General features: G+C 53.2%; 43 protein-coding genes and 4 pseudogenes. 12 read left to right on the plus strand and 35 right to left on the minus strand.

The window, feature by feature from the left end; all coding sequences use genetic code 11:
* Nucleotides 1–89 precede the first annotated feature (89 nt).
* On the plus strand, nucleotides 90–668 hold the full coding sequence (locus tag IEW52_RS13210; RefSeq protein ID WP_268236668.1) for a LysE family translocator: 579 nt from the start codon (nucleotides 90–92) through the stop codon (nucleotides 666–668).
* A 230-nt stretch (nucleotides 669–898) separates the two neighbouring features.
* The gene (locus IEW52_RS13215) at nucleotides 899–1,318 is read left to right on the plus strand and encodes a sugar O-acetyltransferase (RefSeq protein ID WP_229667953.1); all 420 of its coding nucleotides are present in this window, start codon (nucleotides 899–901) and stop codon (nucleotides 1,316–1,318) included.
* Nucleotides 1,319–1,386: 68 nt separating this feature from the next.
* On the opposite strand, the gene IEW52_RS15785 is transcribed toward IEW52_RS13215, so the two are convergent.
* Together IEW52_RS15785 and IEW52_RS15955 are read right to left on the minus strand one after the other, a co-directional pair.
* The gene (locus IEW52_RS15785) at nucleotides 1,387–1,935 is read right to left on the minus strand and encodes a LysR substrate-binding domain-containing protein (protein WP_229667954.1); all 549 of its coding nucleotides are present in this window, start codon (nucleotides 1,933–1,935) and stop codon (nucleotides 1,387–1,389) included.
* A pseudogene (locus IEW52_RS15955) lies at nucleotides 1,893–2,321 on the minus strand (LysR family transcriptional regulator); the annotation flags it as partial. The gene IEW52_RS15785 and the pseudogene IEW52_RS15955, both read right to left, overlap by 43 nt.
* Nucleotides 2,322–2,459: 138 nt before the next feature.
* Between IEW52_RS15955 and IEW52_RS13225 the strand changes: the two are divergent.
* A complete protein-coding gene (locus tag IEW52_RS13225; RefSeq protein WP_188630554.1) occupies nucleotides 2,460–4,097 on the plus strand; it encodes a BCCT family transporter in 1,638 nt (545 codons plus the stop codon).
* Between the two features lie 157 nt (nucleotides 4,098–4,254).
* Here IEW52_RS13225 and IEW52_RS15795 read toward each other — a convergent pair whose 3' ends face one another.
* On the minus strand, nucleotides 4,255–4,449 hold the full coding sequence (locus IEW52_RS15795) for a VOC family protein (protein ID WP_229667956.1): 195 nt from the start codon (nucleotides 4,447–4,449) through the stop codon (nucleotides 4,255–4,257).
* Between the two features lie 77 nt (nucleotides 4,450–4,526).
* Nucleotides 4,527–4,754: a VOC family protein gene (locus IEW52_RS15800; RefSeq protein WP_229667957.1), complete on the minus strand. Its 228-nt coding sequence runs from the start codon at nucleotides 4,752–4,754 to the stop codon at nucleotides 4,527–4,529.
* A 94-nt stretch (nucleotides 4,755–4,848) separates the two neighbouring features.
* On the opposite strand from IEW52_RS15800, the gene IEW52_RS13235 reads away from it, so the two are divergent.
* From IEW52_RS13235 to IEW52_RS13250, 4 genes are all read left to right on the plus strand, one after another.
* On the plus strand, nucleotides 4,849–5,718 hold the full coding sequence (locus IEW52_RS13235; RefSeq protein WP_188630555.1) for a LysR family transcriptional regulator: 870 nt from the start codon (nucleotides 4,849–4,851) through the stop codon (nucleotides 5,716–5,718).
* Between the two features lie 114 nt (nucleotides 5,719–5,832).
* Entirely contained in the window at nucleotides 5,833–6,471 is a 639-nt protein-coding gene (locus IEW52_RS13240; RefSeq protein ID WP_188630556.1) for an FMN-binding negative transcriptional regulator, read from the plus strand.
* A 21-nt stretch (nucleotides 6,472–6,492) separates the two neighbouring features.
* Entirely contained in the window at nucleotides 6,493–7,284 is a 792-nt protein-coding gene (locus IEW52_RS13245) for a PhzF family phenazine biosynthesis protein (RefSeq protein ID WP_188630557.1), read from the plus strand.
* Between the two features lie 166 nt (nucleotides 7,285–7,450).
* Nucleotides 7,451–7,885 (plus strand): potassium channel family protein, encoded by a 435-nt coding sequence (locus IEW52_RS13250; RefSeq protein ID WP_188630558.1) that lies wholly within the window; start codon nucleotides 7,451–7,453, stop codon nucleotides 7,883–7,885.
* Between the two features lie 61 nt (nucleotides 7,886–7,946).
* Here the strand turns inward: IEW52_RS13250 and katG are convergent.
* Nucleotides 7,947–10,178: pseudogene (gene katG / locus IEW52_RS13255) on the minus strand (catalase/peroxidase HPI).
* A gap of 217 nt (nucleotides 10,179–10,395) precedes the next feature.
* Between katG and IEW52_RS13260 the strand changes: the two are divergent.
* Nucleotides 10,396–11,034 carry a 3'-5' exonuclease gene (locus tag IEW52_RS13260; protein WP_188630559.1) on the plus strand — a complete coding sequence of 213 codons (639 nt, stop codon included), beginning with the start codon at nucleotides 10,396–10,398 and terminating at the stop codon, nucleotides 11,032–11,034.
* Between the two features lie 73 nt (nucleotides 11,035–11,107).
* Here IEW52_RS13260 and IEW52_RS13265 read toward each other — a convergent pair whose 3' ends face one another.
* From IEW52_RS13265 to fghA, 4 genes and pseudogenes are all read right to left on the minus strand, one after another.
* Nucleotides 11,108–12,193, minus strand: coding sequence for an endonuclease/exonuclease/phosphatase family protein (locus tag IEW52_RS13265; protein ID WP_188630560.1), 1,086 nt, complete (start codon nucleotides 12,191–12,193; stop codon nucleotides 11,108–11,110).
* Nucleotides 12,194–12,332: 139 nt separating this feature from the next.
* Nucleotides 12,333–13,874, minus strand: coding sequence for a glutamate--cysteine ligase (gshA, locus tag IEW52_RS13270; protein WP_188630561.1), 1,542 nt, complete (start codon nucleotides 13,872–13,874; stop codon nucleotides 12,333–12,335).
* A 203-nt stretch (nucleotides 13,875–14,077) separates the two neighbouring features.
* Nucleotides 14,078–14,899: pseudogene (locus IEW52_RS13275) on the minus strand (bestrophin family protein).
* Nucleotides 14,900–15,051: 152 nt separating this feature from the next.
* The gene (fghA, locus tag IEW52_RS13280) at nucleotides 15,052–15,891 is read right to left on the minus strand and encodes an S-formylglutathione hydrolase (RefSeq protein ID WP_188630562.1); all 840 of its coding nucleotides are present in this window, start codon (nucleotides 15,889–15,891) and stop codon (nucleotides 15,052–15,054) included.
* Between the two features lie 162 nt (nucleotides 15,892–16,053).
* Between fghA and IEW52_RS13285 the strand changes: the two genes are divergently transcribed.
* Together IEW52_RS13285 and IEW52_RS13290 are read left to right on the plus strand one after the other, a co-directional pair.
* A complete protein-coding gene (locus tag IEW52_RS13285) occupies nucleotides 16,054–16,923 on the plus strand; it encodes a LysR family transcriptional regulator (RefSeq protein ID WP_188630563.1) in 870 nt (289 codons plus the stop codon).
* A 202-nt stretch (nucleotides 16,924–17,125) separates the two neighbouring features.
* Complete coding sequence (locus IEW52_RS13290; protein ID WP_188630564.1) at nucleotides 17,126–17,317, plus strand: hypothetical protein; 192 nt, start codon at nucleotides 17,126–17,128, stop codon at nucleotides 17,315–17,317.
* Between the two features lie 96 nt (nucleotides 17,318–17,413).
* Here the strand turns inward: IEW52_RS13290 and IEW52_RS13295 are convergent, their stop codons facing one another.
* Nucleotides 17,414–19,570 (minus strand): dihydrolipoyl dehydrogenase family protein, encoded by a 2,157-nt coding sequence (locus IEW52_RS13295; RefSeq protein WP_188630565.1) that lies wholly within the window; start codon nucleotides 19,568–19,570, stop codon nucleotides 17,414–17,416.
* A gap of 288 nt (nucleotides 19,571–19,858) precedes the next feature.
* Here IEW52_RS13295 and IEW52_RS13300 point away from each other — a divergent pair, with 288 nt between their 5' ends.
* Together IEW52_RS13300 and IEW52_RS13305 are read left to right on the plus strand one after the other, a co-directional pair.
* Nucleotides 19,859–21,244 (plus strand): sodium:solute symporter family transporter, encoded by a 1,386-nt coding sequence (locus tag IEW52_RS13300; protein ID WP_188630566.1) that lies wholly within the window; start codon nucleotides 19,859–19,861, stop codon nucleotides 21,242–21,244.
* 198 nt (nucleotides 21,245–21,442) lie between these two features.
* Complete coding sequence (locus IEW52_RS13305; protein ID WP_188630567.1) at nucleotides 21,443–21,892, plus strand: REP-associated tyrosine transposase; 450 nt, start codon at nucleotides 21,443–21,445, stop codon at nucleotides 21,890–21,892.
* Between the two features lie 308 nt (nucleotides 21,893–22,200).
* On the opposite strand, the gene hepT is transcribed toward IEW52_RS13305, so the two are convergent.
* From hepT to IEW52_RS13430, 25 genes and pseudogenes are all read right to left on the minus strand, one after another.
* Nucleotides 22,201–22,620 carry a type VII toxin-antitoxin system HepT family RNase toxin gene (gene hepT / locus IEW52_RS13310; protein WP_188630568.1) on the minus strand — a complete coding sequence of 140 codons (420 nt, stop codon included), beginning with the start codon at nucleotides 22,618–22,620 and terminating at the stop codon, nucleotides 22,201–22,203.
* Nucleotides 22,613–23,011, minus strand: coding sequence for a type VII toxin-antitoxin system MntA family adenylyltransferase antitoxin (gene mntA / locus IEW52_RS13315; protein WP_188630569.1), 399 nt, complete (start codon nucleotides 23,009–23,011; stop codon nucleotides 22,613–22,615). Before mntA ends, hepT begins: the two co-directional genes overlap by 8 nt.
* 384 nt (nucleotides 23,012–23,395) lie before the next feature.
* The gene (locus IEW52_RS13320) at nucleotides 23,396–25,480 is read right to left on the minus strand and encodes a capsule polysaccharide biogenesis protein (protein ID WP_188630570.1); all 2,085 of its coding nucleotides are present in this window, start codon (nucleotides 25,478–25,480) and stop codon (nucleotides 23,396–23,398) included.
* 163 nt (nucleotides 25,481–25,643) lie between these two features.
* Complete coding sequence (gene rfbC / locus IEW52_RS13325) at nucleotides 25,644–26,189, minus strand: dTDP-4-dehydrorhamnose 3,5-epimerase (RefSeq protein WP_188630571.1); 546 nt, start codon at nucleotides 26,187–26,189, stop codon at nucleotides 25,644–25,646.
* Nucleotides 26,189–27,076 (minus strand): glucose-1-phosphate thymidylyltransferase RfbA, encoded by an 888-nt coding sequence (gene rfbA, locus IEW52_RS13330; protein ID WP_188630572.1) that lies wholly within the window; start codon nucleotides 27,074–27,076, stop codon nucleotides 26,189–26,191. The genes rfbC and rfbA overlap by 1 nt, the downstream gene beginning before the upstream one ends.
* Complete coding sequence (gene rfbD / locus IEW52_RS13335; RefSeq protein ID WP_188630573.1) at nucleotides 27,076–27,972, minus strand: dTDP-4-dehydrorhamnose reductase; 897 nt, start codon at nucleotides 27,970–27,972, stop codon at nucleotides 27,076–27,078. The genes rfbA and rfbD overlap by 1 nt, the downstream gene beginning before the upstream one ends.
* A gap of 15 nt (nucleotides 27,973–27,987) precedes the next feature.
* Nucleotides 27,988–29,109, minus strand: a complete 1,122-nt coding sequence (locus IEW52_RS13340) for a dTDP-glucose 4,6-dehydratase (RefSeq protein ID WP_188630574.1) — start codon at nucleotides 29,107–29,109, stop codon at nucleotides 27,988–27,990.
* Between the two features lie 131 nt (nucleotides 29,110–29,240).
* Nucleotides 29,241–30,170 (minus strand): glycosyltransferase family protein, encoded by a 930-nt coding sequence (locus IEW52_RS13345; protein ID WP_188630575.1) that lies wholly within the window; start codon nucleotides 30,168–30,170, stop codon nucleotides 29,241–29,243.
* A complete protein-coding gene (locus IEW52_RS13350) occupies nucleotides 30,164–32,119 on the minus strand; it encodes a glycosyltransferase family 2 protein (protein WP_188630576.1) in 1,956 nt (651 codons plus the stop codon). Before IEW52_RS13350 ends, IEW52_RS13345 begins: the two co-directional genes overlap by 7 nt.
* Nucleotides 32,120–32,258: 139 nt before the next feature.
* Nucleotides 32,259–33,734 (minus strand): class I SAM-dependent methyltransferase, encoded by a 1,476-nt coding sequence (locus tag IEW52_RS13355; RefSeq protein ID WP_188630577.1) that lies wholly within the window; start codon nucleotides 33,732–33,734, stop codon nucleotides 32,259–32,261.
* 11 nt (nucleotides 33,735–33,745) lie between these two features.
* Nucleotides 33,746–36,580, minus strand: coding sequence for a glycosyltransferase (locus IEW52_RS13360; RefSeq protein WP_188630578.1), 2,835 nt, complete (start codon nucleotides 36,578–36,580; stop codon nucleotides 33,746–33,748).
* Nucleotides 36,580–37,986: a coiled-coil domain-containing protein gene (locus IEW52_RS13365; RefSeq protein ID WP_188630579.1), complete on the minus strand. Its 1,407-nt coding sequence runs from the start codon at nucleotides 37,984–37,986 to the stop codon at nucleotides 36,580–36,582. Before IEW52_RS13365 ends, IEW52_RS13360 begins: the two co-directional genes overlap by 1 nt.
* A 199-nt stretch (nucleotides 37,987–38,185) precedes the next feature.
* Nucleotides 38,186–39,508: a phosphoglucosamine mutase gene (gene glmM / locus IEW52_RS13370; RefSeq protein WP_188630580.1), complete on the minus strand. Its 1,323-nt coding sequence runs from the start codon at nucleotides 39,506–39,508 to the stop codon at nucleotides 38,186–38,188.
* Between the two features lie 38 nt (nucleotides 39,509–39,546).
* Entirely contained in the window at nucleotides 39,547–40,305 is a 759-nt protein-coding gene (locus tag IEW52_RS13375; protein ID WP_188630581.1) for a hypothetical protein, read from the minus strand.
* 179 nt (nucleotides 40,306–40,484) lie between these two features.
* Nucleotides 40,485–41,087 (minus strand): hypothetical protein, encoded by a 603-nt coding sequence (locus IEW52_RS13380; protein ID WP_188630582.1) that lies wholly within the window; start codon nucleotides 41,085–41,087, stop codon nucleotides 40,485–40,487.
* Nucleotides 41,088–41,113: 26 nt separating this feature from the next.
* Nucleotides 41,114–41,353: a hypothetical protein gene (locus tag IEW52_RS13385; protein WP_188630583.1), complete on the minus strand. Its 240-nt coding sequence runs from the start codon at nucleotides 41,351–41,353 to the stop codon at nucleotides 41,114–41,116.
* 13 nt (nucleotides 41,354–41,366) lie between these two features.
* Nucleotides 41,367–41,804, minus strand: a complete 438-nt coding sequence (locus IEW52_RS13390; RefSeq protein WP_188630584.1) for a DUF4760 domain-containing protein — start codon at nucleotides 41,802–41,804, stop codon at nucleotides 41,367–41,369.
* A 75-nt stretch (nucleotides 41,805–41,879) separates the two neighbouring features.
* Nucleotides 41,880–42,746, minus strand: a complete 867-nt coding sequence (locus IEW52_RS13395; protein ID WP_188630585.1) for a class I SAM-dependent methyltransferase — start codon at nucleotides 42,744–42,746, stop codon at nucleotides 41,880–41,882.
* 62 nt (nucleotides 42,747–42,808) lie between these two features.
* Entirely contained in the window at nucleotides 42,809–44,446 is a 1,638-nt protein-coding gene (gene pgi, locus IEW52_RS13400) for a glucose-6-phosphate isomerase (RefSeq protein ID WP_188630586.1), read from the minus strand.
* Between the two features lie 16 nt (nucleotides 44,447–44,462).
* Nucleotides 44,463–45,374, minus strand: coding sequence for a UTP--glucose-1-phosphate uridylyltransferase GalU (galU, locus tag IEW52_RS13405; RefSeq protein WP_188630587.1), 912 nt, complete (start codon nucleotides 45,372–45,374; stop codon nucleotides 44,463–44,465).
* Between the two features lie 50 nt (nucleotides 45,375–45,424).
* On the minus strand, nucleotides 45,425–45,613 hold the full coding sequence (locus IEW52_RS13410; protein ID WP_188630588.1) for a hypothetical protein: 189 nt from the start codon (nucleotides 45,611–45,613) through the stop codon (nucleotides 45,425–45,427).
* Nucleotides 45,614–45,682: 69 nt separating this feature from the next.
* Nucleotides 45,683–46,832, minus strand: a pseudogene (locus tag IEW52_RS13415) (ISAs1 family transposase).
* A 189-nt stretch (nucleotides 46,833–47,021) separates the two neighbouring features.
* Nucleotides 47,022–48,017: a hypothetical protein gene (locus IEW52_RS13420; protein ID WP_188630589.1), complete on the minus strand. Its 996-nt coding sequence runs from the start codon at nucleotides 48,015–48,017 to the stop codon at nucleotides 47,022–47,024.
* A 38-nt stretch (nucleotides 48,018–48,055) separates the two neighbouring features.
* Nucleotides 48,056–48,829, minus strand: a complete 774-nt coding sequence (locus IEW52_RS13425; protein ID WP_188630590.1) for a hypothetical protein — start codon at nucleotides 48,827–48,829, stop codon at nucleotides 48,056–48,058.
* On the minus strand, nucleotides 48,826–49,490 hold a 665-nt coding region (locus IEW52_RS13430), incomplete at its 5' end, for a glycosyltransferase family A protein (RefSeq protein WP_188630591.1). The genes IEW52_RS13430 and IEW52_RS13425, both read right to left, overlap by 4 nt.

Below are 49,490 nucleotides of genomic sequence, written 5' to 3' on the forward strand. Positions count from 1 at the left end.
TCGGCCGTGAGTGACTGACCTAACAAGTTCCGTTTCATGGCAGGCTCCCGAATGTAGCTATATGTAGAAATTATAGATCCACATGGGTTATGCCGTACTGCTTATCTGATGGTTTGAAGTTTGGTAATAAAAAGGCAATGGCTACCATTTTGGGTGGTGCCATTGCCGCTCTGATGCTGATGAGCATTTCAGCCGTGGGGCTGGGTGCTGTGCTGGTGGCGTCGGAAAATCTGTTTTTTGCCATCAAGATTGCCGGTGCCTGTTATCTTGTTTATCTGGGTTACAGTTCCTGGCAAGAAGGCAGCATCCACATAGCAAGCAACGAGCCTGATGAATATAAATCGGCCAGTTACTCCTGCTATGCGCTGTTTCGCAAAGGCTTTATGGTTGGCATCAGCAACCCGAAAGATCTGTTGTTTTTTATCGCCTTGTTCCCCGGTTTCATGAATGCACAATTGCCCCAGCTTGAACAATATATGGTGCTGGCCTGCACCTGGTTTGTTATCGATTGCAGCTCCATGTTCATGTACGCCGCGCTGGGTTCAAAGATCAGCCCCTGGCTTTCCAAAGCCGAAAACATGAAGCGGGTTAACCGTGGGGTAGGCGGTCTCTTTATGGTGTTAGGCGGTGCCCTGGCACTTTCTACCGGCATGGATGAAAAAGCATAACCAGAGCGATGACACTTGATGTATTGTTCGCAGCTGTGTTCTGGTGCCACCATAACGCTTAGGCTTGTACAAGCTCCTCTCTTTACTCACTCACCAGGTTTTCAGCCACAACAATGTCAACTCACATCGCATTTAACAGCCTCACACCTGAGCTGATTACTGCCCGTAAAAACAGTCATGAAATTTGCCGTACCTTTGCCAAAAGTCCCAGCAAAGGGAATTTGAAACGCTTGAAAACGCTTTTCGGCCACTGTGGTGAACAGGTGATGATTGAGCCGCCATTCCATTGCGATTACGGCAATCAAATCACCCTAGGTGATCGCACCTTCATAAATATCAATTGCACCGTGCTCGACTCGCCTTTAAAGGTGGGTGCCATCGCCATTGGCCGCGACTGTTTAATTGGCCCCAACGTACAGTTATTGGCGGTGTCGCATGCGCTCAACCCAACCGAGCGGTTGGATAAAGCCAACCTCTGTGCCCCGGTGACCATTGGCGATAACGTATGGATTGGTGCCGGGGCCATCGTGCTGGCCGGTGTTTCCATTGGGGATAACAGCGTGGTTGGTGCTGGCAGCGTGGTCACCAAAGATGTGGCAGCCAATAGCCTGGTGGCAGGCAATCCGGCGGTGAAAATAAGGGATATTTAAACGGTTATTCTGCACCAATGCAGGTTTGCAACGCCCGGCGACGCAGCAAAAGACTGAATACGGCCATGTTAGCCGTGGCCCATGGTTTTTTTGGCTTTTGCAGCGGGGAGGCCGCGCCAGTGTTCCGCGCTGTATCCTGCTATGTGTGCGTGCAGTTGCAACGCCAGTTGTTCGGTGGCTTCGGTTGCAGCTTTGGTGCTGCGATGCAGGGCGATTTCAATGCTGGGCAGCACCGGTAAACCATCTTCTGTACCCAGCACGCGCATGTCCGGCCCCAGCATGGACGGGGTTAGCACGGTAATGGCCAACCCGGCGCGCACGGCGGCCGACAGGCCCGAGAGGCTGGCACTGGTGTAGGCGATGCGCCAGTCAATGGCGGCTGAGTCCAGGCTGGCCAGGGTGTGCTCTCTGAAGATACAGACTCCCTGTTTGGACACCGCCAACGGCAAGGGTGAGCGCCTGTGGGTATCGTAACCGGCGGCGCCCACCCAGACCATGGGTTCGCGGCGCAGTACCTTGCCGCCCGGGCTGCGGGGCTGCGGGGCTGGCGGGTGGTAATGGCCAGATCCAGCGCCCCGGTTTTTACCTGTTGAATCAAATCCACACTCAGGCCGCAATGTACTGCCAGCTCTACGTCGGGAAAGCGAGCCGCAAAGTCGGAAAGCGCCCCGGGCAGATAGCTCAGGTAATCTTCGGGTATGCCCAGGCGCACCACGCCGGCCAGGCGCTGATCCCGCACGTCCTGCCAGGCCTGGGCATTCTGGCGCAGCATTTGGCGGGCGTGGCTCAGCAGGCGTTCACCGGCTGCCGTGGGCACCGCCATCTGCAGCTTGCGTTGCAGCAAAGAGCGTTCCAGTACATTTTCCAGCCGCTTGATGTGCGCGCTTATCGTGGATTGCGCCAGATGCAGGTGGTTGGCGGCGGCAGTAAAGCCGCCTTTGTCGACCACGGCAACAAAGCTTTTCAGTAGCACGAGGTCAAGAGGGCGACAGGGATCAGACATAGTTATCACGATTCATGATGGGGGTATCGAAACTCTTCGTTTCCATGATGGTGGCTCATTATTCAGAATGCGCGGCTTCAAGACAAGCCAGGTGCCATTTTTATCCCGCCCTGAACTCAATCAGCTGACAGGTACATCATGAACGAAGCGTATTATCGACGGGAGGCAGCAGCGCCCAGCGCGGCTGCCGAGAGTATCCCTTCGCCCGATGGGCATTCCAACCTTATCGACACCGATTATGTTATTGGCCAGGACAACATCACCTCCGGCTTTTTCGGGCTGAAAATCGATCTGCACAGCACGGTATTTACCTGGTCGTCGTTGGTCATTCTGGCCTTTGTGGCCGTTACCCTGGCCATGCCCGAGGCGATGGAACCCTTTTTTGGCGGCATTCGCAACTATCTCACCAGCCATCTGAGCTGGGCATTTATGCTGTCGACCAATCTGTTTGTAATACTGGCCGTTGGGCTGATTTTTTCACCGTTGGGGCGGGTTCGTCTGGGCGGTACCCACGCCAAACCGGACTTCAGTTACCCGGGCTGGTTTGCCATGCTGTTTGCCGCCGGCATGGGGGTAGGGCTGATGTTCTACTGCGTGTCTGAGCCGCTTACCTATTTTGGCGACCTTCGCACCGGCACTGCCGGCCCGCTGGGCGAACAGCTGGCCTCGGATGGCGCAGCCCAATCGCTAAGTCTGGCCACCTCGATTTTTCACTGGGGCATGCACCCCTGGGCGACCTACGCCATTATTGCGCTGGCACTGGCGCTGTTTTCGTTCAATAAAGGGTTGCCGCTGACCATTCGCTCGGTGTTTTATCCGGTGCTGGGCGAGCGGGTGTGGGGCTGGCCCGGGCACGTAATTGATGTGCTGGCGGTGTTTGCCACCCTGTTCGGGCTGGCAACCTCGCTCGGCCTGGGGGCATCGCAGGCGGCGGCCGGGCTGCATTCCCTGTTTGGCGTGCCGAACGATACCACCACCATGGTGCTGCTGGTGCTGGGTATTACCGCCATCACCCTGGTGTCTGTGGTGGCCGGAGTCGACAAGGGCGTTCGCCGCATGTCGCAGCTCAACATGGCGCTGGCCATTCTGCTGATGCTGTTTGTGATGGTGGTGGGGCCCACGCTGCTGATTGCCACCGGTGCTGCCAACAATCTGCTGTCTTATCTAAAAGAGTTGCCGGCACTGGCCAATCCCTTCGGCCGCAGCGATGAAGACTTTATTCACGGCTGGACCGCCTTTTACTGGGCCTGGTGGGTAAGCTGGTCGCCGTTTGTGGGCATGTTTATTGCGCGGGTGTCCCGCGGGCGTACCGTGCGTGAATTTCTGATTGCCGTATTGCTGGTGCCCACCATGGTGTCGGTGATCTGGATGACCACTTTTGGTGACACCGCCTTGTGGCAACTGGGGCAGGGCTATGAAGGTGCGAAGAACGCGGCACTGGAGCTGCAGTTGTTTGCCATGCTGGAGCAACTGCCGCTGTCGTCCATTACCTCTTTGGTGGGCATTGTGCTGGTGATGGTGTTCTTTATTACCTCGTCGGACTCCGGGTCTCTGGTAATCGACTCCATTACCTCGGGGGGCAAAGTCACGTCTCCGCGCATTCAGCGTATTTTTTGGGTGATGATTGAGGCGGCGATTGCCATTGCACTCTTGCTGGGCGGCGGGTTAACCGCGCTGCAGGCGGCTGTACTGATCACCGGTGTTCCCTTTATGGTGGTAGTGCTGATCTCGGGTTACTCTGTAGTTCAGGGGCTGCGTAGCGAACCGCGTATTTGATTTCATGTTGTAAAAGGGGGAGGCGACGCTTCCCTCACTTTTTACCGCCGAATACACAGGATATCGCCGCAGTTCATTTCATGATGATCCCAATTCATGCTGATGATGTCAGGCCGGGCGCATTAATTGAGTCAGCATGGGCGCATTCATTGTCTGTTTAGTAGGCGCCTTCGCTGTAAATCAGCTCGTAGCTGTGGCTGTAAATCTCCAGAATATTGCCGAACGGGTCTTCCATGTAGATCATGCGGTACGGCTTTTTTCCGGGATAGTAATAGCGCGGTTTTGCCATGCGTTTTTTGCCGCCGGCAGCCACAATGCGCTCGGCCAGCTCTTCTACATTAGGGTCTTGCACGCAAAAGTGGAAGATGCCGGTTTTCCAGTATTCGAAGTTATTTTCCGGATTAACCTAGTTGTTGAACTGAAACAGTTCTACGCCAATGCGGTCACCGGTGGAAAGGTGAGCGATTTTAAAGCTTTTCCATTGTGCACCGAATACCCGGTACACATTTCGCCGATGGCGCTGTCGTCTTCGCTGATCTCGGTGGGCGCCATGATCAGGTACCAGCCCATCACCTCGGTATAGAATGTAACGGCGGCGTCCAGATCGGGTACCGAAATGCCGATGTGCGAAAAATTTCTTGGGTATACGTTAGCCATCACTTGTTCTCCTGATTGGTTGTTGATATCAGATTACAAAGGACTAGTGATTACGTAAAATTATCATCTGTCATGAAAATGAGTATTTTTTGTTATGATTAATCCGGTCTGGCTACGAAGCTTTTGTACCCTGGTTGAAGTGGGGCATTTCACCCGCACCGCAGAGCGTTTGCACATGACGCAATCCGGTGTTAGCCAGCATGTACGAAAGCTTGAAGATCAGCTTGGTCGACCCTTGCTGATCCGCCAAGGCAAGCAGTTCATGCTGACCGAGGCGGGCGAGCGCTTGTATCGTGAGGCGCGTGTGATTATTCGCTCGCTGGCCAACCTTGAGCTGCGAGTAGGGGAAGACCCTCCTCATGAAGGGCTGGTGCGGGTGATGTCGCCGGGCAGTGTGGGCCTTAAGTTGTATCCTCACCTGCTGGCGCTGCAATGCCAGCACCCGGGGCTGATTATCGATTATCGCTTTGCACCCAACGCCGACGTAGAACAAGCCATTGCGAGCGATGCGCTGGACGTCGGCTTTATGACCCGCCTCGCCACGAGGGACGAGGTGAGTTGCCAGCCCATTGCCGAAGAGCCTTTGCTGCTGGTGACGCCAGCTTCGATACAGGATCCCAGCTGGCCCACCTTGCTGCAGCTGGGGTTTATCGATCATCCCGACGGGGCACACCATGCGGGTCTGCTGCTGGGGGCCAACTACCCCGAGTTTCAACACAGCAATCTGTTTGAAAAAAAGGGATTTTCCAACCAGATCAACCTGATCCTGGAGCCGGTGAGCATGGGGCTGGGGTTTACCGTATTGCCGGCCCATGCGGTGGTCGCGTTTCAACAACCAGACCGGGTGAACAGCCATCAATTAAGCCATCCGGTGAGTGAGATTCTATATCTCGGGGTCACTCGCAATCGCGCCTTGCCCAATCGGGTACAGAGCGTGATTGCCGAGGCCAGAAAGTGGCTGTGACTGTTATCGTTAATCATGCATTGTGGGCAAGACTCGGGGGCGTTTAAATGAGAGCCATTTGACCAAGTGTGATGCTATTGTAAGGCTCACCGATACACCATCAAGGAGGATTTTTTGCATATTCCAGGCAAGTTCAAACAAGATAACGGCGCCGAGCTGGAAGGCGTGATTCGGGATTATCCCTTCGCCACCCTGGTGACGTATTCAAGCTCGGGCATAGCGGCAAACCACTTGCCGATGGTGCTGACTGAAGTGAATGGTAAAAAGGTACTGCAGGCGCACATCGCCCGGGCCAACCCCTTGTGGAAGACGGTAAGCGAGCAATCCGAGGTGCTTGTTATCTTTAACGGCCCACATTGTTATATTTCGCCCAACCATTACCCCACCAAACAGGAAACCGGCAGGGCAGTGCCGACCTGGAATTATGTGGTGGTGCATGTAACCGGAGTAATGCGCTATGTGCAGGATGAAAACTGGCTACGCGCCTTCATCGACAATTTAACGACTCGGCATGAGGCGGGCCAGCCGGTGCCATGGTCAACATCCGATGCGCCGCAAGGCTATATACAGAAAATGTTGCCGGCCATTGTGGGGCTGGAAATTGACATTACCGCCATCACCGGCCAATGGAAGCTGAGCCAGAATCAGCCGGAACAAAACCGGCTGGGGGTGATTGCGGGCCTGTCGTGCGAACACGATAGCCAGTACCAGCAAGTGGCGGCATTGGTAAAGGCACAAATGACAGCAAAGTGAACATAAAATGGAGTTCATTGAATGGAATTACCTTTATTTGTGGTAGATGCGTTTACCGACCAACAGTTCAAGGGTAACTCGGCCGCCGTGGTGCCGGTCGCCGAGTGGCCACAAACCGCCTTGATGCAACAGATTGCCACCGAAAACAACCTGTCAGAAACCGCCTTTATCAAGGTGCTCGACCAGGGCCGCTATGCGATACGCTGGTTTTCTCCGCTCACCGAAATCGACTTTTGTGGTCACGCCACCCTGGCGGCGTCGTTCGTGCTGTTCAACCATTTGGGCTGTGCCGGTGAAATCGAATATGTCACCCAAACCGTGGGCAGCCTGACGGTGGTGCAATTGGCTGACGGCCGCATCGAGATGAGCTTTCCCAATCAGGCACCCGAGCCGGTGGCAAAGGTGCCCGCCGCACTGTTGGAAGGGCTGTCGGCCACCCCGGTCGAGGTCCTGAAAAACCGCCAGGCCTACATGGTGGTATTGGCATCACAAGCCGAGGTGCGTGAGCTGAGTTATCGGTCGGAGTTGCTGAAAACCCTGGCCCCATTCGATGTGGTGGTGACGGCGGCGGGGACCGAGCATGATTTTGTGTCCCGCTACTTCTGGCCGGCCAATGGGGGTGATGAAGATCCGGTGACCGGCTCAATACACGCGGCGCTGGCCCCTTACTGGGCACAACGCTTGTCTAAATCGGAGCTGGTGGCTTACCAGGCCTCGGCCCGAGGCGGGATGCTGCATTGCCGTGTGGTCAACGACCGGGTACTGGTGTCCGGCTACGGTGTGCTGTACCTGAAAGGGCAGATCTACGTTTAATCATCTCGCTATACTCTAGGTGTTGCAGTAAAGCGAATAACAAGTCTTCAGGCTTGTCTTGAGCTGCAAATGCAATGATTGCATGGCAATCGCTGCGGCGTTTTGCTTTTCGTTTATCATCAAGCAGTATAATGAAAGGTGAAAAATCAAGGACGAGCGAGGCTGAATGATCTCTGTATTTCTGATCAATACCCTGGTGGTGGCAGTGTCGGTGATGGTGCATTACGAATTTCTTTATCGTATCACCCTGTTCATTCCAAAGATGAAGATCACTCATCGCTACCGAATTGTATTTGGTGTGTGTGGCGCGTTAATCGCCCACGCATTCGAGATCTGGATATTCGCCATTGCCTATTACTTCATGAATAGAAGCGATAACTGGGGGCATTTGAGCGGCAGCTTCGATGGCAGCCTGATGGATTGCGGCTATTTCTCGTTCACGGTATTCACCACCCTCGGCTTTGGCGACATTCAGCCCAATGGCGATTTGAGATATTTGACAGGCATAGAGTCGTTGACCGGTCTGGTGCTCATTACCTGGACGGCGTCTTTTCTGTACTTTGAAATGCAGCGACATTGGGGGGTTGGCAAGGCGACCTAGCCTAGGGAATGATCAAGGCCCCACCGAGGTGGGGCCTTGATCATTCCAGGGTTGGTTTACATCAGGCCAGGTCGAAGCGGTCTGCGTTCATTACCTTGTTCCAGGCACTGATAAAGTCACGCACAAACCGCTCTTTGGCGTCGGCCTAGGCATACACTTCTGCCACCGCTCGTAACTGGGAGTTGGATCCAAAAATCAGGTCAACGCGGGTGGCGGTCCACTTCAGGTTGCCGGTTTTTCTGTCTCTTCCTTCAAACACGTCTTCCTCGCCGGCCGCGGGGGCCCACGCCGTGCCCATGTCGAGCAGGTTAACGAAAAAGTCGTTGCTCAGGGTTTGGGGATGTCGGGTAAAGACACCGTGCTGCGCCTGGCGATAGTTGGCATCCAGCACTCTCAGTCCGCCTATCAGCACCGTCATTTGTGGCGCCGTCAATTGCAGCAGCTGTGCCTTGTCGATCAGCATTTCTTCGTCCGACACCGTGAATTTGGTGCGGCGATAGTTACGAAAGCCGTCGGCCTCCGGCTTGAGTGGCGCAAAAGCCTCTACGTCGGTCTGCTCTTGCGAGGCATCGGTGCGCCCGGGCACAAAGGGCACCTGTGCAGGGCTGCCTGCGTCTTTGCTGGCCTGCTCGATGGCCGCGGCGCCACCCAGTACGATGAGATCCGCCAGCGAGACTCGCTTGTTGCCGGTCTGCGCCTGGTTGAAGTCGCTTTGTATGTCTTGCAGTACCTTCAACACCCTGGCCAGTTGCTCGGGCTGGTTCGCTTCCCAGTCTTTTTGCGGAGCCAGGCGAATGCGGGCTCCATTGGCGCCGCCGCGTTTATCGGAGCCGCGAAAGGTAGACGCGGAGGCCCAGGCGGTGGCGACCAGTTCGGATATCGACAGCCCGGATGCCAGCAGTGTTTTTTTGAGGTTGGCGATGTCCTGCTCGTTCACCAGTTCGTGATCGACCTCCGGCACCGGGTCTTGCCAAATCAGTTCTTCTGCCGGTACCTCGGGGCCCAGATAGCGCGAAATGGGGCCCATATCGCGGTGGGTCAGCTTGTACCAGGCGCGGGCAAAGGCATCGGCAAATTCGTCCGGGTTGGCATGAAAATGTTCCGAGATCTTGCGGTAGGCCGGATCTTCGCGCATGGCCATGTCGGCAGTCGACATCATGGGGGCGTGGCGCTTGTTGAGGTTGTGGGCATCCGGCACAGTGCCTTTGGCGGCATCGCCTTTTGGCGTCCACTGGTGGGCGCCGGCCGGGCTCTTGGTCAGCTCCCAGTCGTAGCCGAACAGGGTGTCGAAGTAACTCATGTCCCACTGGGTAGGGGTTGGGGTCCAGGCGCCTTCCAGGCCGCTGGTGATGGTGTTTTCCCCCACGCCTGTGCCCATGCTGTTGATCCAGCCAAAGCCCATGGCCTCGAGAGGCGCGGCTTCGGGCTCGGGCCCCAGTTGGGACGCATCACCGGCACCGTGAGTCTTGCCAAAGGTATGACCGCCGGCGGTGAGCGCGACCGTTTCATAATCGTTCATCGCCATGCGGGCGAAGGTTTCGCGAATATCGCGGGCCGAGCCAAGCGGGTCGGGGTTGCCGTCCGGGCCTTCCGGATTGACGTAAATCAGCCCCATCTGCACCGCGGCCAGCGGATTCTCGAGCTGGCGCTCACCCGAGTAGCGGCTGTTGGCTTTGTCGCTGGTAGCTAGCCATTCTTCTTCTGCGCCCCAGTAAATATCTTCTTCCGGCTCCCAGATGTCTTCACGGCCACCGGCAAAGCCGAAGGTCTTGAAGCCCATGGACTCCAGCGCCACGTTGCCGGTTAATACCAGCAAATCGGCCCATGACAGTTTGTTGCCGTATTTTTGCTTGATGGGCCACAGCAGGCGACGGGCCTTGTCCAGATTACCGTTATCCGGCCAGCTGTTGAGCGGAGCAAAACGTTGCGAGCCGCTGCCGGCGCCGCCACGGCCATCGCCAATGCGATAGGTGCCGGCGCTGTGCCAGGCCATGCGAATAAAGAAGGGACCGTAATGGCCGTAGTCGGCGGGCCACCAGTCCTGGGAGTCGGTCATCAGGGCGTGCAGATCCTGTTTTACTGCCGCTAAATCGAGCGTTTTAAAGGCCTCGGCGTAGTTGAACTGTTCGCCCTGCGGGTTCATATTGGCAGAATTCTGGTGCAGTACCTTGAGGTTCAGCTGGTTTGGCCACCAATGACGATTGGCCGAGGCCTTGTCACCCAGCTTGGTGTGAGATCCGTGCATCACCGGGCATTTGCCGGCGTTGCTTGCGTGCTGTTTATTGTCGCTCATCAATGATGTCTCCAGGGTGGGTGATGCTAATTGAACTGCTCGGTCAAACAGACGACGAGTCACCGCTAACCGATGTTTGCACCAGTTTGTCGCCGCCTTGTAAAGATAGGTATAACATCCCTGTGCCATTAACTTAAGTTGCTTGTACTTATCAATGCGATAGGTGCTGTGTATCGTCCGTGGCGGTAGCGATATTTTTCACATTACACGAGGCCATATGAATACCCGTCAGTACCTGGAAAGACCCACCAAAGACGCCATGCGACAGCTCCCAGCCTTTAGTGGTCTGGCAAACACGCACATTCATCTGGTGGAAAGCGCCGAGGACGCAAGCTTTGCTCGGGCTTTGCTGGTTAACTGTACCCATCTGGGCTTTGATACCGAGAGCAAGCCCACCTTTAAGGTAGGCGAGTCCAATACTGGCCCGCATCTGGTGCAGCTGGCCACGTTGGAGCACGCCTTTTTGTTCAGAGCCGGGAACTTGGCCAGCCAGAGTGCGGCGCATCAGCTGCTGGCCGACGTGCTGCAGTCACCACAAATAATGAAAGTCGGCTTTGGCCTAAAATCGGACCGAGGACCGGTACTGCGCAAGTTTGGTATCGAGCTAACGGCCACCCAGGAGTTGTCTGGGGCGGTAAAACGGCTGGGTTACAAGCAACAGGTGGGGCTGCAGGCCGCGGTAGCCATTGTGCTGGGCGAGTATCTGGCCAAATCCAGAAAAGTGACGCTGTCTAACTGGGCAGGAACGTCCTTATCTACCGCCCAGCAGAGCTATGCTGCCAACGATGCCTATGCCAGCTTGAGGGTATTCGAGGCGATGAATCGCACCGCGCCCCATCTGCTGCGCTCTGTATAACGAGTTATGCCAACATGCATGTGAGCGTGCCGGTGATAACGGCTAACCGTGATTGCCGGCAGCTAACCAGATGCTATTTGATGAGCTCGGGCACGTCGCTTTTATTCACATTTTCCTTTGCCATTTTCTGTTCAGCCAGTTGCTGGTCGTCGGTATCAACGGGAAGCTCGCTGTGGCCATTATCTTTATTTGGCGTAAAGCCGAGACAGGTGAGCAGCGCAAAATGATCAGATCCCGTGAGTGTTAAACGGTGTAGTTTGATGACGCGAAAATGATGGCTATGAAACAAATGATCCAGCGGCCAGCGAATAAACCAATGCTGGGCATGAAAGGTGTTGAACATGCCACGGCCGATACGGGGATCGAGCAAACCACTGATTTTTCTGAATAGCCGGGTGGTGGTTGACCATGCCACGTCGTTGAGATCACCGGCCACTATGACAGGCAAACGAGCGTCGGCGACACTATCGGCCACGGCCAGCAACTCGGCATCCCGTTCTGTGGATTCGTCATTTTCGGTAGGGCTGGGAGGGGCCGGATGTACGAAGTGGGTTCTTATTTTGGCGCCACAGGGCAGTTGTACCAAACAGTGCATGGAGGGTACATCGTCTTGTACCAGATATTCTATGGTGCTGTTTTCAAGCGGCAGACGAGAATACACGTGCATGCCGTAAAGGTTATCAAGCGGGCACTTTATGGTGTGGGGATAATCGGTTTCCAGTACGGCCAGCTGTTGCTGCCACCAATGAGTAGATTCAAGCGTCACCAATATATCGGGTGAATATTGGTGCACCAGATCAATCAGACACTGCGCATTGTTGTTGGTGGCCAGTACATTGGACGACAGGATTTTGATGGTATGTTCAGCCTGTGCGGCCGATGCCGACTTCACTTCCTTTGGGTGCAGACGCGTGTAGGGCCATATCCACCAAGCATGATAAAGCAGGCAGGCGAAGTTGATGCCTACTATTGCCAGGCTGCCGAGATGGGATAAATCGAGCCGCCACAGGGCGAACAGCATAACCACGCCGGCCAGAGTCATAAATTGTACGCGAGGAAAGTCGAGCCCTCTTATCCACCAGGCCTCACAGCGCGATAGTGGCAGTACCGTAATGGTGGCCGTTATCAGGGTAACAAGCGCAAACAGTGTCCATTCCATTGATTAAGTCACCTTTGAGTCGGTTCAAGGAATAAAATGGCATTGTCGGTGTAATAACACAAGTCACGCAGGGGCGAGAGCATGGTAACAGGGGCCTGCAGTCATCAGTCCGCCAGTTTTTGACTCGATTATGGCAAGTTTACACTGCTATTAACGGTCTGCCTGCTTCTTGCTCTTCCAATTCGTATTGTGCCGCCAGTGATGAACTGGCCAGTTGTGTGAAATAGCGGCTTTGCTCTTGCTCAAGCGGGGTTTGTTGCCAGTGTTGCGTCAGCTCGGTGGCTCTGTTTTGCACCCAGTCCGTGTAATTTTGCTCGGTGGCAGTCAATTGCTGCAAAATCTGGGCCGAGGGCGTGAGCTCGGGCTGTTGCAACATGGGCTTGAAGTGTTGCAGCGCATCACTATAGCCACTACCGGCCTTGTCCAGCAGCTGGGCGATGGCGTCCAGCTCGGCAAACAATTGCTCGCCCCAGGCTGCACGGCTGAGTTCACCGCTGGCGGTTTCAAGCAGCAGATCGGGCCGACGGCCCTGCTCGGTCACGCGAGTGTGGTTGCGGGCCAGGCGCCGTTGCTCCTGCTCACCAATTTCCGGGCTGCCTTGCAACAGGCAGAACAGTAAAAAGGTATCCAGAAAACGTATCTGGCTGTCATCTATGCCCAGCGCCAACAGAGGGTTGATGTCTAGATTGCGCACTTCTATGTATTCCACACCGCGGTTGGCCATGGCCTGCAGCGGCGTTTCCCCGGCATGGGTTACCCGCTTGGGCCGAATATCGCTGTAATACTCGTTTTCTATCTGCAGAATATGGTCGTTTAACTGGCGGGATTCGCCGTTAACCTCGACTCCGATGCGAGTATAGGGCGCGTGAGGCGTGTTCAGGGCGCAAGTGAGATCGCGGCCGTATTCCGCCAAGCTGTTGGTGCTGATGTTCAAGTCGGCCTGGGCGTCGCTTTGGTAGCCTAATCCGCTCATGCGTAACGAGGTGGCGAAGGGCAGATAGAGTGTGTCGGTGCCAAGGCTTGCCAGCTGGTGCGGGCGGCCATCCATAAAGGAGCGGCTGAGCGCGGGCGAGGCACCAAATAAATACAGCAGCAGCCAGCCGTAGCGGCGAAAGTTGCGGATCAATGCAAAATACTGAGCCGAGCGAAAGTCGGTCAGCGAGTCCTGGCTGCCGAGCAACTCCCGGTAGCCCTGCCAGAAGCTGTCGGGCAACGAGAAGTTGAAATGAATGCCGGCAATGCTCTGCATAATGCGGCCATAGCGTACATCCAGCCCGCGGCGATAAATATGTTTCATTTGGCCGGCACGAGAGCTGCCGTATTCGGCAATGGGTACGCTGTTATTCCCCTGTAAGGCGCAGGGCATGCTGGCGGGCCACAAATGTTCGTCCTCAAGCTGGCTGACGACATAACGATGCAGCTGCTCCATAAAGCCGAGGGTGTCGCCAATCTGTTCACTGGGCGGCGTAATAAACTCCAACAACGATTCTGAATAGTCGGTGGTGATGTGCGGGTGCGTGAGCGCCGAGCCCAGTGTGTGCAAGTGCGGCTCTTGGGACAGCCGGCCTTGGGGAGTAACCCGCAAGGCTTCTTTTTCTATGCCGCGACGAATATGGGCCAGCGGCCGGATCAAGTCGGCATCGGCCAGTTGTGCCAGGCGCGGAGTAAGGGATGGCGTCATAAAAACCTCGGTATCAAGTCAATCAATCAGGCCAATCGGCCTTACTCTTTGTTACCAAGCTTTCACGCTTGGGTTTACCGGTCTGCGGGTAGCCGGCACGGTATTATATTTCTTCTGCGCTCACGGATAATTACAGCAAAATGCAAATAACTTTTGATTGTCAGTAACAATCCAGGTGTGCCGCCTGTTCGGCGGCAGCGGGGCTAGGATAGGCAGCCGTCTATGGGGGTGATGGCGGGGGGAAGCTCGGTTTCTTCCAGCGCTTCCAGCAGGTTGATTTCGATGGTGCGTGACAGCGCGTTAAGCGGCAGATCGTTGGCGGCCAGGCCAAAGGGCAACATAAAACAATATAGATAGGTAGTGCGATGTACCAGCAGGGTATAGGCAAACGGCAGCGGCGTATTCTGAATGCGCTCGCAGGCGGCTAATACCCCGGTCATGGAGGTCAGCCGTTCGTCCATGCTTTGCACCAGAAACTCCGATAATAATCGCTGGCGCCGACTGTAACCGACCTTCTTGCCCATCAGCCGCAGCAGGCATTCGGGCAGGTTTTGCGCCTGGCGCAGGCTGGCATGATGCTCGGGCTCCACAAAGCGGTCGACGTCCTGCCAGGGCGAGGTGTCACGCAGTCGATGGCGCAAGGCGTGGGTAAAGGCGATGGTGAGGTGGATCATCCGCCGCTGGGTGTGCCGCCCGGTCTCGGTTTCCTCATCCATAAAGGAGATCACTTGGCGGGCCAGACTGCGAGCATCTATGGTTAACTGCCCCCATTGTTATCGCGCCTCCCACCAGCGTGCGTAGCTGGCGTTGTTTCTAAAACCGAGAAACAGAGACAAGGCAACGCCTAGCAAGGTGAAGGGAGCTGTGCTGTAAGAAGAAAAAAAGCCGGGAAACCCATGCTGAATGCCAGCTATTAAGGTACTGAGCAGAGTGATCAGCAAAATCTGCGGATAAATCTGCGGAATGACAGAGCCGCGCAGGGTAAAAAACAGCTTAAGCGCATGCGGTTTTTGCCGAACGATCATGTCAGCCTCCAAATGATGAGATTGGTGAGTGTTGAGTTAATTAGCGTGGTAAATACAGGAAGTGTTGCAAGTGTAGTTTGTGGCGCTGGAGGACAGCAGGCTAATGGCCCCGAAGAAAAGTACTTCGGGGCTTAGTCACTAGCGGGTATGCATTAGCGAGTGAGGTGCTTGGCATGAAAGCGCAGGTGCTGCTCGATAAAGCTGGCGATAAAGTAATAGCTATGATCATAGCCTTCTCGCCGATTTAGCACTAGCGGATAACCGCTGTGGCTAGCGGCGGCTTCCAGTGCCTCCGGCATGAGCTGCTCGGTGAGAAAGTTATCGGCTTCGCCCTGATCCACCAGCGCTGGCACGAAGCGGCTGGCACTGCGCATCAGCAGGCTGGCGTCATACTCGGCCCAGGCTGCGGTGTCTTTGCCCAGGTAAGTCTTGAACGCCTTCTTGCCCCAGGGGCAATTGACCGGGTTGCTGATGGGGCTGAAGGCCGATACCGAGCGGTAGCGTTCCGGATTGCGCATGGCCAGCACCAGAGCACCGTGACCGCCCATGGAATGACCGGCAATGGATCTTTGATCGTTGAGTGGGAACATGGACTCGACAAGCGCCGGCAGTTCGTTCAGCACATAATCGTACATGCGATAATGTCGGCTCCAGGGTGTTTGGGTAGCGTTGACGTAGAAACCCGCCCCCTTGCCCAGATCGTAACCGTCATCATCCGCCACTTCATCGCCGCGAGGGCTGGTATCGGGTGCAATAATGGCCATGCCCAGCTCGGCGGCAATGCGCTGGGCACCGGCTTTGTGCATGAAATTTTCATCGGTGCAGGTCAGGCCAGACAGCCAGTATAAGGCCGGCACCTTGTCACCGCTAGATACCTGTGGCGGCAGGTAAATGGCAAACCGCATGGTGCAATTCAGCGTTTCTGAATAATGGCTGTACTGTTTGTGCCAGCCATCGAAGCTCTTGTTACAGCTCAGGTTTTCAATACTCATCTGTATCTCCCAGAAAACGGGTGCCGTGGTGGCAGTGGTGATATTATATTCGCTTTCGAGCTGGTGATAATGACCAAATTTATTAAATAACCTTTACCAGATAGTAATAGTCTTAAAGTATGCTTTAGATAAAGAGACCGGCTTCGTGATAAGGACGTAACCATGTTTATCTGGGAAGGAGTGAGTGAATTTGTGGCGGTGGCCGATGGTGAAAGCTTTACCCGGGCAGCCAAGAGATTGGGTGTTTCTACCGCCCAGGTCAGTCGCCAGGTAAGCGCCCTGGAAGCACGGCTGTCGACCAAGTTGTTTTACCGGACAACCCGCAAGGTGTCGGTAACGGAAGCCGGGCAAATCTATTATCAACACTGTCGGCAAGTGCTGGACGGACTGGAAGAAGCCGAACGTACCATTACCAATCTGCAGCTGGCGCCGAAAGGCAAGTTAAAGCTGACGGCGCCGATCACCTTTGGCGAGAAAACCATAGCCCCTCTGGTTAACGACTTTGTGCTCCGTTATCCCGAGCTGGAAGTGCAGATGCACCTGACCAATCAGAAGCTGGATTTGGTGGCGGAGGGGTTTGATCTGGCAATACGGCTGGGCAAACTGGAAGATTCGAGCATGATGGCCAAGCGGCTCTCTTATCGCACCCAGTATGTGTGCGCCTCGCCCCATTACCTGTCCACCTATGGGGTGCCGCACTCGTTATCGGAGTTGGAGCAACATAACTGCCTGCAGGGCAACCTGGATTACTGGCGCTTTCAAGAGCAGGGCAAGCCGCGCAATGTGCGGGTAAAAGGCAATATTCGCTGCGACAGCGGCTGGGCGCTGCTGGATGCCGCCTTGAAAGGCATAGGTATAGTGCAGTTGCCGGATTATTACGTACAGCCAGCGCTGGATGAGGGTCAATTGGTCCCTTTACTGGAGCATTATCAGGAGCCTGATGACGGTATTTGGGCGCTCTATCCGCACAACCGTCACCTATCGCCCAAGGTGCGGATGTTGCTGGATTTTTTGGGTGAATCGCTGAGTTGACAGCAGACAAACCGAGCAGCCGAACGTAAAATAATGTTATTTTTTTGTAATAAAATCCTCTTTTATCCCGTCTTTATGAGTAACCGTTAGACGCAGTTGCCATAACGGACGGGTATGTGCCCGGTTGATAGACTCAGGCCTTGCAGGCAACGGAAGTTAGGATCTATGACGAGGCTATTCATTTAGGTGAAGGGGATGCATTATGAAAGCCATTGTTTCAGTTATGCTGGCGGCAGTGTTTACCGTCGCTATGTTACCGGCCCAGGCTGCTACCGTATCGGCTAACACAGGAGCGTTTGTTCAAACCTTGTCGATGGGTGACGGTGTTGATAATCGTCAGTGCAAAATGTTAGAGAAACGGGGTAAAAAACTCCCCGGTTATTGCAGACCATAACAGGTACAGGCCTTAATAGGTACAGGCCTTAATAGGTAAAAGACAGGTTGTGTGAATCGGGCCGAGATGCAGCATGCATCTCGGCCCGTTATTGTGTTATTCCTTGCCCAGTCGCCACTGATGGTAACGGCCCAGCCAGCTCAGCACCCGCTCTGGGGCATGGGCGCGCTTCCATTCTCCGGCTACGTACTTGTTGGCTTCCGCCAGGGTGGGGTAAACATGAATGGTGCCCAGGATCTTGTTCAGGCCAAGTTTGTGTTTCATGGCCAGCACATATTCGGCCAGCAAATCACCCGCATGTTCGCCGACGATGGTCACTCCCAGAATCCGGTCTTTGCCGGGGACGGTCAGTACTTTGATAAAGCCTTGTTCCGAGCCGTCGGTAATGGCCCTGTCCAGCTCGTCCAGCTCAAACCGGGTCACCTCATAGGCGACATTCTGCGCCCTGGCTTCCTGCTCGCTCAGGCCCACCCGGGCTACCTCCGGGTCGACGAAAGTACACCAGGGCACCACCGAATAATCGACCTTAAAACGCTTGAAGTGGCCGAACAGGGCATTCACGCTGGCATACCAGGCCATGTGAGCGGCGGTGTGGGTAAACTGGTAGGGGCCCGCCACGTCGCCGGCGGCGTAAATATTGGGATACAGGGTTTCCAGATACTCGTTGGTGGTCACGGTGCGATCGGTGGGGATGCCCAGGGCTTCCAGTCCGTAGCCCTGCAACCGCGCCTGGCGGCCGAGCGCCAGCAACAAGTCATCGCATTCCAGTATGACTTCCTGCTCCTGATGCATCGCTATTACGCGAATACCATCGGCGCCTCGCTCTACGCGTAGCGGGCTATGCTCGGTCAGCACCCGAACGCCGTCATGGCTGAGGGCATTTTTGACCCATTCACTCACTTCCCCGTCTTCTTTAGGCATCAGGTGCGGGTTGCGTTGCAGCAAGATGACCTCGGACCCCAGTCGGGCAAAGGTCTGCGCCAGCTCGCAACCGATGGGGCCTCCCCCCATTACCAGCAGCCGTTTGGGCGGCGTGTCCCGGTCGGCCATGTCGTCCCACAGGGTATCGCTGGTGAGGTAGTCCACCTGATCCAGGCCGGGTATCGGCGGCACGGCAGCTCGGGCACCGGCGGCGATGATGATGCTGCGGGTGGTCAATCGTTGCGTGGTGCCGTTTGCCTGCGTCACTTCTACCGTCCAGGGATCGAGCAGCTTGGCGTACCCCTGCAACACGTCAACGCCCAGCCGGGTATAGCGCGCTATGCTGTCGTGAGGTTCGACCTTCTGAATAATGGCCTGCACGCGCTGCATGATTTGTTTGAAGCTGAAGGCAGGCTGGGTGCGGGTCAGGCCGTATTGCTCGGCGTGGCGCATCTGGTGGGCCAGCTTGGCGCTGCGGATCAATGCCTTGCTTGGCACACAGCCGGTGTTAAGGCAGTCGCCGCCCATCTTGTCCGCTTCAATCAGGGTGACTTTCGCCTTGACCGCCGCCGCTATGTAAGCGCTGACCAGACCGGCGGCACCGGCGCCGATCACGATCAGGTTGCGGTCGAAATGGCGGGGCTTGTTGAAGCCGCCATAGACTCGGCGGCGTTGCACCAGTCGCAGCACTGCGCGGGCCAGCAGCGGAAAAATGCCGAGCAGGGCGAAAGAGGCCAACAGAGTGGGTGACAATATGCCGCTCAGGCTGTCGATGGCGGCCAGCTGGGTGCCAGCGTTCACGTACACCAGGGTACCGGGCAGCATACCGAGCTGGCTTACCCAGTAGAAGGTGCGAGCGGGCAGGGCGGTGAGTCCCATCAGTAGATTGATGACGAAGAAGGGGAACACCGGTACCAGCCGCAGGGTAAACAGGTAGAAGGCGCCGTCTCGGCTGATGCCTTTGTCGATGGCCTTGAGTTTTTCGCCAAAGCGATGCTGTACCTGATCCCGCAGCAGAAAGCGGGACACCAGAAAGGCCAAAGTGGCACCTATGCTAGAAGCAAACGATACCAGTACCAGCCCTTGCCATACGCCGAAGAAGGCCCCCGCGGCCAGGGTCATGATGGCGGCACCGGGCAAAGACAATGCCGCCATTACGACATACAGCGCGAAGAAGCCGGCGGCAATCAACCAAGGGGATTCGGCCCGCAGCGCACCAATCTGTGCCTGTTGTTGTTTCAAGGCTTCGAGCGTAAACCAGTCGCCCAGATCGAAGATGAAAAACAGGGCAACCAGTAGCAACAGCAGAGTCAGCAACAGGGGTTTGCGCATAAAAATATCCTTTTAGGGCGATGGGGTAGGCCTGGCCGGTATTCATAATGAAGGTTATACACAAAGTCGCAAGGATGTAGTCGATTCTTACAGTGAGGTGGGGCGCCTGGATCAATGTATTTAAAAATAACATGCATTTGTAATAGCCGGGTCGTCTGCCACGACGTACCTTTACCGTGGAGGGGGTTGTGGCCCCTATGCTGACGCCGGGTTATTGAATTGAAAACGGTGTCGGATATTGATGCCGTACGATAGCCTTTAAACTGACCTGATGATAAGGAGATCTACATGGTCGACTTTCCCGTTGCTACCTTGATTGTGCTGCTTGCGGGGGGGGGCATGCTGAGTGTGTGGCTTGCGCCCCGGGTACGCACCGCTGAAGGATTCTTCTCAGGTCGAGACGAACAGGGCGCATCGCCCGGATTGCTCACGCTGACATTTTCCCAGGTCACCACCTGGATTTTTGCCCGTTCGTTGCTCAATGCCGCCATTCTCGGCTATTTGTATGGTATTGCAGGGGCTCTGGCTTACAGCGCCTATTACGGCTCCTTTGTTACCGGCTGGCTGATCGTCGATCGGCTGCGTTATCAATACGGCGTGCATAATATTCAGGCCTTTTTGGTGGCGCGGTTTGGTCGAGCGGGCAGCAGCTGTTTCAATCTGCTGATATCAATGCGATTGCTGACCGAGGTATTTGCCAACTTGCTGGTGGTGGGCATGGTATTTGGGGTGGCGGGATCCGGTGCCTATACCGGTGCCATTCTTGCGGTGTCGGCGCTGACGCTGGTCTATTCCATGACCGGTGGCCTGCGCGCTTCGTTGCGTACCGATGTGCTGCAAATGGGGTTGCTGATCGTGCTTATTGTATTGCTGGTCGGTATGACGTTGTTGCACCCTCTGTTTGATTGGCAAAGCGTGCTGACCAGCAGCCCGCAATGGGATAGCCCTGGCTGGATATTGCTGGTGGTGGCGCTGTTACAGGTGCTGAGTTATCCGCTGCATGACCCCGTGATGATGGACCGAGGCTTTATCGCCGACCGGGACACCACCAAACGCAGCTTTTTGCATGCTTTTTGGCTGTCGGCGCTGCTCATTTTAGCGTTTGGTTTACTCGGGGTGTTTGCCGGCCTGCAGGGCGGAGAAGACAAAGATGTGCTGATCACCCTGCAACGACTGCTCGGCACGCCGGCCATGCTGTTGCTGGGGTTGGCTCTAGTGATCTCTGCCGCGTCTACCCTGGACTCGACCCTGTCCAGTGCGTCCAAGCTGCTGGTGGTCGATATGGGGCTGGGCCGTCCCTCTGCCGGCACCGGTCGGCTGGCCATGGCGTTGTTTGCCCTGGGCGGTTTGGTGCTGGTGTTTATGGGTAGCAAAGACTTGTTTGATGCGGTGGCGATCAGCGGCACCGCTTCGCTGGCGCTGACCCCGGTAATACTGTTCAGCATTTTCGCTAATTGCCAGGTGGCACGCTGGAGCTTCGTGGCCAACTTTGCCGTGGCGCTGGCCGGTGCGGTGCTGTATTTTCTCGAAAAAGGTGGCCGGCTCGATCTGATCGGCCCCTTGTTTGGCGTTGAGCACAGCTACAGCAAGCTGCTGGTGATCACGGTGGCGATTCTGCTCTCGGGCCTGTTGCTGTTTGCTCTGGGACTCAAGCCCAAAGCCCAAAGCGAATAGCATTTTTTGCCATGCCTCTTTGCTACGAGAAGCTCGGAACCTACGGACGAAGAGAAACGTGTTTTGTTTTTGTAGGGGCCATGTTTTGTAGCTGGCGCTTCAGCTGCCGGGGCAGACGATGCCGATGTTGCAGCATCATTGACCCGCTACAGAAACGGCTAAACTGACTGTCATCACCCATGTCTGACGCTCACCACCATGTCTTACAATGATGCTTTGGCCGGCCGATGTTCTTTGCCCGGGCATATCTACCACATCACCGTTTGTACCCGACACCGGCAACCATTCTTTTCCGACTGGCGGCTTGGTCGTTTGATTGTTCAGGAGTTGCAGCATGCGCAGACGCATCTGGACGTACAGTCTCTGGCATGGGTGTTGATGCCCGATCATCTGCATTGGCTTATGCAACTTAACGAAACAACCACGCTGGCGCGCACTTTGCGCGTGTTCAAAGGGCGCTCGGCGAAAACCGCCAATCACTATCTCGACCGTACCGGTGGACTATGGCAGAAAGGCTTTCACGATCATGCCATCAGGCAAAATGAAAGCCTGCAACAGGTGGCCAGATATATTGTGGCCAATCCAATAAGAGCAGGTCTGGTACGGCGAGTGGGCGATTACCCATTATGGGACGCGGTTTGGCTGTAGCCGGCGCTTCAGCTGCTGCAGACACAGCACCGCTTGCAGGTTCGCGCCGGCTAAAGCGGCGCCTACAGCTCAATCCAAACATCGGCACTGTGTTTTTGTAGCCGGCGCTTCAGCTGCCGGAGCAGACGGCACCGATGCTGCAGACACAGCACCGCTTGCAGATTCGCGCCGGCTAAAGCGGCGCCTACAGCTCAATCCAAACATCGGCACTGTGTTTTTGTAGCCGGCGCTTCAGCTGCCGGATCAGACGGCACCGACTCTGCAGACACAGCACCGCTTGCAGGTTCGCGCCGGCTAAAGCGGCACGGTTAACCCAGCGCCTTGATCCCCGAGCGGGCAAACTCGATAAGCGCCTGATGATAGTCAGACAAAATCACATCATGAACAATGGCGGGATCCACTTCGAGGTAGTCATGCACCAACGCATTTCTGAGTCCGATCACCTTGCGCCAAGGTGTATTTTTGTCAATAACCCCTTTTTCAGCCAGCCGGTTGAAGGCGGTAAGTGCCTCGTTACTGGCCATACCGGTTTCTTGTTTGGCCCAATGTTTGGCAAGACCAATACAGGATTCAATTAAAACCTGAAGAGTCCGTTCAGCTGCTCTTTGTTCAAACCGGCTCCAGGGGGCTTGTTGCAATCGCCGCTTCAGCTCGGTCAAATCCAGTTCACACTGATCGACGTGTTCTTTTTGCGCATTCAGATAGGCATTTGGCCCGGTGTTAACCATGTTGTTCTCCGGCTTTGTTGGAATGAACGTAATCCAGCTCCCACATTGAGTAAATACGCTGCTCTGCCTGCATTCGGTGAGAAGGGGACAGATCCAGTAACAGCTTTCCCTGGCTTAGTACACTCCAGCCAAGGGGTATAGGAGCAATGGCCAAGTCCACCACACTAATGGTGCCTTCAGGCATGGCAAGCTGATGTTGCCAGTCTATCGCTACTTCTTCCGGCCTTAGCCGGCGAGACAATGCATCTGGCTCCCAGAGGGTAAAGACCACCGCGAGATCGTAGTCGCTACTGGCATGATGATCCCCCCTTGCCCGTGAACCATAAAGCCAAAGAGCGGCAATATCTGAACGCTGGCGCGCCAGCTCAATAATGTTCGCCAGTTGCTCCATATGCACTCCTGTGGGGTGGCGGTCTGAGAATAAGGCGTTTAAACCATAGCTTTCTGTCAATGGCAACTTTAACATCTTTCTTTGTATCATCCGCAGGCGGCGGGCATTTTGCAGCCGGCGCAGACGGCTCCGATTTTGCAGATATGGCGTTGTTTGCAGGTTTGTGCAGCTGAAGAAATGCCTTGTCCACCCAAACACCGGGTGCCATGTCTTGTAGCCGGCGTTTTAGCTGCCGGGGCAGGCGATGCCGAGTCTGCAACACCACCGGGTGCCATGTTTTGTAGCCGGCGCTTTAGCTGCCGGATCAGGCGGCGCCGATTCTGCAGATATGGCGTTGTTTGCAAATTCGCGCCGGCTAAAGCGGCGCCTACAGCTGGCCAGAGCTTATCCCTTTAACGCTTCCCACAAAAACCGGGCTTTGCGCATGCGCCGATGCGCCCAGCGCAGTACTGTATTATCCGGCTCCCTGAACTGCTTTCGTTCCTGGGCCAATCGCCAGGCCATGCGCAGCGGCGTACTGTACAGTCCGGTGGGGTAGTCTACATAGGTGGGGTACCAGGCATAAGTGGCGTATACCAAAGCGGCCAGTGGAAGCGCGCGGCCACGGCGCTCAACCGGATGCTTGTCTTGCGTTAGCCCCCAGCCCGCATAAAACGGCTGACCCCACACGGTCACCGGCTTGCCGCGAATTAACGCCTCCAGCCCCGTTAGTGACGTTAGTGTATGCACTGCATCACAGGCGTCCAAACAAGCCACAATACCGGCTTGGGTTTCTATCGCATCTACACATCGCTCAAGCACGGCATCGGGCACCTGACCCTTTCGATTACCACTTACTACGTCAGGGTGGGGTTTAAATACAATAAAAGCGTTTGGATGTTCACGCCGAACCGCCTGTAACAAAGCCTCATTGCCCGGCACAAACGGGCTGCCCAGCTGAATGGACGCATCGTCATCCACCTGGCCGGGTACCAGCAAAATTGCGCGATTTTTTGCAAGCTGGCGCCAGTTCAAGCTGACCTGTTCGCCCACATTGTATTTGGTGAGCGCCTGTTCTTTAAAATGCGTCACCAGCTGCTCTCCCAAGCCTAACTCGAGTTGAGAAAAGTCGTGGCTAACCAGATACTGTTCAATGGCGCTGGGCGTGCGCGGGTCGTAATACATGCCGGTATTGTCTACCACCAGCGAACCTGGCCGGCGCAAGTCTGACCCTAAACCTACCGAGCGCAAAAAGCCGTCTTCCATGCGCCACACTGGCAATGGGCAAGTAGCCAGTTCTTGTTCAAAGTGTCGCCCCCAAATAAGCACCGCCTTTGCAGAGTTCACCGCAGGAACACTTGTAGGGTCCACTTCAGTGGACCTGTGTTGATCGAATGAATTAGACCCTACAGGAATGTGTTTTACGAATTTCACTTCTCGCGCATAGCGGCTTACAAATCGGGGTGTAAAACGCCGCCGCCACAATGAAAATCCTACCGCATATAGCGTATCCACCACTGGCACTGGACTACGTTGCGCCAAAATCAAATCCAGCACATCTTCCAGCTCGCAGCGCTCGCCGGTAACAGGATCGACATAGCGGCAATAACGCAAATAGGCGGCGACCAGCAATTGCGGCACGGTGCGTGGTTGGCCGCGACGAGGAACAGCCATTCTGTCGTCGGTGACCCCCCAGCCCGCATAAAAAGGGGCGCCAAAACAGACCACCGGCTTGCCGGCCAGCAAGGCCTCAAAGCCTAGTTGCGAGGTAACCGTATATACCTTGTCTACCGCCGCCATCAGCGCAAAAGGATTAACCGCATCGGCCAACAGCAGCAGATCGTCATCGGCAACATCCGTCAAATAGCCCTGCTTCTTGCCCAGCAACACATCCGGATGTGTGCGTACAATAATCTGGGCGCCGGGGTTTTCTGCCCGGGCGGCCGCTAACATATCGGTAAAGCTCTGCTCGCTAGCCAGGCCCAGCCGCACCGACTGATCGCCCCGGGTTTGATCAATAACCAGCACCCGGGGGCGCGAATAATCCAGCCGTTCCGCCACTGCCGGTGGCAAGCTATTCTCGGCATAGTGGTTGTATTTGGTAATGCCTTCACGTTCAAGCAAAACTTGCAGCCGCTCAGCCCGCTGCTGCCACTGCGGGTTCCACCAACTGATATCATCCAGCATCTGCTCAAGCTGGCTGGAGCGAGTGGCATCGTAATACACACCCACGCCATCCACTATTAGTGACAGTCGAGTGGCAGCAGTAGCGGGGTGACCGATATAACCTATAAAGCCGTCTTCCAGCTGCCAAAAAGGCAGAGATCGGCGCACTGCAAGTTCTCGGGCTTTTTGTGTGTTGGGTTTCATGCCCCAGCCAACCACAGCCGCTAACTCGGGGGTTGCCTGCTTGCCAAGATAATGAGGAGATAGAAACGTATTCAGCACCTGGCGCTGGCGCCAGATACCGCGTGAGGTGGTAAGCAGCATAAAAGATATAAAGCCCTGTAATTTTTGTAGCCGGCGCTTCAGCTGCCGGATCAGACGGTGCCAATGCTTCAGACGCCACGCTGTTTGCAAACTCGCGCCAGCTGAAGCGGCGCCTACACCTAGCCAAACGTCGAGGTTATGAATTGAGTGCTGTGGCTGACATTTAGCCAGGCAGTTCGGTATTGGCAAACAGTAGCGCTTTTTTATCTTTTTCCGAAAGCACGGGCGGGCAGGGCACCGGCCAGTCTATGGCAAGTGTGGGATCATCCCACCTAATGCTACGCTCGTGCTCGGGGGCGTAATAATCGGTTGTTTTGTATAAAAACTCGGCTACCTCGGAGAGCACCACAAAGCCATGGGCGAAGCCTTCGGGGATCCACACCTGACGCTTGTTCTCGGCCGATAAAAATATACCTTCCCACTGGCCAAATGTAGGGGAGTTGGGGCGAATATCTACCGCTACGTCGAACACTTCCCCCAGGGTACATCGCACCAGTTTTCCTTGGGGCTGTGTAATTTGATAATGCAGGCCACGCAGTACCCCTTTGCCCGAGCGAGAATGATTATCCTGTACAAAGTTAACCGGTTTGCCAACAGCCTGTTCAAACTGGCGCTGGTTGAAGCTTTCAAAAAAGAAGCCGCGTTCGTCACCAAATACCTTAGGTTCGATAATCAATACATCGGGAATGCCGGTTTTAATAATATTCATCAAGCTTTGAACCCAGGTTGGATAAGGCGGAGTAGATACTGGCCATACGCGTTTTTAGCGAGCGGAGCGGCCAATTGTCGCACCTGTTCAGCGTTGATAAAACCTTTGCGAAAGGCAATTTCTTCAGGGCAAGCGACTTTCAGCCCCTGGCGATGCTCTATGGTCTGAATAAAATTACTGGCCTCGTTCAGGCTCTCGTGAGTGCCTGTGTCCAGCCAGGCGTAACCCCGACCCATGATAGATACAGACAATTCGCCCTGCTTCAGGTAATGCCGATTGATATCGGTAATTTCCAGCTCACCTCGCGCTGAAGGTTGCAATCCTTTTGCTATGTTCACTACCTGGTTATCGTAAAAATACAGGCCGGTAATGGCATAATTACTTTTGGGGCAACTTGGTTTTTCTTCCAGTGACAGTGCCTGACCTTGTTCATTGAATTCCACCACGCCGTAACGTTCAGGATCCTGCACATGATAGGCGAACACAGTCGCACCTTCTGCCTGAGCACTGGCCTGCATTAGTTCCGCCTGAAGATTGTGACCGTAAAAAATATTGTCACCCAGCACCAGCGCACAATTATCCTGGCCAATAAAGTCTTCACCAATCAAAAATGCCTGTGCCAAACCATCGGGACTTTCTTGCACGGCATATTGCAGGTTAAGACCCCACTGACTGCCGTTGCCCAGTAGCTGCTCAAAACGTGGTGTATCTTGTGGGGTACTGATGATCAGAATATCGCGAATACCCGCCAGCATAAGCGTGCACAGCGGGTAGTAGATCATGGGTTTGTCATACACCGGCAGCAGTTGTTTACTTACGGCCATGGTTACTGGGTAAAGCCGGGTACCGGATCCACCGGCGAGGATAATCCCCTTACGAGAGCTCATTATGATTTTTTATCCAATAGTTCGTTCAGCATGCGAGTGACGCCAACCTGCCAAGACGGCAGCGTAAGCTGAAAAGCAGTAGTAAATGACTGAGTGTTCAGGCGGGAGTTAGTGGGACGCTGAGCCGGAGCAGGCCAATCATGACTGGACATGGCCTTGAGTTGCTCCAGCTTGAGTGGTTCACCTAACGAGCGGGCATGATCAAAGACAAAGGCGGCATAGTGGTGCCAGCTGGTTTCACCCGTGGCGGTTAGGTGATACAGGCCTGCCAAATCTGGTTTGGCAAGTGCCATGCGCAACGCCTGTGCCGAACAGTCTGCAATGAGCTCTGCACCTGTGGGGGCGCCAATTTGATCACTCACTACCGCCAGTTCCTGCCGTTCCCGCGCCAGGCGCAGCATGGTGGCGGCAAAGTTATTGCCGCGTACCGAATATACCCAACTGGTGCGAAAAATAAGGTGGCGAGAGCAATACATCGTAATGGCCTGTTCGCCGGCCAGCTTGGTTTTGCCATAGATATTGAGTGGATCGGGCGTATCGGTTTCCTGCCATGGGCGAGTACCTTTACCGTTAAACACATAATCGGTGGAATAATGCACCAGCCAGGCCCCCAACGCCTCGGCCTCTTTTGCCAGTACGGCCACACTGGCCGCATTAATCTGGTAGGCCAGCTCTGGCTCTTGTTCGGCTTTGTCTACGGCGGTATAAGCGGCGGCGTTCACAATCACATCAGGCTTGAGTTTACGCAGGGTGCGTGCCAGTTCATCCGGGCGACTTAAGTCACCACAATACTTGGTGCTGTGCCGATCCAGTGCCGTTAACCGGCCCAATGGCGCCAACGCCCGTTGCAGCTCCCAGCCTACCTGACCATTTTTACCCAATAACACAATATGCATGTTTGAACTCTTTTCTTAAGGCTTACCGCGCTGTTTCACATTACTTACCCAATCTTCATTGATCAGGTACCACTCTACGGTTTTACGAATGCCGGATTCAAAAGTTTCCTGTGGCGTCCAGCCCAGTTCGCGCTCGATTTTGGCGGCATCTATGGCATAGCGCACATCGTGCCCGGGCCGATCGATTACGTGGGTGATAAGTGAGGCATAAGGCGAAAAGTCTGACGGAGCCAGCTCATCCAGAATGCCACAAATGGTTTTAACCACGTCGATATTCTGCTGTTCGTTATGGCCGCCAATGTTGTAGGTTTCACCCACTTCACCACGGGTGACCACTTCATATAAAGCGCGGGCATGATCTTCTACATATAGCCAGTCACGAATTTGATCGCCCTTGCCGTAGATGGGCAACGGCTTGCCTTCCAGTGCATTGAGAATAACAAGCGGGATCAACTTTTCAGGAAAGTGGTAAGGCCCGTAGTTGTTGGAACAATTGGTAATGATCGTGGGCAGGCCGTAAGTACGGTGCCAGGCTCTTACCAAATGATCACTGGAGGCCTTGGAAGCAGAATAGGGGCTGCTGGGGGCATAAGGTGTGGTTTCGGTAAAAAGCGGCAAAGCCGCAGTGTTGAGTTGTGAATGTTGAGTGTTGAGTGTTTGATCTTTTAACTCACCACTCAACATTGAACACTCAGCACTATCACTCGGGTGAGGAAGGTCGCCATACACTTCGTCGGTAGAAATGTGATGAAAGCGAAACGCCGCTTTGCGTTCAGCATCCAGCTCATTCCAATATGCGCGTGCTGCTTCCAGCAAGGTATAAGTGCCTACAATATTGGTATTGATGAACTCCGCCGGGCCGGAAATGGATCTGTCTACATGACTCTCTGCCGCCAGATGCATCACCGCATCGGGTTGATGTTCGACAAACAAGGCATCCAGTCCGGCATGGTCACAAATATCCAGCTTAGCAAAGTGATAACGAGGCGAGTTCGCGACCGTGGCCAATGATTCCAGATTGCCCGCATAAGTGAGCTTGTCCAGGTTTACTACCGCATCTGATGTGTGCTGAATAATATGGCGGATCACTGCCGAGCCAATAAAACCGGCTCCGCCAGTAACCAAAATTTTGCGCATTATTACATCTCTTATTGTTGAAATCTTTAACCTAAGTTTTCAGTTTCGTGCTGTTGTAGTGGCCATTTTTTATAAAGCGTATTCGACCGTTTTTAGAACAGCACACTGGGTTTGGTCGAATGAATTCGGCCCTACGTATGGCTTATCTTTTTTGCGTTTTCTCTTATCATTTCCCGAGTTGAGTCATCTTTACTCAATCGCAAAATAGCATCTACCCATACTTGTTGCTTCATAGGTAACAGCAGGCCGTTATGCTCATGGCGCACCAGGGGGCGATAAACCGGATGATCCGCATAAATGCCTACGGCACCGGCCTGGGTAATATCAAAAAACTTGGTGGGGGCGCGGGCAGCGTTAAAGCCATTATCCAATAGCGGCGCCAGGCCAATGGTGCGGCCCGGGCGGGCCAGCAAGGCCTGGTAGGCCGGCCACTTCATGGGGTGCAGTACATGCACCCGGGGCTGGTCGGCAAATCGCTTGCGTACCTTATGGTTACCAATCAGCTCTACACTCAGGCTGGCGTCTTGCTCAAGTGCTTGCTTAAACACCGGATACAGCCATTCAAACTCGGGCCCGTGCGATGCCGAGCCATGATAAAACAAGGTTTTTTGCGGCCTTGAGTGTGTATAAGGTGATTGTGGTTGCAATACCTTTGGCGACCAGCTGGCGTATTTTTCTGCCAGCCAGGGTGTGGACACCCACAGCTCGACCCCCATGCGCTGCAGCCAGTTTTTATGCCGACAGGCCAACAGCCACAGCTTGTAGCGATAGCGCAGCGGCAAACCGGCATGGGCACCCAGGTCGAACAGGTCGTCATCCATAAAAAACACCAGCCGACCAAGTTGTGCTCGGTTCTCTTCAACCCACTTACGCCAGGCCGGCGTGAGATAGCGAACAAACACAACACCTGCCAGCGGTGTGGCGACTGGCGGCGGCTCGCCATTAAGTACCGCCACAGCAAACCGCATGCCGTCCGCCGCCAAGTGGGGATGCACGAAAAAATCGCTCGAAGGATTGTCTCCCTGGGAGACGACCAGGGTTTGAGCATTCGGTGTTACCACGGCCAGTCTATCCGCGGGATTTTTCCCAGCCTGAAGTCGGGTTGGGAATAGTTGAGATTGGGGTTATAAAAAGGGTCCCGTTCAATGATGTGACCCCAGCGAGCCTGCATATATTCGGACTCGCGTTTGGCCCTGGCCTGTTTTTCTGGCGAATCGTCTTTGCCCCGAGAAACCGACTCGTGGTGGTAAAGCTCCGCATAGGGAGTGTAAATAACGCGCTGACCGGCTTCTCTGACCTTGAGGCAATAATCCACGTCATTGAAAGCCACGCTCAGGTTGGCTTCGTTGAGTCCACCCAGAGCTTGGTAAAGCGATTTGTGAGTGACCAGGCAGGCGGCGGTGACAGCCGAGAGATCCTGGGCCAGCACGGCTCTGTGCATATAACCGGGATCGTCGGCATCAATAATGCCGTGCAAATGCATGGCGCACCCGCCCGGGCCAAGCACGTCGCCGGCATGTTGCACGCGGCCATCACTGAAATATAACCGGGTGCCGACCACGCCTACGCCCGGTTGCAGCAGGCGAGAGACCATTTCTTCCAGCCAGTCGGGACTGATCACCTCGGTATCGTTATTCAGAAGGCAGATCACATTCCCTGTTGCTTGTTCTACCGCAAAATTATTGATGGCAGAAAAGTTAAAGGGGTGATCGTAACGCAGCACCTTTACCCGGGCATCCGTTTCCAGTTGCTCAAGGTACGCCAGGGCCGCCGGCTCACTGCTCTGGTTATCCACAATAAGCAGTTCGTAGTCCGGCCAGGTGGTTTTTTGCAACAGGCTTTCTACACAGGTTTGCAGATAATGCAGGGCATCCCGGGTGGGCACCACAATCGACACCTTGGGCAGCGAGGCTGGCAAGGAGTAGCGCAGCCTAAAGAAAGCGCCCTGATCAATCACTTTGGCACCGATATGATGTTGATGCAGGTGCTGTTCCAGTGCCTGGCGGCAAACCGGCTCGGCCTCGGCGGAAGCATAGTGGCAAAGCACGGCGGGAATGTGTTGAACGGAGTTATCGGGCATCGTCGCCGTGCTGTCCAGCATCAGTTGATAGAGGCTGGTAAACCCATGATGTTTAATCACCCGAACGAAGTCATGACCGTGTAACGCAAAGGCTGTGCCCACATAGCCAGAGCAACGGGCCAGCTCAGGTGACCAGTCAGGTTTGAACTGAGGCGCCACCCTAGAGCCTTGATCCAGGTAATCGTGGTCGGCATATATGAACCTGACGTTTTCATTGCTGGCCTCGGCAGCAAACCACGCGAGCGCCCAGGGAGCCAGTCGGGTTCCTGCTTGCATCACGAATACCCAGTCATGCTCAAGGCCCTGCTCGAGCAAAGCCGAGGGATGGTCAATCATGCCCTCTTGGTTGCCGGGTTTGTGCGTCCACTCGGTTTCAACGGAGGCGTTGGTCAGCACCTGGCAGTGAGCTTTAATCTCCTTTTGCTGCCGGAGTGACTGCAATGTTTGCTCGACCAGATCCGGTGAAGGGCAGTCTCGTGCGTCTATAAGCACCTGCAGCCTGATCTGGTGTAGCCGATGCCGCTTCGCGAAACGTTTAAGCCGGCGGGCCACGCCGGGGGTGAATCGCTCCGATTGGGCAATCCATTCCGGGTAATCGGGCGATGCCGTGTAGTAACGGCTTTTGCCAATCAGCGCATAGGCCCGGTAAGGAGTCAGCACCATCGGCAGTGGGCGTAATCCCAGTAGCCGCCGTTGCGGCTTGCTTACCGTGGTGTAGGTATTGTAAAGGCGGCGCCACATCAGGTACCGGCTAAAGAGCAAGCCGGGGAAAGAGATTGCCAGTGTATCAAGCCCGTTTACTTCACCCTCGCTTCTTGCTTCAAGCCAGGCTAGGTTGACGTTGGGGAGTTTGACCAGTTCATGCACCTTGCCCTTGAGTGTGACCGGCAGATTGTAGCTTTGACGCCGTTCCTGATCATCTTCTGTCACTAGGGTAACGACCAGCTCAGGCCCATTGTATTGAAGTTGACCGCTAACCAGTCCCCAACCATTTGTGCCAGCCTTAATATCCAACCTGCGGCGCTGTAATTGCTGTGCCACTGCAAGGTTTAACTGCTGTGTCATCTTGTTATTCGCCCCGCATGCGCAGCAGGTTCTGCACCAATTGGGTTCCCAGACCACCACTCTTGACGTGGGTAATGCACAAACGCGCCAGCGGCGTGCGCTCGTCATTCAGGATTAACCCCAGCTCGGCGCCTTTTTGCAGCCAGCTCATCGGTAGCTCGCAGGAAAAACCACAGGGCTGTTGCTGCCAATGTGCGGGGGCCGCATCGAGGCTGCCAAATACGCTTTCAAGCACATCTTTTCTTAGTTTGGTTGGGACGAACTTCAGCTCGCCGTCCGGGCCTGAGATATACAGCTGATAGGCGGTTTGCAGGGCACCCAGGGTCACGGCCCAACCGGCCACACGCAGGGTCTGCTCGCCGGTGTGCCACTCGCCATGGGTTGGGGAGTCCAGATGCCATTTGATCAGGTCTTTAACGTCCCTTTTCACCAGTTTGGTGATTTTGATGCGATCCCCGGCCAGTGCCGCTTGTTCTTTTTTCAGATGCTGACCATATTGTTTGGCCTTGTGGGTGGAGGTTTGCGCTTTGGTCAGCGGGCTCTTGTTGTCCCAGCTGACGTTGACAGGAAAATAGCCCAGCGTTTGCAGTGCATCTTTAACCTGCTGCTGGAACGCTGCGGGAACGTAGGAGTCGATTGCAAAATCCCGAAACCCCGCCTGTTTGGCCCAGACCTGTACCAGCGCCTCGGTATAACCTTGTTCAAACACCTTGCGAGTGGTGGCATCTATGGTTGCTGTAGAGAAATCTTCCGTTATCAGGGCGCGCAGGGGAGCGGAGACATCGAGTTTACCCTGGCTGATTTGTTGGTAGATGCTGTCGCCTGAAAGCATCTTGGTGCCGGGTTTGGCGTTAAACATGCGTCTGCCGATGGTTGACTTGCCTGAGCCCGGCTCCTGCATCAGTAACCAGGCATAGGGTTGCAGTTTGCGAATATGTATCACATAGCGCTGCAAGGGGTCGCCGGCCTGTTTAACACTGTGGCCGATTATTTTCCAGGCGTAGTCTTTCAGAATGCTGCCCAGCTTGTTGCGCGTGGGAAACCAGCGTTCGTCGATAGCTCTTGTTACCTTGACCCATTCATTCTGCTGCCCTGGCGCCATGCTGATTTCCAGCACCAACAGACCATCGTCGGCCAGCAGTAACATCAGCTGGTGGATCAGGGCTTCTTGATCGTCGGCATAATGCAGTGCCGACAGCATGGTGATGACGTCAAAGGGGCCTTCCGGCAATGTGTCCCAAGACTGGTTAAGAAACTCAGCATCCGGAAAACGGGCGCTGGCCTTGTTGATGGCCAAAACGGACTTATCCATGCCCACCACGCGGCCGGCGCCTTCGAACAGGGCATAACCGCAAAAGAACCCTTCATTACAGCCTACATCCAGAAAACGTTTACCGGAGAGAGGGGGCAGGCGCAATGCGGCCAGTTTTTGTTGCGAGGCCGAACCACCTTTTGCGTCAGGAAATGACTGATATTGCATAAATTTTCTCTTTATTGTTTGGCATGACCAAGCAGGCGGTGCAGTAACCGGCTCAAGGCGTGTTGCAAATTCATTGGGCTGTAATGCTGCGTAGCGCGGGATTGGGCTGCCTTACCCATGGTCACCAGCAGGGCATTATCATGCGAAAGTGTGGCTATCAGAGTGGTGGCTTCCGTGATGGCGCCCAACGGCACAAGAAAGCCGGTTTCTCCATGTTTAACCAGCTCGGGCAAGGCTCCCCAGTCATAACAGATAACCGGTCGCCCTGCGGCCATGGCTTCCAATACCGTACGGCCGAATGATTCCTGAACGTGAGAGAGGTTAACCACCACGTCCAGTTTTGCAATGGCATCGTACGAAGAGGGAATATACCCGGTTAATTCCAGGTTGGCCGGCAGGGATGATTGAGTGCGCAGGGCCTGAGTATGTTCATTGTCGGGACCAATCAGCAGGCAGTCGGCCGCAATGCCCCCCTGATGTAATAACGTGGCCAGGGCCACAAAGTCGTGCAGCCCTTTCTTGGGAAGATTGCTGCTGATCATGCCGACCTGCAACCGTTCGCGGCCGGGCAGGGTGGGCGCAACCCCATGGGCATCAATGACATTACCTATGACTTCTACCCGTTCGGGTTGATTCAGGTAGCCGGCCACCAAGGTGGAGTTGGCAATAAAAAAGTCCGAGTGAGCCAGCAGGTGCTGCCTGATGTGCGCCGGGTTGGCGTTAAGCACCTGGCACAGGGCCGCATCGTGTTCCGGTAATTCGCGGACGTGGGTAATGGTTGGCACCTTGCTGTTACGCGCTGCGACATAAGGCTCCAGCAAGGTCAGGGTATTGCAGTAAATCAGGGAAACCTCGTAGTGCCGGATCAACTGCTCGAAATGCGCGAGGGTTTCCGTGTCTTCATCCCGCCCTGCTTGCCACCAGCGATAAGGCACGACAACGAGCCTGTGGCTGAGAGCCAGTATCTGATCCGCATAACCGGTGTTTTGCGCCGAAGGCAGGGTAACCACCAGATTGCAGGGCAGGGTGGATAAAGCCCGCAACACATCCAGCAAACTGCGCTCGGCACCATAGGTGTGCTCGCTGACCTGATGGGCGCACAGCAATAGAGTTGGTGCGTCCGGTTGCCACGGCCGCTGCCCGACATGATGGGGCAGCGAGTAATCACCGGCCTTATCAGTGTTCAACAGATGCACCAGCGGATTACCATCTTGTGACTCGGGAGTGGCATAACGATAACCGGAACCACTGAAAGCCGGGCCGGGGTCCCGGCCTTCTCGGTAGCCAAACCGGAAATAATGCTGCCAGGGATCCATGCCGGCGGCAGCCACGTCCGGGTAGCGGCGCAAATACCAGTCCGGGCTGAACAGGCCATGCTGTATGGCAAGCAATTCCAGGTTGTGATTGCGTGCATCGGCAGTGCCCCGGCACATGGGGGCTGGCGCCGCAAAAGGGCGTCGGACAGGGGAGGCCGGCATATACAGCCGCTGAGCTTTTTGATGCCATGCCAGTGCGGCTTCGTAGTAGCGACGGCGCAGGCCGTTATCCAGATAATGTGTTCGTAAATGCGTTTGATTGTGTTGTGTAAGCGAGCTGTCGTTAACCCTTGAAAGCGTTAACGGTATACCAGGCATGATTTCAACAAGGCCGTTATTACCAAACCGTTTAAGTAGCCGTTGATAAAACTCGGAGTCCGCACCAACAGACACTGAATCCCAATAACCAAGAGCTTTACGGACTTTTTTTCGGAACATTAGGGAAGACAGGTTCTTGGTGACCCAAGAGTCTTCCATTCGCCAACGTTTAAAATGCAGCTCTGGAGAGCATCTTATCAGGTGAGAGAGACAGGCCTGGACTTTGGGGGATTTCATTAAGGCTTTTGCCTGCCGCTCAATTTTTTGCGGATGAGACCAGTCGTCACTGTCGTGGGTGGTTATAAAACGCCCTCGGGCTTTTGCCAGCGCCGTGTTGCGTGCGGCATAGGTGCCCTGGTTGCTGTTGTGACGCAACAGGGTAATACGAGGGTCCTGTCGGGCCAATGCTGCCACGGTTTGTGCCGAGCCGTCGGTGGAGGCGTCGTCCACGACCAGGATCTCGAGATTTTGCCAGCTTTGTTGCTGCAGGCTGCGCAGAGCGGTGGCAATGGTGGCTTCGGCGTTGTAGCAGGGCAGGATCACGCTTACCAGCGGTTGGCGTTGCCACCAGGAGCGCCTTGCTGCAGGCACCGATGGGGCGGCCAAATTATCCAGCGACAGAGTAGATTCGGCCCGGAGCAATGCTAATGGGCAGAGCCCTTGCTCTTGATAAAACGCATTCAGGGTAGCCAGGGTGTGGTGCGCCGGCAGCATAAATCGGGCCAGGGCATGGTCCGGCAGTTCGGGCCAGCCCGGCTGCTCCAGCCAGGCGTTGGCCTGCTGAATTTTTCCCTGATGCCAGAGCACGGCAAACAGCAACAGCCAGGGGCCGGCGTGGTTTACCAGCAGGCCGGCGACCGGCTCGGCAAAAAATGCCCGCAACAGGGGCTCTGCCAGGGCATGCTCACCCAGGGATGCATACCAGCGTGCCAGCACCCAGGCCGCCACGGCCGCCTCGGTTCCCTTGCCTTGAGCCAGGGTGTGCAGCTTGGGTAACACCTCTGTGTGACCGCGCCACAGCTTATTTTCCAGTTCCAGTGCGGTTACCGGGCATGGCAGCCGGTGCTCGTGCATGCCGTGATGAACAAAGTGCCGCCATGGGTCTATGCCTGCGGCGGCTACATCGGGGTAGTGCTTAAGATACCACTCTGGGTTGAACAGGACGTGCAGCACCTGTTCGTTGACCCCGGTTGCCGGAATAACAATAGGCATTAATACAGCGGCCGTTTTTCGGCCTGGCCGAAGCGCAGGTAATGATAAAGCGGGTTAAAGCCGGCGACGGCCACATCCGGGTTAGCATTCAGATAATCTCGGCTGTCGAAATCGGGGCTGGGGTTGCGCCCTTCAAATCCGCCGCATTTCAGGTAGTGCAGGGCCGGGTTGTTAGTAAACACCTTGTCGGCGGCCACATCGGGATATTGCTTGAGATACCATTCGGCATTGAACAAAGGCGACGCAGCCAGCTCGGCGGCTTTGCGCTGCAGTTTTTTCTTTTCTACCCGTTTTTTAAGCTGAGTTTTGAAGGAAGCAGCCAGCCTGGGTGAGGCCGGCTTGTCCTCGGCCGGCAACGCGGGAGCATGCTCCCGCTCGGACGGAAGCTGCTCGGAAACAAAATGTTTTTCCAGCTCTTCCTGCACGCAGAATAACTGTTCCAGCAGCAGGACATTTTCTTGCTGAAGATCATCGACAAGAGCTTGGTGCTTCCTCACCTGTTCAGTGCGTGTAGCTTTTTCCTGGGAAAGTAGTTTCTCAGAACGTTGGAGGGCAACTTCCAACTCCTTGTTCCGGGCTGTTTGTTGCCGGAGTAAGAATTGTTGTTGTTCCAGTTCACTACGGTTTTGTTGCTGGGTTTGCAAGTTGCTTTCAAGCGTTTCCTGGACTTGGTGTAACTGCTCCAGCAACAGGGTGTTCTCTTGCTGCAATTCCACCAGTGCAGACTGGGCAGTGTTTTTTTCATCAGTAAGGCGGGCAAGGTGCTGTTGCTGTTGTTGCAACTGCTGCTCGGCATGCTGCAGCCCGGTACGGGCTTGCTGACCTGCCTGCATGTTTGCTACCAGCTGGTTGAGCTCGGTGAGGGGGATGTGTGCAGAGGCCTCATCTTCCAGCGGCTGAGCCAGGGCGGCGAGTTGTTGTTCCTGCGTATTCAGCTCTGCTGAGCTCGAGCGCAGGCTTTGCGCCACCAGGTGGTGCAGCACGGCCACCGGGTGCTCAATGGCTGAGACGGAAGGTGTTGCTACTTCCAGTTCGGGCCAGCGCTGGGTGCACAGGGTTTTAAATAATTGCGGGGCGGCCAGCACCTCCACCAGGCTGAACAGCAACACCTGGCCGCGATATTGTTTGCAAAAGCGCACCAACTGGGCCGTGTTGTGTCGCCACAGTGACACCGCCTGCGAAGGCTCTGTACCCACGTTGGCAGCCTGCTCCAATGCCAAGTGTAACGGAGCATACAGCACCACGGCACCGGTGTGATCCTCGGCCAGTTGTTGCTCCAGCTGCCCAAGGGCAGTGGCATTTTCCAAACCGGTGACGGTGAGAGCCGTGCCTGGGGTGAGCTGCCGTAACACGGGGGCAGCCAGCTGCCAGTTGCAAAATGCCGCGGCGGCAAGGGTTAAATTCATGCGTGCTCCTGCAAAAGTGTTTGTTGTGCCAGTGCTGCTTGAGCAGCGCTGGCTAACAATATCCCGGGTGTATACCTTCTTGGCCACATCTTGTAAATCGGCCTGCTGCCGGTTGGCGAGAATAACATCGGCCGGTTAAAGAGGTGGGAGGTATATCAATAACGACAAAAATGTTTTTCTACTTTAACGTGCTAAATGCTTATACCGCTTCGGCAATATATTCCGCCAGTTCATTCACCAGCTGTCTATTCGCACCTTCCACCATCACCCGGACAAGCGGCTCGGTGCCGGACTTGCGCAACAACACACGCCCATTGTCGGCAAGCTTAACTTCTGCTTCACTCACCCGCTGTTTAACCGTATCGCTTTCCAGCGGGTTGCTGCCGGGGGCAAAACGCACATTCACCAAGCGCTGGGGGAACAGCACGAGATCACGGCGCAGTTCATTTAACGTCAGGCCCTGGCCAACGGAGGCTTTAAGCACCTGCAGGGCGGCGATAATGCCGTCTCCGGTGCTGTTGTGATCCAGGCTGATGATGTGCCCCGAGTTTTCACCGCCCAGTTTCCAGCCGTATTGTTGCAACTGCTCCATCACATAACGGTCGCCCACCTTGGCGCGCACAAAGGGAATATTATGCTCGGCCAGGGCCAGCTCCAGTGCCATGTTGGTCATAAGCGTGCCCACCACGCCACCGCCCAAAGTGCCCTGGCGGCTGGCATGTTGCGCCAAAATGAACAGCAGTTCGTCGCCATCCAGTAGCTCACCGGTGTGATCCACCATGGCCAGGCGATCGCCGTCGCCATCAAAGGCAATACCCAGGTCGGCACGGTATTGTTTAACGGCGGCAATTAGTGCCTCAGGCGCGGTAGAGCCGACTTGCTCGTTGATGTTTAATCCATTTGGGCTGGCGCCAATGGTAATCACTTCTGCGCCCAGTTCCTGAAACACCGCCGGGGCAATGTGGTAGGTGGCACCGTGGGCGCAGTCCAGCACAATGCGTAAGCCCTCAAGGCTGAGCTCGGTTGAAAAAGTGCTCTTGCAAAACTCAATATAACGGCCGGCGGCGTCGGTAATGCGGCGGGCTTTGCCCAGTTTGTTAGATGCCACGCAGTCCATGGGTTGATCCATCATGGCCTCAATGGCCAGCTCTACTTCATCGGGCAGCTTGGTGCCGTTATGAGAGAAAAACTTGATGCCGTTATCGTAATACGGGTTGTGCGAGGCGCTGATCACAATGCCGGCCTCGGCCCGAAAGGTGCGGGTAAGGTAGGCAATGGCCGGGGTAGGCATGGGGCCGAGCAGGGCGGCATTTAACCCCGCAGCAGAAAGGCCGGCCTCGAGTGCCGACTCCAGCATATAGCCGGAAATACGCGTGTCTTTGCCGATCAGCACAGTTTTAGTGCCGGTTTGCGACAGCACCTTGCCGGCGGCCCAGCCCAGCTTCATTACAAATTCAGGAGTAATGGGATAATGGCCGACCTTGCCGCGAACGCCGTCGGTGCCGAAGTATTTTCTGGTCATGGTTATTCTCTGCTAATAGAAAACTAAATTTTTAAAAACTAAATGCGCTCAGGAAAGCCAGATACGAACTCGGCAAGCATTTGCTCGTCAGGTTGCAAGCCCTTTACTTGGTAGGTAATGATAAATGCCATGGCAAAAAATTCATAGCGGGCATGGCCCAGCAAAGTTTTTCTACCCAGTATTTTTAATAGCTTTCTGCTTTCTCTATTCCAAAATCCATTGCGCATTAGACTGCGCTTGGGTCGCTTGATATTGAGGTGATAGATAGAGTCCACCATTAGCACCTCTAATTCGGCGATCAAGCCTTTAAATTCCATATCTAACACCACACCCTGCAACGTCAGCATAATGCTGGAAATGCGTTTTTGATCCTGCTCGCTAAGTTGGTAGCCTTTGGGTAATGGCACTTGCTGGCTAATTAATAACCCTGAATTAATCCAGGATAAATAGGCCTGCATGAGTTGTAGATGAAAGCGCACCTTTTCACTCAACCATAACTTGTGTGAACTGATCAGTTGTTCGAAAGATCGTTGAAATTCATGGAAACATTCAAGATCACCAAATATCTTGGCATACTGCATAAGCGAAGGGGAGGGTACTGGCAGTTCAGTTTGTTCAAGAAGTGCAATGTATTTTTTTGCTTCTTGTTCAGGCATTTGTACTGAGTAGGAGATATCTTCAAGCCTGGATAATATGACCTGTTCGCTATTTATCCGCTTTTCTAGAATCACTCCGGCAACCCGAGTGACTTCATCCCGTTTCTTAAGATAAAAAGTAGTAACCAAAGCGATAGCCAATGCCGCCAGTATAGTTGAAAAACCGGATGCTAAAGCTTGCCAAAGAAAGAGAGGATATCCTAAATATTCGTCGATGACTTACTTCCTTGAGTTTAGGTGACAACTATATAAGAACATTTTTTGCTGCGCCTTTCTATAGAATGCACGGGGAAGGCAATAGATATTTTATTGTGACGAGTCTAACTCTCGGTATCTGTAAGAGCTAAGCGAAGTTGTTTAATATTATCTGCTGATTCCCATTCACGGGCACTTGGGTGCATAACACCAAAATGAACCTTGCAATTAATGCCCTGTACCGACTTAACAAAGTTACTCGCAACATGACCGAGAGGAATGATGACCTTTGTTTTATCTGCAATCATGTTTCTCAAACGTTCAGAGAAATCATTGCACAGCTTGCTCTCAACACCTTCTCTAGGCTTGTATACAGTTTGGGTGTGTTTTTGGAGTCTGTTCTTAATTTCTGCTAAAGCGTCAACCATTTTTGAGTTGCAGGCTTGCTGACAATAAAAATTTTTGTCTAAGGGGAAAGGTGATGCATTCATTATAGAGATATTCAGTATTTCGCCACTTTTTATTAAGCATCCTAATGGTTTGTTTGGTATATCATTAGGGATAGCTCCCACACGTTTTAATAGAGACAATAACCTGGTTCCCGCTTGCCCCGCAATAGGGTGGGAATGTATATACTCATCTTTATGTGGAGACTCTAAAATGAAAATAATTTGGCTTATGTTGTTTTTAGATGTTAGGTCGTCCACTTTGAATTTACATAAGCCCATAGTTATATCTTGGTTACCATTTAATGTCAGTTTGAGCGTCCGCTGCCATTGCAACAGCCACAAGTGTTGCCGGAGGGTAATGCCGATATGGTGTTAAACCTTCCGCTTTTATTTACACTATCTAACAAAGCGAATTCATACTTTTTTTCGATCTTTATTGTGTAATATTCGCCATCGTTACCTTTAACTGTATAGCTTTTCTCTAATTTTTCCTCGCCAGACTTTGCGAACTCTATGATAGCCTGCTCTATAACTTTATTGTTCATGTTTTTCTCCTTTTTATGTTTTGCGCATTTTGTCACTTGATAAACGTTCGTTTTCCAGGTTCTGATAGAATTGGAAGGCCGCTCGATTATCTCTCAGTAGTTTTTTTCCGTCAACATCGAGCCCTGGTATGTTTACGCATCTCTCAACAGATTCATAATGCATCATAAATTGTTCTTTGAATGTTCGGCGTATGACTTGCTCATCAATCATACCGCCTTCGCAACATAAAGCTACTAATTCAAGAGTGTTAACCACCTTTATTATGTCAGGCGTAATCGGTGCTGTAGGGTTAACTTCACTCAACGTCGCCATGTGTTCCCATAACGGTAACAGCAATTGTCGTTGAGATAGTAACTTTTGGTTTTGATGTACTTTATATGCAACAAAAATACCAGCAGAAGCAGCTGTGCCTGATAACAAAGCCCCAATAGCAGTGATTACTTCTAACATTATACCTTCTAAATGTCGAGGTTGGCTTATATGAAGAGGTTTTTAGGGCGGCTACTTGTAGTGCTACCCAAAAACTCAGCCCTTGTTTGAGATGTTTGGCAATGAAAAGTCCAAACCTTGAACAAGTCCAGGGAGGTGTTCATCAGCGTTGTAATTTGAGGTTGCTGGCATTAGAGCTGACGATGATACAAGAGCATTAGACCGGGTTAATCGTCCTAATCCTTTTTCTAGTGGAAAATATTCGGCATTAAAGCCGTATTTTTCTGCCCAATGGTTACAGATGTCTTTTTCTTCCTGGCGAATAGTATCGTCCATCCACACTTCTGCGTGTTGCGATAGCTTATCAGCCAAGGCTAATAGTGCTGGATAACGACTGAATAAACAAGTCGCACCCGGTGGACCATCAACCCACAATAAATCTACATTTTCGACGCCATCAAGCAGAGAAGTCAGATACCAACGAGAGGGTTTTTCAGCGTCTTCCGGATTAAGGTGTTCACCTTGCCAAGCCTCCAGCTCACCGATTCGCAGATCAACCCAGCCTTCCAGGCGCTCCGCCTGCAGGGTATTGAGGGTTTGCGCCCCGTAGTGGTCGCTATGCTCAATGGAGATCAGCTTGCCTGTACGATTCTGGCGCAGGGCATCGGCAATTACCAAGGTAGAAGCGCCGCTGCCAAATTCGACAATAATCTGGGGGCAGGTGGCCATAATATGTGAGTGCAGACGAAGCAGTACATCGGGTGATGTTGCCCATCCACGCAGCGGGGGCAATTGACCTTTAATTGTCATTCGACGTTGGAGCCAGGAAAGGCTTTCCAGTTGGGCGTAGAGACGGTCTTGAACAATAATCAGGTCTCTGTTTGTTTTACCGGCATTTTCTTTGCCTGCTTGAATTATGGCTTTTTGTAAGCTTTCAAGTTGAGAGGTTAGGGCTTCATCCATGAATTTTATCCATATAGAAATGATTACGGCAACTGATTATAAATGCTGGCATAAAAAATGTTTTAAGTGCTCCACACATTAATTTGCATTATTAAGTTTTGCGTAGCTGCATCATGATTTAACGCATCCGTCTTGCCCAACAGCGTGTCTACCAGCCCGCTAGCCAGTTTTTTACCCAGCTCCACGCCCCATTGGTCAAAGCTGTTTACGCTCCACAGCACGCCCTGCACAAAGGTTTTGTGCTCATACAGGGCAATTAAACTGCCAAGGGTATGAGGGGTCAGCTCCTTGCACAAAATCACTGTGCTGGGGCGATTGCCGGGCATCACCTTGCTGGGCAGCAGCTCGGCAATGCGCTGTTCGCTCAAGCCTTCTGCTCTCAGCTCGGCTTCTACCTCAGCGGCCGGCTTGCCAAAGGCCAGTGCTTCGGCCTGGGCCAGCATATTGGCCAGCAACTTGTGGCGGTGTGCGGGAAAGTCGTAAGGCGAGTTTACAAAACCAATAAACTCCGCTGGCACCACAGTGGTGCCCTGGTGCAGCAGCTGAAAAAACGCATGCTGGCTGTTGGAGCCCACATCGCCAAACACAATAGGGCCGGTGGCATAGCTGACCGGGGTGCCCTCAAGCGTTACCGACTTGCCGTTCGACTCCATATTCAGCTGCTGCAAAAACGCCGGAAAACGGTGCATCAGCTGGCTGTAGGGGAATACCCCTTCGCTGGCATGGCCCAGTACGTTATGGTTCCAGATGGTTAACAATGCCAGCAGCACCGGAATGTTCTGCTCAAGGGGCGTGCTGCGCAGGTGCTCATCCATGGCATGGGCACCGGCCAGCAACTCTTCAAAACGCTCAAAGCCCACCGCCAGAGCAATGGGCAGGCCAATGGCAGACCACAAAGAAAAACGCCCGCCTACCCAGTCCCAGAACTCAAACATGTTTTCGGCCGCAATGCCAAACTCCACCACCTTGCGGTGATTGGTAGACACCGCCACAAAATGCTGCTGAATAAGGCTGTCGTCACCACAGGCATTCAGCAGCCACTGGCGGGCAGCCAGGGCGTTAGACATGGTCTCATCGGTGCCAAAGCTTTTGGACGACACCACAAACAAAGTGGTGGCCGGGTTAAGCCGCTCAAGGGTGGTGGCTAAATGTGCCGGGTCTATATTCGACACAAAATTCGCGCGAATGCCGGTGGTGCAATAGGGCTTAAGCGCCTCGCACACCATGGCCGGGCCCAGGTCGGAGCCACCAATGCCAATGTTGACCACATCGGTAACAGGCAGTCCGGTGTAACCCCGCCATTCGCCATTGTGTATGCGCTGGCAAAAGCGCCGCATTTTGGCCAGCTCTGCATGCACAACGGGGATGATATTTTCCCCGTTACGCGTCAGCACTGCGTTGGCCGGCATACGTAGTGCTGTGTGCAGCACGGCGCGTTGCTCGGTGGGGTTAAACTGGTTATCTGCAAACAGGCCGGCAATGGCCGCAGGTAGGTTCATTTGCCGTGCCAGCTCGCACAGCTGCTGCAGCACAGCAGGGCACACCTGCTGGCGGGAAAGGTCCACCAGCAACTCCTCACCAACATGAAAAGTCAGCTGCTGCGCACGTTCGCTATTTTCAGCAAAGCGCTCCGCCAGCGTGGGCATGGATTCAGCGCTGTGTTGCAACGCCTTGAATAAAGGGTGTGTAGATAACGGCACAAGAAGCTCTGTTAAATTATTCGCCAGCGGCAAAAGGCACTACCTTGTTGCCAGTGTAATTAGGCAGCAGCCTGGCAAAGTCTTCACCCAGCTCAGGGTGGCGCAGGGCATATTCTACATTGGCCTTCATATAGCCCAGCTTACTGCCGCAGTCGTGGCTTTTGCCTACCATGCGATAAGCATCTACCCGCTCTTGCTGCATCAGCTCTGCGATAGCATCAGTCAGCTGAATTTCATCTCCGGCACCGGGAGGCGTTTTGGCCAGCAGCGGCCAAATGGCCTTGCTCAGCACATAGCGGCCTACCACCGCCAGGTTGGACGGAGCCAGCTCGGCAGCGGGTTTTTCTACTATGCCGGTCATGGGTTTGCTTTGATCAACCGCCACCTCGTGGCCCATACAATCCACCACACCATATTGGCTTACCAGGTGCTCTGGCACGGGCTCTACCATAATCTGGCTGTTACCCGTTTCTTCAAAGCGTTCACGCATACGGGCCAAGTTATCTTGCGCCAGGTTGCAGGCTGCATCGTCAATTAATACGTCTGGCAAAATAACTGCAAACGGCTCATCACCCACCATGGGCTGAGCACACAACACGGCATGGCCCAGCCCTTTGGCAGCACCCTGGCGCACATGCATAATGGTAACGTCATTGGGGCAGATAGAACGAACCTCAGCTAAAAGCTGACGCTTTACCCGTTTTTCCAGTGTGGCTTCCAGCTCAAAGCTGGTGTCAAAGTGGTTTTCAATGGAGTTTTTACTGGAGTGGGTAACCAGCACAATTTCCTTAAAGCCGGCAGCTACTGCTTCGCTTACCACATATTGAATAAGCGGTTTGTCGACAATGGGCAGCATTTCCTTCGGTATTGCCTTGGTAGCGGGCAGCATGCGGGTGCCGAGGCCAGCAACGGGAATGATGGCTTTCATGTTATTTTTATCCCTTGTTATGTGCGAGTTAATTGTTGGACAGGGCAAGATTACGAAACCCCCAGTCCTGCCAAGACGTGCGACAGGTAGGCGTTGTTTCGGCTTGCCCGCTTTTGCTTGCTTTTCATCCCGGCCTTGAAGCTGGTGTCTCCCTTCAATGCATTGAAGGCGATATGCTGGATAACGGCCATGTTTTCGCCGGCCTGCTCGCAGCGGATGCGACAGTCGTCTTCACGCATGCCCACGTCAAGCTGCCAGTGCACTGGGATTCTATCGACCAGTGGGAGCGGCTCGCTTCCAGGATAAGATTACGAACCCCCCAGTCCTGCCAAAACGTGCGACAGGTAGGTGCTGTTTCGGCTGGCCCGCTTTTGCTTGCGTTTCATGCCAGCCTTGAAACTGGTATCTCTGTTCAGGGCATTGAATGCCATGTGTCGAATGGCCGCCATGTTTTCACCCGCCTGTTCACGGCGAATGCGACAGTCATCTTTCCGTATGCCTACGTCCAGCCGCCAGTGCAGCTGTGATTCGATTGACCAGTGAGAACGGGTGGCCTCCAGCATTTCTTTAGGTGACAGCTGCGCCGAGCTGATGTAGTAACGCACCGTGATATCCAGCTCTTTCACTGGTTGGCCTTTTTCCTCACGGATTGTCCCTACTATTCCCAGCGTTTTCAGTGCAGGCCACTCATACTCGAGGTCACCCAGGATGGACAGATCTTCCACCACTAGGCTCAGCCGGGTTTCCTTACGGCCATGGCCGAATTCCTGAATGCTGTAACCGTTGACGTCTTCCTGCTGTAACATGTCCAACCGGAAGTAATCGTTGAAGGCCACTTCCAAGCTAGGCTGGTTGCCTTTTACGGTCAGCAGATAGTCAGCACCTTTGTCGAGGATCTTTTTGGCGATTGCTCGTTGGCAGCCCATGACATCGATGGTAACCAGACAACCACGGATACTCAGCAGCTCCATTAATTCAGGAATGGCGGTGATCTCATTGCTTTTATCGCTGGTTTTCACCTGCCCCAGCACCACTTGATTGGCAGCACTAAAAGCAGACACCATATGAATGGCTCCTTTACGTTTGCCCTTGTCGTAGCTGCGCCGCAGGGTTTTGCCATCAATGGCAATCACTTCGCCCTCCGTCACGTCGTAGCAAGCCTGCATCCAGGCCGCAAAGTACTTTTGCAGCTTTTGGCCGACAGCATGCCCATCACCCAGGCAATGGTGTCATGCACAGGAACGCCCTTGTTTGCCAACATAAGCCAAAGTCACCGTGCTGACGTAGCCAGTCGAGATGATCATGACCGAAATCCTCGATGTCCTCCCAACCTTCAGCGCCGCCGATAACCGCCGCGACAGTCAGAAACAGGATATCCGCGAGCTTGTGCTCGATTTTCCACTGCTGACGCGGGTCTCGAATAACGGAAAGGTGGTCCAAAAGGCTGAGTCCATTCATGGTAATAAGCTGCTGTTGAAAAGACAGCATATGATCACAGCTGGGAGAGATCGTCAAAGCGATCCTTGAAAATCGACATTTTTCTTCAAAAAAGCTGCGTCTCGTTATACAAAGTAGCCATTAGTGTTTTAATTTTTACCTCGCTGAAAGCCTTGCCACATAAGGGGTTTTCATGATCTTGCCCTGAACTCAAATGTAGCCTCTTGGCTTTGTGGAAATTATTTCTTTGATTTGTTTGTAAAAGTCGTTCTGTAATATTTCTTTTTTTATTTTTCTGATTTTTTTTAATGTTTCGTGTTGTTCACTTTTGAATTTCTGTTCATCTAGCAAATTGATTATCATTTCTGCCGCATCATTTTCATCTTTAAATTTGGTGCTCGTTTCTACGTATTGATTCAAAGATTGAGGCATGTTAGGTAAAATTGGGATAACACCTAGTTGAGCCAGTTCTAAAGGTGGTGCAGCGAAGGTTTCCTTGTCTGTTAGCCATACTATAGCTCTTAGATTAGACATGGTTTCAAAGAATGACAACTGATCTTGTTTTGGTATTATCTTTACTATTTTTCTTAATTTGCGATTTTCTTCAGCATATTGTCCATAAGTAAAGATATCTTCTTTAAATCCTTTTTCCACTAATTTGTCTATCAAAAGATTAGGAGAGAAGCTAGATAGGCTAACTCTTTGTATTTTTCCTAGCTCACCAATGCAAACACCTTTTCTCTCGATAAATGGTTTGACAGGTAAGTTAGAGTTTATATTTTGAATGTGTGGTAAGTAAACTATTTTATTTCTTAACTTCTTGTTGTTGTCTTCTATAATCTGCTTTGCTTGATGTGTCCAGGTGTTGAATATTAAATTAGGGAATTTGAGTATATATCTTTCCAACGTTTCAATCATCCAACGCTCACGATTGACGTCTGGCACCCATCCCGAGTTAATAATTAGCGGGATGTCTGTAGGATCTATGTTATTAAGAATTCTATCTGATATTTGTATGAAATCCCCAGTATAGATCCAAATGAAGTTGTGCTCGTCAACTTTATAGTGGTCCAATTTATCTGCGATTTCATCAATGTGAAATCCATTTTTTTTAAGGGCCTCTGATGACAGTTTTGCTGTTCTATATATACCCCCGCCTCTTCTAGCATCAGTGCGGCCAAAACGACTAATTATCATTCCCTTCATAAATTTCTCTTGTGTACTTATCATATTTTTATAATAGGTTAATAAATGAATTTTTCATTTAGTTCTTTTTTTAATGGATAGTGGGATTGCAAGTTTTCTATGATTTCATCATTTCCACCTTTCTTATTATAGGTATCATAAAGCGTAATTTCTGATTTTTCTTCATTCTCGATTGAAGTAAATGAATCCTGTAGTGCATCTAGTAGAAGGCAAGAGGCATAACCTGCACGTAATGTATGCCATTTAAACCAAAGATCATCCGCAGTTTTTGCTATTTCCAATGCGTGATTTATATTTAAGACATCACGTGAGAAATGATGTGGCATATAAATAACACCATCTTTTCCCGTTGGTAACTTACACGCGGACGCACCTGCTAAATTTGAACTTTTCCATTTCTTATATGGGAGTATTTTGTTTTGACTATTTAATGTTATTTCTCGTCCCCTAAAGGCTATTGGACAGTCAAATATTTTTTGTGCGTGGGTCATGGTTTCTAAAAAATTGTTAGGGTAAGCAACATCGTCATCAATAGTAATGATTGGCTTTTTTGTCCCCCAGAATTCGGTTAACGCAGGTATTAATTTTCTATACGGGCCAGTGTTTTTGGTGTAAATGACTTTAAATCTAGAATCTTTTTTAAGTTTTTCTAATCTGTGAGGGATTGAAGTTATTCCTTTATCTAACAGCCATGGCTCTTTGGATATGTACAGCCTAAGTTCAAATTCCTCTATTGATTGATTGAGTATGTTGAACACAACATTATCAACTATATCAACTCGAGAAGATATGGTTGTAAAACTTATAATCATGAATTTTCTCTGAAGTGTATTTTCTTTTTTTGATGTGAGAATGAAAATAAACTGCTTTTTTCAAATTTTGTTGATAAGGTGTTTTCATTTCCAAAGGCGAAATAAAGAGGTATTTTTATTTGCTGATAAGAATTAATCCCCAAAACACTTCGGCATCTTGAGCGATAATCTATATCACCTCGAGAGCGATATTCGCTAAAGGGACCTATAGAATTCCATGCGTCCCGACTTATAAGCATTGTCACTGGACCATCGGATATAATATTTTTTCCATCATCCAGTTGTGGGTATCCCATTTCATCAATTCGTATGTGAGATACAGCTAAAATACTAGCTCTAAGTTCTTTGGCTTTATTGAGCTGATAGCTTATCCTCTCTGGATGAGATACGTCGTCGTCGTCTTGAAAAGCTATGTAATCCGAATTGTGTCTTTTTATTGCAAAGTTCCTGCACTTATAAGTGCCAATATTTTCATTCATTCTGTAATAATGAAAGTTTTCTTTTTTTGGGATTATTTTTTTTATTTCATCAGAGTTTTCTGAGTTGTCATCCATAATTACGGTTTCAATATTTTTATGAGATTGTTTTGATATTGACTCTATAGAAAGTGACAGTAACTCAATATTTGGGTTGAATGTTGTTAATACAACTAAAACTTTCT

The sequence above is a fragment of the Oceanisphaera marina genome (assembly GCF_014643915.1).
In the GTDB taxonomy this organism is placed as follows: Bacteria; Pseudomonadota; Gammaproteobacteria; order Enterobacterales; family Aeromonadaceae; genus Oceanimonas; species Oceanimonas marina.

What these genes read in the sequence shown, in the direction of transcription:
- IEW52_RS13210 (WP_268236668.1), top strand. Translation starts at nt 90, where the DNA reads ATGCCGTACTGCTTATCTGATGGTTTGAAGTTTGGTAATAAAAAGGCA.
- IEW52_RS13225 (WP_188630554.1), top strand. Translation starts at nt 2,460, where the DNA reads ATGAACGAAGCGTATTATCGACGGGAGGCAGCAGCGCCCAGCGCGGCT.
- IEW52_RS15800 (WP_229667957.1), bottom strand. Translation starts at nt 4,754, where the DNA reads ATGGCTAACGTATACCCAAGAAATTTTTCGCACATCGGCATTTCGGTA.
- IEW52_RS13235 (WP_188630555.1), top strand. Translation starts at nt 4,849, where the DNA reads ATGATTAATCCGGTCTGGCTACGAAGCTTTTGTACCCTGGTTGAAGTG.
- IEW52_RS13245 (WP_188630557.1), top strand. Translation starts at nt 6,493, where the DNA reads ATGGAATTACCTTTATTTGTGGTAGATGCGTTTACCGACCAACAGTTC.
- IEW52_RS13250 (WP_188630558.1), top strand. Translation starts at nt 7,451, where the DNA reads ATGATCTCTGTATTTCTGATCAATACCCTGGTGGTGGCAGTGTCGGTG.
- IEW52_RS13260 (WP_188630559.1), top strand. Translation starts at nt 10,396, where the DNA reads ATGAATACCCGTCAGTACCTGGAAAGACCCACCAAAGACGCCATGCGA.
- IEW52_RS13265 (WP_188630560.1), bottom strand. Translation starts at nt 12,193, where the DNA reads ATGGAATGGACACTGTTTGCGCTTGTTACCCTGATAACGGCCACCATT.
- gshA (WP_188630561.1), bottom strand. Translation starts at nt 13,874, where the DNA reads ATGACGCCATCCCTTACTCCGCGCCTGGCACAACTGGCCGATGCCGAC.
- fghA (WP_188630562.1), bottom strand. Translation starts at nt 15,891, where the DNA reads ATGAGTATTGAAAACCTGAGCTGTAACAAGAGCTTCGATGGCTGGCAC.
- IEW52_RS13285 (WP_188630563.1), top strand. Translation starts at nt 16,054, where the DNA reads ATGTTTATCTGGGAAGGAGTGAGTGAATTTGTGGCGGTGGCCGATGGT.
- IEW52_RS13290 (WP_188630564.1), top strand. Translation starts at nt 17,126, where the DNA reads ATGAAAGCCATTGTTTCAGTTATGCTGGCGGCAGTGTTTACCGTCGCT.
- IEW52_RS13295 (WP_188630565.1), bottom strand. Translation starts at nt 19,570, where the DNA reads ATGCGCAAACCCCTGTTGCTGACTCTGCTGTTGCTACTGGTTGCCCTG.
- IEW52_RS13300 (WP_188630566.1), top strand. Translation starts at nt 19,859, where the DNA reads ATGGTCGACTTTCCCGTTGCTACCTTGATTGTGCTGCTTGCGGGGGGG.
- IEW52_RS13305 (WP_188630567.1), top strand. Translation starts at nt 21,443, where the DNA reads ATGTCTTACAATGATGCTTTGGCCGGCCGATGTTCTTTGCCCGGGCAT.
- hepT (WP_188630568.1), bottom strand. Translation starts at nt 22,620, where the DNA reads ATGGTTAACACCGGGCCAAATGCCTATCTGAATGCGCAAAAAGAACAC.
- mntA (WP_188630569.1), bottom strand. Translation starts at nt 23,011, where the DNA reads ATGGAGCAACTGGCGAACATTATTGAGCTGGCGCGCCAGCGTTCAGAT.
- IEW52_RS13320 (WP_188630570.1), bottom strand. Translation starts at nt 25,480, where the DNA reads ATGCTGCTTACCACCTCACGCGGTATCTGGCGCCAGCGCCAGGTGCTG.
- rfbC (WP_188630571.1), bottom strand. Translation starts at nt 26,189, where the DNA reads ATGAATATTATTAAAACCGGCATTCCCGATGTATTGATTATCGAACCT.
- rfbA (WP_188630572.1), bottom strand. Translation starts at nt 27,076, where the DNA reads ATGAGCTCTCGTAAGGGGATTATCCTCGCCGGTGGATCCGGTACCCGG.
- rfbD (WP_188630573.1), bottom strand. Translation starts at nt 27,972, where the DNA reads ATGCATATTGTGTTATTGGGTAAAAATGGTCAGGTAGGCTGGGAGCTG.
- IEW52_RS13340 (WP_188630574.1), bottom strand. Translation starts at nt 29,109, where the DNA reads ATGCGCAAAATTTTGGTTACTGGCGGAGCCGGTTTTATTGGCTCGGCA.
- IEW52_RS13355 (WP_188630577.1), bottom strand. Translation starts at nt 33,734, where the DNA reads ATGCAATATCAGTCATTTCCTGACGCAAAAGGTGGTTCGGCCTCGCAA.
- IEW52_RS13360 (WP_188630578.1), bottom strand. Translation starts at nt 36,580, where the DNA reads ATGCCTATTGTTATTCCGGCAACCGGGGTCAACGAACAGGTGCTGCAC.
- IEW52_RS13365 (WP_188630579.1), bottom strand. Translation starts at nt 37,986, where the DNA reads ATGAATTTAACCCTTGCCGCCGCGGCATTTTGCAACTGGCAGCTGGCT.
- glmM (WP_188630580.1), bottom strand. Translation starts at nt 39,508, where the DNA reads ATGACCAGAAAATACTTCGGCACCGACGGCGTTCGCGGCAAGGTCGGC.
- IEW52_RS13380 (WP_188630582.1), bottom strand. Translation starts at nt 41,087, where the DNA reads ATGGGCTTATGTAAATTCAAAGTGGACGACCTAACATCTAAAAACAAC.
- IEW52_RS13385 (WP_188630583.1), bottom strand. Translation starts at nt 41,353, where the DNA reads ATGAACAATAAAGTTATAGAGCAGGCTATCATAGAGTTCGCAAAGTCT.
- IEW52_RS13390 (WP_188630584.1), bottom strand. Translation starts at nt 41,804, where the DNA reads ATGTTAGAAGTAATCACTGCTATTGGGGCTTTGTTATCAGGCACAGCT.
- IEW52_RS13395 (WP_188630585.1), bottom strand. Translation starts at nt 42,746, where the DNA reads ATGGATGAAGCCCTAACCTCTCAACTTGAAAGCTTACAAAAAGCCATA.
- galU (WP_188630587.1), bottom strand. Translation starts at nt 45,374, where the DNA reads ATGAAAGCCATCATTCCCGTTGCTGGCCTCGGCACCCGCATGCTGCCC.
- IEW52_RS13410 (WP_188630588.1), bottom strand. Translation starts at nt 45,613, where the DNA reads ATGCGTGAAGACGACTGTCGCATCCGCTGCGAGCAGGCCGGCGAAAAC.
- IEW52_RS13420 (WP_188630589.1), bottom strand. Translation starts at nt 48,017, where the DNA reads ATGAAGGGAATGATAATTAGTCGTTTTGGCCGCACTGATGCTAGAAGA.
- IEW52_RS13425 (WP_188630590.1), bottom strand. Translation starts at nt 48,829, where the DNA reads ATGATTATAAGTTTTACAACCATATCTTCTCGAGTTGATATAGTTGAT.